Annotated in this window: 68 protein-coding genes and 1 pseudogene (2 of these 69 only partly in view); 22 read left to right on the top strand and 47 right to left on the bottom strand. The window is 44.5% G+C overall.

All coding sequences use genetic code 11. From position 1 onward, the window contains the following. A protein-coding gene (cobB, locus tag CBX98_RS00515) for a Sir2 family NAD+-dependent deacetylase (RefSeq protein WP_005396469.1) crosses the window boundary here: on the top strand, positions 1 to 165 show its final stretch. Its footprint begins 567 nt before the window's first position; the window shows 165 of its 732 coding nt (coding positions 568–732); its start codon lies off the left edge, out of view; the stop codon is at positions 163 to 165. Between the two features lie 88 nt (positions 166 to 253). Here cobB and CBX98_RS00510 read toward each other — a convergent pair whose 3' ends face one another. From CBX98_RS00510 to potA, 5 genes are all read right to left on the bottom strand, one after another. Next, positions 254 to 1,291, bottom strand: coding sequence for an extracellular solute-binding protein (locus CBX98_RS00510; protein WP_005396470.1), 1,038 nt, complete (start codon positions 1,289 to 1,291; stop codon positions 254 to 256). A gap of 247 nt (positions 1,292 to 1,538) precedes the next feature. Next, positions 1,539 to 2,570, bottom strand: coding sequence for an extracellular solute-binding protein (locus CBX98_RS00505; RefSeq protein WP_170891438.1), 1,032 nt, complete (start codon positions 2,568 to 2,570; stop codon positions 1,539 to 1,541). Between the two features lie 106 nt (positions 2,571 to 2,676). Next, positions 2,677 to 3,447, bottom strand: a complete 771-nt coding sequence (potC, locus tag CBX98_RS00500) for a spermidine/putrescine ABC transporter permease PotC (protein WP_005396472.1) — start codon at positions 3,445 to 3,447, stop codon at positions 2,677 to 2,679. Then, the gene (gene potB / locus CBX98_RS00495) at positions 3,447 to 4,307 is read right to left on the bottom strand and encodes a spermidine/putrescine ABC transporter permease PotB (protein WP_012841831.1); all 861 of its coding nucleotides are present in this window, start codon (positions 4,305 to 4,307) and stop codon (positions 3,447 to 3,449) included. Before potB ends, potC begins: the two co-directional genes overlap by 1 nt. After that, positions 4,288 to 5,403 (bottom strand): spermidine/putrescine ABC transporter ATP-binding protein PotA, encoded by a 1,116-nt coding sequence (gene potA / locus CBX98_RS00490; RefSeq protein WP_012841830.1) that lies wholly within the window; start codon positions 5,401 to 5,403, stop codon positions 4,288 to 4,290. The genes potB and potA overlap by 20 nt, the downstream gene beginning before the upstream one ends. A gap of 401 nt (positions 5,404 to 5,804) precedes the next feature. On the opposite strand from potA, the gene CBX98_RS00485 reads away from it, so the two are divergent. From CBX98_RS00485 to ttcA, 4 genes are all read left to right on the top strand, one after another. Continuing rightward, complete coding sequence (locus CBX98_RS00485; RefSeq protein ID WP_005396476.1) at positions 5,805 to 6,602, top strand: hypothetical protein; 798 nt, start codon at positions 5,805 to 5,807, stop codon at positions 6,600 to 6,602. After that, positions 6,595 to 7,431, top strand: a complete 837-nt coding sequence (locus CBX98_RS00480) for a glucosaminidase domain-containing protein (protein WP_031780554.1) — start codon at positions 6,595 to 6,597, stop codon at positions 7,429 to 7,431. The genes CBX98_RS00485 and CBX98_RS00480 overlap by 8 nt, the downstream gene beginning before the upstream one ends. A gap of 13 nt (positions 7,432 to 7,444) precedes the next feature. After that, positions 7,445 to 8,107: a DUF2987 domain-containing protein gene (locus CBX98_RS00475; protein WP_109168343.1), complete on the top strand. Its 663-nt coding sequence runs from the start codon at positions 7,445 to 7,447 to the stop codon at positions 8,105 to 8,107. Positions 8,108 to 8,306: 199 nt separating this feature from the next. Then, the gene (gene ttcA, locus CBX98_RS00470) at positions 8,307 to 9,200 is read left to right on the top strand and encodes a tRNA 2-thiocytidine(32) synthetase TtcA (RefSeq protein ID WP_005377502.1); all 894 of its coding nucleotides are present in this window, start codon (positions 8,307 to 8,309) and stop codon (positions 9,198 to 9,200) included. A 140-nt stretch (positions 9,201 to 9,340) separates the two neighbouring features. Here ttcA and uspE read toward each other — a convergent pair whose 3' ends face one another. The 10 genes from uspE to ccoN form a co-directional block, all read right to left on the bottom strand. Continuing rightward, the gene (gene uspE, locus CBX98_RS00465) at positions 9,341 to 10,288 is read right to left on the bottom strand and encodes a universal stress protein UspE (protein WP_053807422.1); all 948 of its coding nucleotides are present in this window, start codon (positions 10,286 to 10,288) and stop codon (positions 9,341 to 9,343) included. A 180-nt stretch (positions 10,289 to 10,468) separates the two neighbouring features. Then, positions 10,469 to 11,215, bottom strand: coding sequence for an FNR family transcription factor (locus CBX98_RS00460; protein ID WP_005377497.1), 747 nt, complete (start codon positions 11,213 to 11,215; stop codon positions 10,469 to 10,471). A 90-nt stretch (positions 11,216 to 11,305) separates the two neighbouring features. After that, positions 11,306 to 11,983 carry a sulfite exporter TauE/SafE family protein gene (locus tag CBX98_RS00455; protein ID WP_006742590.1) on the bottom strand — a complete coding sequence of 226 codons (678 nt, stop codon included), beginning with the start codon at positions 11,981 to 11,983 and terminating at the stop codon, positions 11,306 to 11,308. Positions 11,984 to 11,991: 8 nt separating this feature from the next. After that, positions 11,992 to 12,156 carry a cbb3-type cytochrome oxidase assembly protein CcoS gene (ccoS, locus tag CBX98_RS00450; protein WP_012841826.1) on the bottom strand — a complete coding sequence of 55 codons (165 nt, stop codon included), beginning with the start codon at positions 12,154 to 12,156 and terminating at the stop codon, positions 11,992 to 11,994. A 15-nt stretch (positions 12,157 to 12,171) separates the two neighbouring features. After that, positions 12,172 to 14,535 (bottom strand): heavy metal translocating P-type ATPase metal-binding domain-containing protein, encoded by a 2,364-nt coding sequence (locus tag CBX98_RS00445; protein ID WP_006742591.1) that lies wholly within the window; start codon positions 14,533 to 14,535, stop codon positions 12,172 to 12,174. A gap of 4 nt (positions 14,536 to 14,539) precedes the next feature. Further along, on the bottom strand, positions 14,540 to 15,016 hold the full coding sequence (locus CBX98_RS00440; RefSeq protein WP_005396484.1) for a FixH family protein: 477 nt from the start codon (positions 15,014 to 15,016) through the stop codon (positions 14,540 to 14,542). A gap of 105 nt (positions 15,017 to 15,121) precedes the next feature. Then, a complete protein-coding gene (ccoP, locus tag CBX98_RS00435; protein ID WP_005377487.1) occupies positions 15,122 to 16,096 on the bottom strand; it encodes a cytochrome-c oxidase, cbb3-type subunit III in 975 nt (324 codons plus the stop codon). Next, entirely contained in the window at positions 16,096 to 16,269 is a 174-nt protein-coding gene (locus tag CBX98_RS00430) for a CcoQ/FixQ family Cbb3-type cytochrome c oxidase assembly chaperone (protein ID WP_005377485.1), read from the bottom strand. Before CBX98_RS00430 ends, ccoP begins: the two co-directional genes overlap by 1 nt. A 9-nt stretch (positions 16,270 to 16,278) precedes the next feature. Beyond that, on the bottom strand, positions 16,279 to 16,899 hold the full coding sequence (gene ccoO / locus CBX98_RS00425) for a cytochrome-c oxidase, cbb3-type subunit II (protein ID WP_005377475.1): 621 nt from the start codon (positions 16,897 to 16,899) through the stop codon (positions 16,279 to 16,281). Between the two features lie 12 nt (positions 16,900 to 16,911). Next, positions 16,912 to 18,339 carry a cytochrome-c oxidase, cbb3-type subunit I gene (gene ccoN, locus CBX98_RS00420; protein ID WP_005396488.1) on the bottom strand — a complete coding sequence of 476 codons (1,428 nt, stop codon included), beginning with the start codon at positions 18,337 to 18,339 and terminating at the stop codon, positions 16,912 to 16,914. Positions 18,340 to 18,596: 257 nt separating this feature from the next. On the opposite strand from ccoN, the gene CBX98_RS00415 reads away from it, so the two are divergent. The 4 genes from CBX98_RS00415 (at position 18,597) to CBX98_RS00400 (ending at position 22,830) form a co-directional block, all read left to right on the top strand. Further along, entirely contained in the window at positions 18,597 to 18,953 is a 357-nt protein-coding gene (locus CBX98_RS00415) for a hypothetical protein (RefSeq protein ID WP_041852960.1), read from the top strand. 113 nt (positions 18,954 to 19,066) lie between these two features. Continuing rightward, positions 19,067 to 20,248, top strand: a complete 1,182-nt coding sequence (locus CBX98_RS00410; RefSeq protein WP_109168342.1) for an FIST N-terminal domain-containing protein — start codon at positions 19,067 to 19,069, stop codon at positions 20,246 to 20,248. Then, positions 20,238 to 21,959 (top strand): ATP-binding protein, encoded by a 1,722-nt coding sequence (locus CBX98_RS00405; RefSeq protein ID WP_048626397.1) that lies wholly within the window; start codon positions 20,238 to 20,240, stop codon positions 21,957 to 21,959. Before CBX98_RS00410 ends, CBX98_RS00405 begins: the two co-directional genes overlap by 11 nt. A gap of 448 nt (positions 21,960 to 22,407) precedes the next feature. Then, entirely contained in the window at positions 22,408 to 22,830 is a 423-nt protein-coding gene (locus CBX98_RS00400) for a phage protein (protein ID WP_069490294.1), read from the top strand. Between the two features lie 7 nt (positions 22,831 to 22,837). Here CBX98_RS00400 and CBX98_RS00395 read toward each other — a convergent pair whose 3' ends face one another. From CBX98_RS00395 to CBX98_RS00295, 21 genes are all read right to left on the bottom strand, one after another. Further along, positions 22,838 to 24,601 carry a retron Ec67 family RNA-directed DNA polymerase/endonuclease gene (locus CBX98_RS00395; protein WP_109168341.1) on the bottom strand — a complete coding sequence of 588 codons (1,764 nt, stop codon included), beginning with the start codon at positions 24,599 to 24,601 and terminating at the stop codon, positions 22,838 to 22,840. A 409-nt stretch (positions 24,602 to 25,010) separates the two neighbouring features. Next, on the bottom strand, positions 25,011 to 26,075 hold the full coding sequence (locus CBX98_RS00390) for a hypothetical protein (RefSeq protein WP_109168340.1): 1,065 nt from the start codon (positions 26,073 to 26,075) through the stop codon (positions 25,011 to 25,013). 12 nt (positions 26,076 to 26,087) lie between these two features. Continuing rightward, positions 26,088 to 26,267, bottom strand: a complete 180-nt coding sequence (locus CBX98_RS00385) for a hypothetical protein (protein WP_017636135.1) — start codon at positions 26,265 to 26,267, stop codon at positions 26,088 to 26,090. Continuing rightward, positions 26,248 to 26,475 carry a hypothetical protein gene (locus CBX98_RS00380; protein ID WP_017636136.1) on the bottom strand — a complete coding sequence of 76 codons (228 nt, stop codon included), beginning with the start codon at positions 26,473 to 26,475 and terminating at the stop codon, positions 26,248 to 26,250. Before CBX98_RS00380 ends, CBX98_RS00385 begins: the two co-directional genes overlap by 20 nt. A 13-nt stretch (positions 26,476 to 26,488) precedes the next feature. Continuing rightward, a complete protein-coding gene (locus CBX98_RS00375; RefSeq protein ID WP_046876230.1) occupies positions 26,489 to 26,959 on the bottom strand; it encodes a structural protein in 471 nt (156 codons plus the stop codon). A 2-nt stretch (positions 26,960 to 26,961) separates the two neighbouring features. Further along, entirely contained in the window at positions 26,962 to 27,726 is a 765-nt protein-coding gene (locus tag CBX98_RS00370) for a hypothetical protein (RefSeq protein WP_109168339.1), read from the bottom strand. Beyond that, positions 27,723 to 28,250 (bottom strand): hypothetical protein, encoded by a 528-nt coding sequence (locus tag CBX98_RS00365; protein ID WP_017636139.1) that lies wholly within the window; start codon positions 28,248 to 28,250, stop codon positions 27,723 to 27,725. Before CBX98_RS00365 ends, CBX98_RS00370 begins: the two co-directional genes overlap by 4 nt. After that, positions 28,251 to 28,637: a DNAase gene (locus CBX98_RS00360; protein ID WP_085569890.1), complete on the bottom strand. Its 387-nt coding sequence runs from the start codon at positions 28,635 to 28,637 to the stop codon at positions 28,251 to 28,253. After that, complete coding sequence (locus CBX98_RS00355; protein ID WP_005457419.1) at positions 28,622 to 28,819, bottom strand: hypothetical protein; 198 nt, start codon at positions 28,817 to 28,819, stop codon at positions 28,622 to 28,624. Before CBX98_RS00355 ends, CBX98_RS00360 begins: the two co-directional genes overlap by 16 nt. Beyond that, positions 28,816 to 28,959 (bottom strand): hypothetical protein, encoded by a 144-nt coding sequence (locus tag CBX98_RS00350; protein WP_005457439.1) that lies wholly within the window; start codon positions 28,957 to 28,959, stop codon positions 28,816 to 28,818. Before CBX98_RS00350 ends, CBX98_RS00355 begins: the two co-directional genes overlap by 4 nt. Beyond that, positions 28,959 to 29,267, bottom strand: a complete 309-nt coding sequence (locus CBX98_RS00345) for a hypothetical protein (protein WP_109168338.1) — start codon at positions 29,265 to 29,267, stop codon at positions 28,959 to 28,961. Before CBX98_RS00345 ends, CBX98_RS00350 begins: the two co-directional genes overlap by 1 nt. A 9-nt stretch (positions 29,268 to 29,276) precedes the next feature. Continuing rightward, on the bottom strand, positions 29,277 to 30,104 hold the full coding sequence (locus tag CBX98_RS00340; RefSeq protein WP_172605901.1) for a major capsid protein P2: 828 nt from the start codon (positions 30,102 to 30,104) through the stop codon (positions 29,277 to 29,279). After that, complete coding sequence (locus CBX98_RS26765) at positions 30,104 to 30,232, bottom strand: hypothetical protein (protein ID WP_005457441.1); 129 nt, start codon at positions 30,230 to 30,232, stop codon at positions 30,104 to 30,106. The genes CBX98_RS00340 and CBX98_RS26765 overlap by 1 nt, the downstream gene beginning before the upstream one ends. Before the next feature lie 123 nt (positions 30,233 to 30,355). Then, positions 30,356 to 31,114 carry a hypothetical protein gene (locus CBX98_RS00330; RefSeq protein WP_109168336.1) on the bottom strand — a complete coding sequence of 253 codons (759 nt, stop codon included), beginning with the start codon at positions 31,112 to 31,114 and terminating at the stop codon, positions 30,356 to 30,358. Continuing rightward, positions 31,086 to 31,541 (bottom strand): hypothetical protein, encoded by a 456-nt coding sequence (locus CBX98_RS00325; protein ID WP_109168335.1) that lies wholly within the window; start codon positions 31,539 to 31,541, stop codon positions 31,086 to 31,088. The genes CBX98_RS00330 and CBX98_RS00325 overlap by 29 nt, the downstream gene beginning before the upstream one ends. Further along, positions 31,531 to 32,052 carry a hypothetical protein gene (locus CBX98_RS00320; protein ID WP_109168334.1) on the bottom strand — a complete coding sequence of 174 codons (522 nt, stop codon included), beginning with the start codon at positions 32,050 to 32,052 and terminating at the stop codon, positions 31,531 to 31,533. The genes CBX98_RS00325 and CBX98_RS00320 overlap by 11 nt, the downstream gene beginning before the upstream one ends. Beyond that, on the bottom strand, positions 32,045 to 32,356 hold the full coding sequence (locus CBX98_RS00315) for a hypothetical protein (RefSeq protein ID WP_005457413.1): 312 nt from the start codon (positions 32,354 to 32,356) through the stop codon (positions 32,045 to 32,047). The genes CBX98_RS00320 and CBX98_RS00315 overlap by 8 nt, the downstream gene beginning before the upstream one ends. Positions 32,357 to 32,359: 3 nt before the next feature. Continuing rightward, positions 32,360 to 32,515 (bottom strand): hypothetical protein, encoded by a 156-nt coding sequence (locus CBX98_RS26245; RefSeq protein WP_017635786.1) that lies wholly within the window; start codon positions 32,513 to 32,515, stop codon positions 32,360 to 32,362. A gap of 56 nt (positions 32,516 to 32,571) precedes the next feature. Continuing rightward, a complete protein-coding gene (locus CBX98_RS00305; RefSeq protein WP_109168333.1) occupies positions 32,572 to 34,389 on the bottom strand; it encodes a replication endonuclease in 1,818 nt (605 codons plus the stop codon). Positions 34,390 to 34,401: 12 nt separating this feature from the next. Further along, a complete protein-coding gene (locus CBX98_RS00300) occupies positions 34,402 to 34,698 on the bottom strand; it encodes a hypothetical protein (RefSeq protein ID WP_017634764.1) in 297 nt (98 codons plus the stop codon). After that, complete coding sequence (locus CBX98_RS00295; RefSeq protein ID WP_109168630.1) at positions 34,695 to 34,886, bottom strand: hypothetical protein; 192 nt, start codon at positions 34,884 to 34,886, stop codon at positions 34,695 to 34,697. Before CBX98_RS00295 ends, CBX98_RS00300 begins: the two co-directional genes overlap by 4 nt. Before the next feature lie 147 nt (positions 34,887 to 35,033). Between CBX98_RS00295 and CBX98_RS00290 the strand changes: the two genes are divergently transcribed. Next, on the top strand, positions 35,034 to 35,297 hold the full coding sequence (locus CBX98_RS00290) for a helix-turn-helix transcriptional regulator (protein WP_005390085.1): 264 nt from the start codon (positions 35,034 to 35,036) through the stop codon (positions 35,295 to 35,297). A gap of 1 nt (position 35,298) precedes the next feature. Here CBX98_RS00290 and CBX98_RS00285 read toward each other — a convergent pair whose 3' ends face one another. Continuing rightward, a complete protein-coding gene (locus CBX98_RS00285) occupies positions 35,299 to 35,673 on the bottom strand; it encodes a DUF3693 domain-containing protein (RefSeq protein WP_109168332.1) in 375 nt (124 codons plus the stop codon). Between the two features lie 200 nt (positions 35,674 to 35,873). Between CBX98_RS00285 and CBX98_RS00280 the strand changes: the two genes are divergently transcribed. The 10 genes from CBX98_RS00280 to CBX98_RS00235 all read left to right on the top strand — a co-directional run bounded on the left by CBX98_RS00280 (position 35,874) and on the right by CBX98_RS00235 (position 45,242). Beyond that, a complete protein-coding gene (locus tag CBX98_RS00280; protein ID WP_021448023.1) occupies positions 35,874 to 36,146 on the top strand; it encodes a hypothetical protein in 273 nt (90 codons plus the stop codon). Continuing rightward, positions 36,146 to 38,176: a replication endonuclease gene (locus tag CBX98_RS00275; protein WP_109168331.1), complete on the top strand. Its 2,031-nt coding sequence runs from the start codon at positions 36,146 to 36,148 to the stop codon at positions 38,174 to 38,176. The genes CBX98_RS00280 and CBX98_RS00275 overlap by 1 nt, the downstream gene beginning before the upstream one ends. Before the next feature lie 83 nt (positions 38,177 to 38,259). Continuing rightward, positions 38,260 to 38,565: a hypothetical protein gene (locus CBX98_RS00270; RefSeq protein ID WP_005389159.1), complete on the top strand. Its 306-nt coding sequence runs from the start codon at positions 38,260 to 38,262 to the stop codon at positions 38,563 to 38,565. 269 nt (positions 38,566 to 38,834) lie between these two features. After that, positions 38,835 to 39,098 (top strand): major coat protein, encoded by a 264-nt coding sequence (locus tag CBX98_RS00265; protein ID WP_024701226.1) that lies wholly within the window; start codon positions 38,835 to 38,837, stop codon positions 39,096 to 39,098. A gap of 77 nt (positions 39,099 to 39,175) precedes the next feature. Beyond that, positions 39,176 to 40,801, top strand: coding sequence for a hypothetical protein (locus CBX98_RS00260; RefSeq protein WP_029814390.1), 1,626 nt, complete (start codon positions 39,176 to 39,178; stop codon positions 40,799 to 40,801). Next, positions 40,801 to 41,160, top strand: coding sequence for a DUF5455 family protein (locus tag CBX98_RS00255; RefSeq protein WP_012841818.1), 360 nt, complete (start codon positions 40,801 to 40,803; stop codon positions 41,158 to 41,160). Before CBX98_RS00260 ends, CBX98_RS00255 begins: the two co-directional genes overlap by 1 nt. Further along, positions 41,160 to 42,233 carry a zonular occludens toxin domain-containing protein gene (locus CBX98_RS00250; protein WP_109168330.1) on the top strand — a complete coding sequence of 358 codons (1,074 nt, stop codon included), beginning with the start codon at positions 41,160 to 41,162 and terminating at the stop codon, positions 42,231 to 42,233. The genes CBX98_RS00255 and CBX98_RS00250 overlap by 1 nt, the downstream gene beginning before the upstream one ends. Before the next feature lie 17 nt (positions 42,234 to 42,250). Beyond that, a complete protein-coding gene (locus tag CBX98_RS00245) occupies positions 42,251 to 43,603 on the top strand; it encodes a secretin N-terminal domain-containing protein (RefSeq protein WP_109168329.1) in 1,353 nt (450 codons plus the stop codon). Positions 43,604 to 43,697: 94 nt separating this feature from the next. Continuing rightward, complete coding sequence (locus CBX98_RS00240; RefSeq protein ID WP_109168328.1) at positions 43,698 to 44,240, top strand: hypothetical protein; 543 nt, start codon at positions 43,698 to 43,700, stop codon at positions 44,238 to 44,240. A 444-nt stretch (positions 44,241 to 44,684) separates the two neighbouring features. After that, a complete protein-coding gene (locus CBX98_RS00235) occupies positions 44,685 to 45,242 on the top strand; it encodes an ADP-ribosyltransferase (protein WP_109168327.1) in 558 nt (185 codons plus the stop codon). A 259-nt stretch (positions 45,243 to 45,501) separates the two neighbouring features. On the opposite strand, the gene CBX98_RS00230 is transcribed toward CBX98_RS00235, so the two are convergent. From CBX98_RS00230 to matP, 5 genes and pseudogenes are all read right to left on the bottom strand, one after another. Further along, positions 45,502 to 45,873: a phage protein gene (locus tag CBX98_RS00230; RefSeq protein ID WP_109168326.1), complete on the bottom strand. Its 372-nt coding sequence runs from the start codon at positions 45,871 to 45,873 to the stop codon at positions 45,502 to 45,504. After that, positions 45,851 to 46,099: pseudogene (locus tag CBX98_RS00225) on the bottom strand (DUF3693 domain-containing protein); the annotation flags it as partial. The gene CBX98_RS00230 and the pseudogene CBX98_RS00225, both read right to left, overlap by 23 nt. Before the next feature lie 98 nt (positions 46,100 to 46,197). Further along, on the bottom strand, positions 46,198 to 46,521 hold the full coding sequence (locus CBX98_RS00220; RefSeq protein WP_109168324.1) for a hypothetical protein: 324 nt from the start codon (positions 46,519 to 46,521) through the stop codon (positions 46,198 to 46,200). Positions 46,522 to 46,635: 114 nt separating this feature from the next. Further along, positions 46,636 to 46,947, bottom strand: a complete 312-nt coding sequence (locus CBX98_RS00215; protein ID WP_005396496.1) for a DUF3634 family protein — start codon at positions 46,945 to 46,947, stop codon at positions 46,636 to 46,638. A 15-nt stretch (positions 46,948 to 46,962) separates the two neighbouring features. Further along, entirely contained in the window at positions 46,963 to 47,412 is a 450-nt protein-coding gene (gene matP / locus CBX98_RS00210) for a macrodomain Ter protein MatP (RefSeq protein ID WP_005396497.1), read from the bottom strand. Between the two features lie 210 nt (positions 47,413 to 47,622). On the opposite strand from matP, the gene CBX98_RS00205 reads away from it, so the two are divergent. Then, complete coding sequence (locus CBX98_RS00205) at positions 47,623 to 49,263, top strand: Lon protease family protein (protein ID WP_109168323.1); 1,641 nt, start codon at positions 47,623 to 47,625, stop codon at positions 49,261 to 49,263. A 70-nt stretch (positions 49,264 to 49,333) separates the two neighbouring features. After that, complete coding sequence (fabA, locus tag CBX98_RS00200) at positions 49,334 to 49,852, top strand: bifunctional 3-hydroxydecanoyl-ACP dehydratase/trans-2-decenoyl-ACP isomerase (protein WP_005396499.1); 519 nt, start codon at positions 49,334 to 49,336, stop codon at positions 49,850 to 49,852. A gap of 120 nt (positions 49,853 to 49,972) precedes the next feature. On the opposite strand, the gene rmf is transcribed toward fabA, so the two are convergent. From rmf to rlmKL, 5 genes are all read right to left on the bottom strand, one after another. Further along, positions 49,973 to 50,146 carry a ribosome modulation factor gene (gene rmf, locus CBX98_RS00195; RefSeq protein WP_005377453.1) on the bottom strand — a complete coding sequence of 58 codons (174 nt, stop codon included), beginning with the start codon at positions 50,144 to 50,146 and terminating at the stop codon, positions 49,973 to 49,975. A gap of 181 nt (positions 50,147 to 50,327) precedes the next feature. After that, positions 50,328 to 52,061, bottom strand: coding sequence for a DUF3466 family protein (locus tag CBX98_RS00190; RefSeq protein WP_006743220.1), 1,734 nt, complete (start codon positions 52,059 to 52,061; stop codon positions 50,328 to 50,330). Between the two features lie 7 nt (positions 52,062 to 52,068). Next, complete coding sequence (locus CBX98_RS00185; protein WP_006743219.1) at positions 52,069 to 53,988, bottom strand: ABC transporter ATP-binding protein; 1,920 nt, start codon at positions 53,986 to 53,988, stop codon at positions 52,069 to 52,071. Continuing rightward, positions 53,966 to 54,208 (bottom strand): glutaredoxin family protein, encoded by a 243-nt coding sequence (locus CBX98_RS00180; RefSeq protein ID WP_074190119.1) that lies wholly within the window; start codon positions 54,206 to 54,208, stop codon positions 53,966 to 53,968. The genes CBX98_RS00185 and CBX98_RS00180 overlap by 23 nt, the downstream gene beginning before the upstream one ends. A 21-nt stretch (positions 54,209 to 54,229) precedes the next feature. Continuing rightward, a protein-coding gene (gene rlmKL, locus CBX98_RS00175) for a bifunctional 23S rRNA (guanine(2069)-N(7))-methyltransferase RlmK/23S rRNA (guanine(2445)-N(2))-methyltransferase RlmL (RefSeq protein ID WP_005396504.1) crosses the window boundary here: on the bottom strand, positions 54,230 to 54,799 show its 3' portion. 1,551 nt of this gene lie beyond the right edge of the window; the window shows 570 of its 2,121 coding nt (coding positions 1,552–2,121); its start codon lies beyond the right edge, outside the window — the gene reads right to left on this strand; it ends in the stop codon at positions 54,230 to 54,232.

Genomic DNA, 54,799 nt, shown 5'->3' with positions numbered 1-54,799 from the left:
TTTGTTCATGATGCAAAAATGCATGGCGCGCACACCATCGAAATTAACCTTGAACCTAGTGCCGTAGAAAGTGAATTTGAGGAAAAACGCTACGGAAAAGCAAGCGTTGAGGTTCCAAAATTAGTTGACGAGATACTGGCTCTAGAAGGAAAAGAGAGGGCGTAACAGCCCCATCCACGAGAGCGCTCACCTTGTAACTAAGAACAAAAAAGCGGCTCATGAGCCGCTTTTTCATATCTTTAAAACTAGCGAATTAGTTGTTCACTTTTAGCTTTTGGAAGTACTCATCGTACATTACGCTCGCTTCGCCAACTTCATCTTGCCAAGTACCGCTGTCCATCACTTCTTGTGGTGGGAAGATGCTTGGATCGTTAGCAAATTCTTTCGGTAGCAGTTCGTGTGCCGTTTTCACTGGAGTAGGGTAACCAATCTCTAGTGCGATCTTAGCTGCGTTTTCTGGGCGCAGTAAGAAGTCAATCATCTTATGAGCCGCATCAACGTTCTTCGCGCCAGCTGGAATTGCCAGGCTGTCCATCCAGAAGATCGTTCCTTTTTCTGGCCAGATGATGTCGATGTTCGCGCCTTCTTGACGAGCCATGTAAGCAGAACCATTCCAAAGCATACCAAGTGAAACTTCACCCGCTAGGTAAGGGTTTGCAGGAAAGTCTGAGTTAAATACTAATACGTTTGGCATTAGCTTTTTCAGTTCTTCGTAAGCGGCTTTGATTTCTTCTGGGTTAGTCGTGTTTGGTGAGTAACCAAGCTTAGTCAATGCAATGTGGAATACTTCGCGAGAATCATCCATCAACATTAGTTGACCTTCCCACTTGCTATCCCAAAAATCATCCCACTTAGTAACAGATGATTTGTCTAGCATGTCAGCATTGATACCAATACCTGTCGCACCCCAAATGTAAGGGATAGAGTAGTTGTTGTTCGGATCGAACGGCTTGTTAAGGAAGTTAGTATCAAGATCGGCAAAATGAGACAATTTCTCTTTGTCGATCTGTTGCAGCATGCTTTCTTTACGCATTTTAGAGACGAAATAGGTAGACGGTACTACCAAGTCGTAACCAGAACCTTGGGTTTTAAGTTTTGCGTACATACTCTCGTTAGATTCATATGTAGAGTAAATAACTTTGATTCCAGTTTCTTTTGTAAAGTCTTCAAGAACTTCGTTTGGAATGTATTCCGACCAGTTGTAGAAATACAGTTCTTGATCAGCAGCCATTGCAGGGGTAGCGATGAGCGTCGCTGCACATAGAGCGCTTGCGTAGAATTTACTTTTCATTTGTTTTCCGTTTTGTTTCGCGATTGGACAAGTCAATACTAGCTGGAGTTATCAAGTTGATCCAAATCGCAGTAAGCACAAATCTGTTTATTTAGCTCGAGGGCTGTATCTCCGCTTTGTGAGAAGATAAAACTAGACATCGAGCCAGATAAACCTAGCAACGCATAATTATATCAGTCAATTACAAAAATAGGCAGCGTATTGCTGCCTATTTTCTTTTAGTCGATGACTTGTTACACAAGCTCGATTACTGTCCCGCTTTCAGCTTTAGGAAGTAATCTTCGTACTTAACGGTTAGATCACCAACCGCATCTTGCCATTCCACTCGATCAAGATCTTCTTGAGAAGGAAATAGCGGTGCAACATCTTTAAACTTAGCGTTCGATTCCTCTACCGCTGTTAAGTAACCAGTATCACGAGAGATTTGCTCTGCGATTTCTGGACGTAGTAGGAAGTCGATCATCTTGTGAGCTGATTCTACGTTCTTCGCACCGGAAGAGATAGCGAAGTTATCAACCCAACCGATACCGCCTTCTTTAGGAAATACGAGTTTAAGGTTTAGGCCTTCATTTTGAGCTGCTGCAGCGCTGCCGTTCCAAAGCATACCAACGCCCACTTCACCAGACATGTAAGGTGCGCCTGGGTTGTCAGAGTTGAAAACTAGAACGTTTGGCATCAACTTTTGTAGCTCAGCGTACGCTTCATCGATTTGTTTAGGGTCTTTTGAGTTACCTGAATAGCCGAGTTTACGCAGAGCGATGTGGAAGACTTCACGAGTGTCGTCCATCAGCATTACTTGACCTTCAAGCTCAGGCTTCCATAGATCTGCCCAGCTTTGGAAGTCGTTTGGATCGTACATATCTGCGTTAACCGCTAGACCTGTAATCGCAACAACGTGTGGAATAGAGTAGTCGTTATTTGGATCGTAAGGCTTGTCTAGATAGTTCTTATCTAGGTTGCCGAAGTTTTTCAGCTTAGTCTTATCGATCTTTTGTAGCATACCTTCATCGCGCATTTTTGCTACAAAGTACGTTGAAGGTACCACTAGATCATAACCTTGATTATGAGTTTTTAGCTTTGCGTACAAAGTTTCATTCGACTCGTAAGTCGAGTAGATCACTTTGATACCAGTTTCTTTGGTAAATTGCTCTAGGATATTACTGTTGATGTAAGGCCCCCAGTTCATAAATACCAATTCTTTATCGTCCGCTGCTGCTGAACCTGAGAACAGAGAAAGCGCACATGCACTACCAGCTAATAGAGTAGCCCATTTTTTCATTGACGTTAGCTCCAAACCAAACGTTGTCCAAATCATTTTGGACGGTAGATAGAAAAACAGAATGGCATGTAACCATTCTGTTTCGTGATGTTAACGGATGTGGATTTTACTTTACTTTTTCTCTTGCGAGCAACTGAGAAATTACGACAAGAATTAAAGAAACCACCAACATGACCGTTGCAAGAGCATTCACTTCCGGTGAAATACCCACCTTAACCATCGAGTAAATTTTCAATGGTAGGATTTCATACGTTGGACCTGTTACGAACGAACTAATAATTACGTCGTCCAGAGACAGGGTAAAGCTAAGCAGCCAGCCTGCCGCAACTGCTGGTTTTGCAAGAGGAAGGATGATCTGCTTTAAGATAACCCATTCACTTGCGCCAAGATCTTTTGCTGCTTCCAACATCTTCACATCGAAGCCATTTAAGCGGCTGTATACTGTTACCACCACAAATGGCAAACAGAAGGTGATGTGGGCAATCAATAGAGTAAAGAAGCCCAGCTGTGCGCCTAATACTAGGAACAGAGCAAGTAATGAAATCGCCATGACAATATCTGGAGACATCATTACGACAAACAACATACCGTTTACAGCACCTTTGCCTTTGAACGAGTATCGGAATAGGGCAACAGCTGTTAAGCTACCAATAATAGTAGCCGCTGTCGCAGAAAATACCGCCACGTTCAATGAGTGCCATGCAGCCTGCATTAGGCTGTCGTTGTTGACTAGGGTTTCATACCATTTCGTGGTGAAACCACCCCATTTCATACCAAATTTATTGGCGTTAAATGAGTTTACGATTAGTACAACGATTGGCAGATACAAAAATGCATAAACCAACGCCATAAAGCTAAATCTAACTGTGCGTCCCATTAGTCTAGCTCCACTTTCTTATTCAATAATTTGCCTGCTCGGTAGTAAGCGTAAAGCATTACCGCCATTGCGAAGGTGAGGGCGATACTGGTCGCAGCACCAAATGGCCAATCACGAGCGTTCAATACTTGGCTCTTAATTACGTTACCAATCAGTAGGTTCTTCGCACCGCCTAGAAGATCTGAGATGTAGAACATACCCAGCGCAGGCAGTAGAACCAACAAACAGCCACCGATAATGCCAGGCATTGTCAGAGGTAGAATTACTTTAGTAATGGTTTGGAGCTTGTTCGCACCGAGGTCTTTTGCTGCCTCGATGTAAGTGTTGTCCAACTTCTCGATTGCCGAGTAAAGCGGCAGAATCATGAAAGGAAGTAGGATGTATACAAGACCAATCATTACAGCCGTTTCGGTATACATAATACGCAACGGCTTGTCGATGATTTCCATTGCCATCAGCGACTTGTTCAAAATGCCCTGTGTACCGAGAACAATCTTCAGTCCGTAAGTTCGAATCAAAGAGTTCGTCCAAAATGGTACGATCACCAAAAACAGCATAAACGGACGCCATTTTTCAGGCATTTTCGCTACGATATAAGCAAACGGGTATCCAATGACTAAACACAACAACGTTGCCACAATTGCCATGTAGAACGAGTGCATCAGCACTTTCGCATACAGTGGGTCCAGCAGACGCAAGTAGTTGTCGAAAGTGAATGTCATTTCGATTAAGTTTGCTTCATCACGCGTTAAGAAACTGGTACCAATAATCATCACGTTTGGTACCAACACAAACAGTGTTAGCCAGCCTACGATTAAGGCAATGATCGCGTTCTGAAGATTAATCTTCTTGCTTATCATTGAGTACTACCTCCCAGCTCTCAACCCAAGTGATAGCGACTTTCTGGCCAAGTGAGTGGTCCACATCAGGATCATCTTCGTTAAAGAATTCGCTTACCATTACACGCATACCTGAATCCAATTGGATAACAGAATCTAACGTCATACCTTTATAAGTACGCTCAGTTACGTGACCAACAATGCCTTTTTCTTCAGACTCTTTGATTTCTTCGATACGTAAGTCTTCAGGGCGAAGTAGTACTTGTAGTTTGTCGCCTTTCTGTGCTTCCTTATCGTAGTAAACGACGGATTCAACACCTTCAATTTCTGCGCGGATGCGTTTGTCATCGATGCGCTCTAGCATGGTTGCATTGAATACGTTGATCTCACCAATAAAGCGAGCAACAAACAGGTTCTTAGGCTCTTCGTAAATCTCACGCGGAGAGCCATCTTGTTCGATAACGCCATCACGCATCACGATAATGCGGTCTGACATCGATAGGGCTTCTTCCTGGTCGTGTGTTACAAAGATAAAGGTAATACCAAGTTGACGCTGAAGCTGCTTCAACTCGATCTGCATTTGTTTACGCAACTTGTAGTCCAGCGCCGATAGCGATTCATCGAGCAGAAGTACTTTTGGTTTATTAACAACTGCACGAGCAATTGCGATACGCTGTTGCTGGCCACCAGAAAGTTGGTGCGGTTTACGCTGTGCCATTTTTTCTAGACGAACCATACGTAATGCTTCCATTACTCTTGGTTCAATCTCTGCTGCAGGCGTTTTTTGCATACGAAGACCAAAAGCGACATTCTCATATACGGTCATGTGTGGAAACAGTGCGTAACTTTGAAATACCGTGTTGACGTGTCTCTGCTCAGCAGGAACCTGTGTTACATCTTGGTCATCCAAAATGATTTGACCGTTATCCGCCGCTTCAAAACCAGCGATCATTCGTAAAACTGTCGTTTTACCACAACCAGAAGGCCCAAGAATCGTCAGAAACTCACCATGATTAACATCCAGATTTAAATTACCGATGATTTCCTTACCATCGAAACTTTTACTAATACCAGATAAACGAATAACTGGCTTTCCTGCTTGCGGTTTTGCGTTCAACGTCTGTATTTCCCCCACGTTCAAGCTGGGATAATCCCAGCTGATGTGACACTAGCCATTCACTTTTGAGGCGCGCATCATAATCACCAAAATTGTGAAATTAAAGCATTTTCTTATCTTGAAACAGAAAAAATTTTGCAGGCAAAAGTCATCATTCCTTACCATACTGTTTTTATAAGATTAATTGGCATTTAAACACAGTTTGATAGCACTAAGCTCTGTACAATAATTGTTTTCAATTTCATAACCTTGTGAGTGGTTAATTATCAACCATACAGTTGAGATTGCAAGGATAGTACGTGAGTTGTGATGTTAGATGTGGAAAGATTTCTTTATAATAACGGCCACATTAATTGACTGGAATTCCAGTGAAAATTTTACAAGTTAATCTTGGATAAACTATGAACGACGATTTTGAGAAAGATTTCAATCTTGGGGGGAGTGTAGAGCGAGCTTTGTCTGGCAACTACGAGCTTAAAGCTGGGGCTGTTTTCAATGAAGCTTGGCGAGCAACCATCCAGCACTTTTTATCCTTTTCTCCTGCTATTATTGTATTGCTTTTTGTCCAGTTAGGTATTTTCTATATCGCGTTACAACTACAGTTGGGTGATCTGACCGTTATTCTTGATGCATTTGAGAATCCAGAATCATTCACTAACGATATTGTGTCTTCTATTTATGTCGCGAACTTTAGTTATGAGGTGATCAGCGCCCCAATTTATGCAGGGATCAGCTTGATGGCCATGAGCCATATCGCGGGCTTAAAGACTAAATTGCGCCATGTAGGTAAAGGGCTGCAGTTTACTATTCCCGTGATCCTAGCAACGCTGATGAGCCTAATGCTGCAAGGCGTAGTTGGTATGATCTTCCCTCTACTGTCCCTGTATCTTTCTTTAGCGTTTAGTCACTCTATCTTGTTGATTTGTGAAAAAAGAGTGCCACCAATGCAGGCGCTATTGTTATCACTTCGCGCTATTAACAAGAAGATTTTTGTCGTCGCAGGGCTTTACTTAGGCGTGATGTTGATGTTTATTATCGCTGCGATGTTCTACGGTATTGGCTTGATTTTTGTGTTGCCATTCTTCTTTCATTTGAAAGGCATACTCTACCGCGAAATGTTTGGAATTAAGCTCAAGATCGTTGCAACACAGAAAAACGACAATGATCACGATGGTAACTCACAGGTGTTTGATGCCTAATTCTTTAAAATCAATAAGTTTACGAGTGGCGGCTACCTGTATAGCCGCCACTTTCATTTCTATTGGACCGTATTTACACTACGAGCAACAGTTTAAATATGTTGAGAATCCTGATGTGCTGTCCGGGACAATTAAGCATGTCGATTTGTCTCATTTGCCACACATTGGTGATATCCCTGACTTCAACGCAATAAAAGACACCAAAGAGAAAAAAGCGGCGTTTTTTGATTTTTTAAGGCCTAAAATAGCACTTGAGAATCAACGAATTCGCCATGAACGAGCGTTTCTTACTTCTTTAAAGGTGGGACAAATCACCCAAGAGCAAGAAGAGTACGCTCAGCGACTAGCGGCTCTGTATTCTTTGCCTTTGAGCGACAACAAAGTCGATCACGCGTGGTTGGGTGAAATGCTTGTGCGAGTGAATGTCTTACCAGAAGCGCTGGTTCTAACTCAAGCAGCAAATGAATCTGCGTGGGGCACTTCTCGTTTTGCCACTCAAGCTAACAACTTGTTCGGCCAATGGTGTTATAAAAAGGGTTGTGGAATTGTTCCTGCGCAACGTGGCGCAGGCAAAGCTCATGAAGTTGAAAAATTCGATTCTGTACAGCAGTCGGTTCATGGCTACTTTATGAATGTTAATCGAAACCCAGCGTATGCTGAACTACGTGAAATCAGAGCTTCTCTAGCCGAAAAGAACAAAGACCTGTTATCGGTCGCAACGGCGTCAGAGTTAACTCATGGATTGCTAGCATATTCTGAACGTGGCATTGCTTATGTACACGATCTTCGCGCTATGATTCGTCATAATAACGCCTACTGGACACAATAAAATAACGGATAAAATGAAAAAGTTAAGCCTAAGTCTATTGGGAAGTGCGGCGCTAATTCTTGTATCGCCAATAACCCAAGCTCAAGAGTACATGTTCACATACTCAAAGTTATACACCCAACTCAAAAACAACAATAAAGAAGGGCATGACGACGTGAAAGTTGGCGTCTTCTTTGTGGACGCGAAAACTAAGCAAATTTGTACAATAGAAAAAGCTTGGATGGAAAAAGAAGAGCACTATGAAGAGTTTGTTATCCCTGCTTCACAAGAGTTGCCTCTGCCAGTCGATAAAAACTTAAAGTCAGCGAATCCGTTGGTTTTTGTCGATACTCCAAAAGATACTCGCTGCGATTACTCACTTGTCGTGATGACCAAAGAGCCATTACAGGGTAATGTTTCTTACGAGCAACTTAAGCCTCTTCTACCTCAAATGCAGACGATGCTGGAAGATTTAGGCGGTATGTTTGCGGGTTGGTTTACACCTGAAGTTCAAGGTGTGACGATGGAGTTTGCAAATCAACTGAATGATAAAGTGATTTTCTCAAACGGAACCGAAAAGCCAATTGTCAATGGCAAGATACAGGTCGCGCTAAGCGAAATAGGACAAGGTGGCACAATGACACTACCAGAATCGACGATGCGAGTGCTACCTTATCTGCCTAACGCAAAGAAGTGAACACTGAGAGTTTAGAAAGGGCTGCAATTGCGGCTCTTTTTTCAGTTGTGACCGTAACTAAAGTATCTTTCACACTCTTTTCTTAAAGACTCAATAAGACAAGCATTTAATCCTGCGTAAAAAGCTCGTATAATCCACGCCCCAAAGAAACCCATGTTAGGAAGTCCTAGTCGATTTATCGGCGATGTGAGAGCCCGCAATGAACCAAATAGATACAAGAAAAGAAACCCTAGAATTCAACAAGCTTCAGAAACGCCTGAGAAGACATGTTGGAAATGCCATTACTGATTACAACATGATCGAAGAAGGCGATGTTGTGATGGCATGTATTAGCGGTGGTAAAGATTCATTCGCGATGCTTGATATCCTGTTGAATCTTCAAAAAGCTGCGCCAATCAAATTTGAAGTGGTTGCGGTAAACCTAGACCAAAAACAACCGGGCTTCCCTGAGCATATTCTGCCTGAGTATTTCGAAACACTGAATATCCCTTACTACATCGTAGATAAGGACACGTATTCAGTCGTAAAAGAGAAAGTGCCAGAAGGCAAAACCACTTGTGGTCTGTGTTCGCGCCTGCGACGTGGTACGCTGTATTCATTTGCAGAGAAGATTGGTGCAACTAAGCTTGCGCTAGGTCATCACATGGATGACATCGTCGAAACAATGTTCTTGAATATGTTCCACGGCTCTCGCCTTAAAGCGATGCCACCAAAACTACGCTCTGATGATGGTCGTAACGTGGTCATTCGTCCATTAACTTACTGTCGTGAAAAAGATCTGATCAAATACGCTGAGCACAAGGATTTCCCAATTATTCCGTGTAACCTTTGTGGCTCTCAAGAGAACCTTCAGCGTCAATCTATAAAAGCAATGTTGATTGAATGGGATAAGAAGACGCCAGGGCGTGTGGAAGCGATTTTTAAATCAATTCAAAACGTAAGCCCAAGCCAACTAGCAGACCGCGAATTGTTCGACTTTGTTAACTTACCGCTAGATCGTGAAGGTAACCGCGAAGAGTATGAATTTAATGAGGCTGTCGTTTCTTCGACGAATATTGATGAATCAATGTTCATCGATGTTACGAACATCTAACTCGTAAAAAAGGAGGTCAATTAGACCTCCTTTTTTGTACCCAACGCTTTAACTGTTCCCAAACAAAAATCCCCCTGTATTCGGGGGATTTATTAGCGCTTATTTGAAAGCGCTCAATACATAGTAATAATAAGGAGAGATTAGGTTGCTGTATTTGGATCGAGAGGGCTAATGTAGCCTTTTGGTTTTAGAGCCAATACATCGCAATTTATTTTATCGATCACGTGCTCAGCTGTATTACCAATAAAGACAGCAGAAAGCCCGGTTCGCCCTGTGGTGCCTAAAATAACCATTGCAGCATTCAAGCGCTCTGCTGCTGCTGGAATGACATCTTCAGGTAAGCCTTGCTCAACAATCGTTTGCTCTTCATCAAGGCCGTGTTTTTGGCGTAATGCTTTCATCGCAGTTAAGTGATGACCTCGAACGGCATCGGTATAAGTCGTTGGATCAAACTCAGGAAGTTCAATGGTAATGTTCGCCGGTGTAACGGGATACGCATTAACAAGGTATGGTTTGGCATCCAGTCGGGTGGTGACTTCTTTTAGTCGCTCGACCATGGCATCGTTGAGATCAATATGAGTTGGATTTTCAGAGCCTACGTGCACCGAGGCAAGAATGCTTGCTTGTTCTGGCCAATCTGCATTTTTAATCAGAAGTACTGGGATAGGGCATTTACGTAACAAGTGCCAATCGGTCGGAGTGAAAATCACAGATTCTAACACGTCGTGCTTACGTGTGCCTTTAATGACTAGGTCATGGCTGCCTGCATAGACCTCAGCGATAATTGCTTCGTAAGGACGGTTGTGCCAGACGACACATACATCAAAGTCGAAGCCATCGTTTAGATAAGGTTGAGCAATTTTACGCATCCACTGCTCACGTTGATGGATAACACCTCGACGCATAGCATCTCTTTCATCCACTGATAGCATTGACGTCATGTCATAAGAGAAATCGTAAATGGATAAAAAGAAAGTGATTCGGCTTCTAGATACACTTTTTTGAGCTAATTGAACAGCTCTTGCAAGTGCGGGCTGCTCATCATTATTGATGTCAGCTACAACAAGGATCTTACTGTATATACTCATAACTAAGCCCACTTCTATTGCAAAACCAGATACTGAATATAAATTAAATCAGTATTTTGGAGTACTCACCGTACATTTTTACTGTAGCTTAGTTTGGGTAACTTTTTGAGGACTTTCGAAAGGAATTTATGAGAAACATGATGTAGCTCATTTTCGAGCTACATCAATAATTGGGGTGTATTATTCTTTAGTTACACCAGCAAGTTCCATCAATGCATCGTGGTCTAAGATAGTGATATATTTACCTTTTACACTTAGGATCTCGGATTTCTGGAAACGACCCAACAAGCGACTGATTGTTTCCACTGTAAGACCAAGATAGTTACCAATATCACCACGAGTCATCGTTAAACGAAACTCTCTAGGGCTGAAGCCACGTTGAGAAAAACGAGTTGATAGGTTGTATAGGAAAGCCGCTAGACGTTCTTCTGCATTCTTTTTAGAAAGAAGCAAAATCATTTCCTGATCACCTTTAATTTCGTTACTCATCAAACGCATAATTTGCTGGCGAAGCTTAGGCATTTTACCTGATAGGTCGTCTAAAATTTCGTATGGGATTTCACATACCATCGACGTTTCAAGCGCTTGAGCAAAGCTAGGGTGGGAGTCACCTGTAATGGCATCGAAACCAACTAGGTCTCCGGCCAAGTGAAACGCTGTGATTTGCTCATCACCTTGCTCTGTGATCGTATAGCTCTTGATGGTACCAGAGCGGATAGCGTACAGAGATTTTAGCTCGTCACCAGCCTTAAAAAGCTCTTGTCCTTTTTGGATAGGCTTCTTACGTTCGATGATTTGGTCAAGCTGATCAAGTTCTGCCTCATTCAGAGTGAACGGGATACACAGCTGACTAATGCTACAATCTTGGCAATGAATGGCGCAACCGCCTGATTGGATACGCTTTGTTGCAGGTTTTTCAGAAATCATAACAACCTTTCACTATTTGATATACATCAATATTTTAGCATCGCTTAATCCTAAAGGGTAGCAAAAATGTCACCTCAATAGAGTTTAACGTTATATGAAACCGAGTAACTCCATGGCTCCTACAGCAGTGTACGAACCATACCCAATAAGGATTAATGCTGAAATATTTCTAAATATTAACGATTTTTGTAATTTCTGAAAATGGTTGGCACCATATCCAATAATCAGCATTGCCGGAAGTGTTCCGAGGCCAAACGCGAGCATAATAAGACCACCGTTTATTGCGCTGCCTGAAACCGCCGACCAAGTTAGCGCAGAATAAACCAAGCCGCATGGTAACCAGCCCCAAATGAAGCCAAATGGTAAAGCATGAAGAGGGTGCTTTAATGGCAACAAACGCTTACCAGCAGGTGAGATAAAGCGCCAAATGTGCTGTCCTAACTTTTCTATTAACAGTAAACCTTGCCACCATCTAGCAATATAAAGCGCAACCAGAATCATGAACAGTGCGGCAATCAGCCTTAACCAAGCAAGAGAATGCGTTAATCCACTTAGCTCAGATAAACCTGATATTGCTCCGCCTACTAATGCACCGATTACGGCATAGCTGCTCAATCGCCCTAGGTTGTAGAAGAGTGGAATAAGGGGGGAGCTTTTACTTGTAGAAGAGCCCATGGTAAGCAGAGACGCGATACCACCACACATTCCCATGCAATGACCGGCCCCGACGAGGCCGATCATCAAAGCACCAATAAAGTCAGGAGTCATAAAGGTTGCTATTTTTTATCACTATTAGATTTGTCTTCTTCATCAAGAAGAATGTTATGTCCTTGTCGTTCTAGATCTTCAAACTGATCACTTCTTACTGCCCAAAGAAAAACGGCAACAGCAACACAAACGAGAACGATAGCGATGGGAATCAATATATAAAGACTTTCCATGTTTGCTTTCTCTACTTATTTCTCTTTGAGCAGGCGCAAAGAGTTAGATACAACGATAATTGAGCTTGCAGACATGCCAACTACTGCAATGTAGGGAGCCACTAAACCAGCGACAGCTAAAGGCAAAATTAACAGGTTGTAACCCAAAGACCAAGCCAAGTTTTCTCGAATAATCTTTCTTGTACGCAGTGCAAGCAAACGTGCCTCTAGTAGCTTTTCGAGATTATCCCCAAGTAACGTCATATCTGCAGATGCTTTAGCGACATCCGTACCACCGCCCATTGCAACAGAAAGATGAGCTCCGGCGAGAGTAGGTGCGTCATTGATGCCATCGCCAACCATCATTGTGATACTGTCTTCATCAAGACTCTTAAGGTACGCGAGTTTGTCTTCTGGTTTTGCTGACGCAACGACGTGATCGATACCAATTTCATTCGCTACAGGTCGAGCGTTTGAGAGAGAGTCACCTGTTAGCAGCGTTGTCTTAATTCCAGCGTCAGCAAAACGTTGAACAAAGGCTTTGCTTTCTTTTCGGATAGGGTCGCGGTAGTAAAAGCTAGCGACATGCTCGCCATCAACTGAAAGATAGACCGCATGGCTTTCATCGCTTTCCTTGCCTTGAACAAAAACCGCACTGCCTATCTTAACGATTTTGCCATTCCAGATCCCCTCAATCCCTGAACCAATCACGTTTTGCACTTCATACACAACAAAGTCGTCATTGGCGTAACTTGCAAAAGAGCGAGCGATAGGATGGTTTGCATGAGCTTCTAATGCTGCGGCTAGAGAGAGACAATCTTCTTTTGGAAGATCACTCAACACTTTTGTATCGCAGATCTCAATATCGCCTTTCGTCAGAGTACCTGTTTTATCTACAACTAAGTGGTTGATCTTACATAGCGTCTCGAACACATGACCTTTACGAAGCAAAATGCCAAAGTTTCCCATACGAGAGGTAGCACAAGTTAGAGCAGTTGGAGTCGCAAGAGACAGGGCACATGGACAGGTGGCTACCAATACGGATAGCATGATCCAAAACGCATCATCTGGTTTTGTTTGATGCCAGTAAAACCAAGTACCAGCAGAAATAATAAGAATTGCTCCAACAAAGTAACGAGCAACAACGTCTGCAATTTCTGCGATTTTAGGTTTGGAGTGTTGAGCTTCATCTTGTAAACGCACGATATTGGAAATCATTGAGTCGGCTTTGGAACTCATGACCTCTAGCTCAAATGACTCATCACCGTTTAGTGTTCCTGCATAAACCGCATCGCCTTCTCGTTTCACAACATGTACGGATTCACCCGTTAGCATGGATTCATCAATATGAATACGACCCGAAATAACTTTGCCGTCAGCTGGGATATGTTCACCAGGAAGGACGCGAATACGATCACCAACTTTTAGAGTTTTCACTGGTATTTGCTCGCCATCCAGCGTCGTGGCGATCGCTGGGATCAACTTTAATAGGTTACCACTCGCCGCTGCGGCTTTGCGACGCGCTCGCATCTCTAAAAATCGTCCAACCAATAGGAAGAAAGTGAACATTGAAATCGATTCGAAGAAGACTTCGCCCTGTTCTGTAACGGTTGCTATTAAGCTGGCTACATAGGCAAAAATAAGTGCAATCGAGACAGGCACATCCATACCGAGGGTTCGGCCTTTGATGCTTCGCCACGCATTTAAGTAAAACGGAAGAGCAGAGTAGAGTAGGACTGGCGTAGCAAAGATCAAACTTACCCAACGAAAGTAATTTTTAAACTCCGGTTCTAGGTCACCAAAAACTTCTAGGTACAATGCGACGGCTAGCATCATAACTTGCATGGTAGCTAAACCAGCAATACCTAATCTGTATAAGTATTGCTTCATCATTCGATGATAAGAGGCTTCTTGCTTATCAGCTTCAAATGGTGCGGCTTTATAACCCAATTTATGAATGACAGATAGGAGCTCACTTAATCGCACCTGAGTTTTGTCCCAGGCTAGTAATGCGCGGTTAGTGGTTGTATTCACGCGGATAGACACTAACCCAGCCGTATTAGAGACTTGCTTTTCGATTAACCACGCACAAGCTGCACATGAAACGCCTTCTAAAGAAAGAGTTACTTCAGAGACATTTTCACGATTTCGCACAAATTCTGATTGTACATCTTCATTATCATAATGAATTAAAGCTTGGAGTTGCTCTGGTACTAAATCTGCTTTTTCCGCAGGCGCAGTTCTATATTGATAGTAGGATACTAAGCCGCTGTCTACGATGGTTTGAGCAACCGTCTCGCAGCCAGGACAACACATCTTGCGGGATTCACCGAGTATATCAACTTTAAAATCCGTGTTGGCTGGTACATCTTCACCACAGTGATAACAGGATTCACACATATGCTTACTTCATTAACGGTGTTGACGAGGCAGGAAATTCAACTTTACCTTGGATCATCCATTGTTGGTCATGTGGTTGTAGTTCGACAAACCAAGGACCTTGAATAGATTCTTCTGCCGTTAGGCGGTAATTACCAGATGCATCCGCCGTAACGAGCTTTGTAAAGTCACGATCAGGAAGAGTACGATGAGTGAAAGTGGCCGTTAGAGCAGGGTAATGAGATAGCTTCCCTTTAGCGAAAACAATCACAACATTGTTATTTTCAGAAGAAATCTCTGCGTTAAGACCTAGGTCACGAGCGACATTCATTTTACTAATGTCGATGTTAATGCCTTTGCCTTTTTTATAGTAATCCTCGGCGACTAAAGAAACAGAGTTGTTCGAGAAAACGACCACAGTAATCACAGTCCAAACTACGACAGTAAGAGGAAGGATGATTAGGAACCACGGCCAAAATTGTTTATACCAAGGCTTTACCATAAAAAAGTTCTCAACAGCTAAATGAAAAAATGTAAGGCGTTAAATTTAAAGGAAAGACAGCCCCTATGAAAGGGGCTGTTATTGCTATGTTACTTAATATCTCAGTTACTTACTCTCTGAGTTACTTAAGCTCCAGACATAAGAGGCAACGAGCTGAACTTTATCTTCACCCAAAATGTCTTTCCACGCGGGCATTACACCTGAGCGGCCGTTCATTACGGTTTCGGTTACAGCTGCACGAGAGTCGCCAAATAGCCAATCTTGGTCTGTAAGGTCAGGTGCACCGACTGCAGGGTTACCCTTACCATCAGTACCGTGACAAGCTGCACACACGACGAAACGTGCTTTACCTGCCGCTGCTTCACGAGCATTCACTTTACGACCAGATAGGCTAAGTGTGTAGCTTACAACTTCTTGCACACCTTGCTCACCAAGCGCATCTTTCCATGCTGGCATTTGACCAATACGGCCATGCATGATGGTTGTTACGATTGCAGCTGGTTCACCGCCGTATAGCCATGCATCATCAGTTAGGTTAGGGAAACCTTTCTGACCACGAGCATCAGAGCCGTGACATTGAGAACAGTTTTGCAAAAACAAACGTTGGCCAACTTTTAATGCTTCAGGATCTTGCGCAATTTCAGGAATTGGGCGTAGACCACTGTCATTGTGCGCGAGTTTACGGAATGCTTCGCCGAAGTAAGCGTCGGCATCATCCAGTTCTTTTGCATATTGGTTTAGTTGCTTGTTCTCTTGTGCTGCAGCGATGGCTTCTTTTGACTCTTCTAGTGAGCGAACGGTTTGAGCCGAACTCTGCCAGTTTAAAAAGCCCTTGAAGCTACCTAGACCTGGGAATAGGGCAAGGTAAACTGCTGCGAACACAAATGTGCTTACAAACAGGTAAGTCCACCACTTTGGTAGAGGGTTGTTTAGCTCGCGAATACCATCGTACTCGTGGCCCATGTCTTCCCCTTCCTCGACGCCCATTTTATCTTTAGCGCACCAAGTCAGGAGAATCGCACAGCCTACTAGCGTACCGACAGTAATCACGATAATCCAGAGACTCCAGAATGTAGTCATTACTTCTTCACTCCTTGGTTATTAGGGGTCTTTTGTTCTTCGTCAGCAAACACCAGGTTGGCATCTTCTTCAAAGCGTGCTTTACGCTTTTTACTAAATGCCCACCATACGATGCCAATAAAACTAGCGAAGAGTACAACGGTATAAATACTATGAATTGTACCGAAATCCATATGATCCCCTTACTTCATTGCATGACCAAGAGACTGAAGGTAAGCGATGATTGCATCCATCTCTGTTTTACCTTCTACTTCTTTAGCCGAATTCGCGATCTCTTCATCAGTGTATGGAACGCCGAACTGATCACGAAATAGCTCAAGTTTCTTCTGAGTTAGCTTACCGTCTAAAACGTTTTCAGCTAGCCACGGGAAACCTGGCATGTTTGACTCAGGTACAAGCTCACGAGGATCTAACAGGTGAACACGGTGCCATTCGTCAGAATAACGACCACCAACACGAGCTAAATCCGGGCCTGTACGCTTAGAGCCCCAAAGGAATGGGTGTTCCCAAACACTCTCACCAGCAACAGAGTAGTGACCGTAACGTTCAGTCTCTGAGCGGAAAGGACGAACCATCTGGCTGTGACAAACGTTACAACCTTCACGGATGTAGATATCACGGCCTTCCATCTCCAGAGGAGTGTAAGCACGCAGATTCTCTACAGGTTCAGTCGTTTGCTTTTGGAAAATCAGAGGAGTGATCTCTACAAGAGCACCCCAGCTGATAGCAAACACGATAAAAATAGCCAACAAACCGACATTACGTTCTAAGATTTCGTGGCGATTATTAGAATTATTACTCATTCTTAAATCTCCTTATGCCGGATGTGGGATAGCTTTTAGGCTTTCTTTTGGTGCACTTACCGTTTTGTACGTGTTGTATGCCATTAGGAACATACCAGATAGGAAGATAAATCCACCTAAGAAACGTACAAAGTAGAACGGATAAGACGCTTCTACAGACTCAACAAAGCTGTAAGTTAGCGTACCGTCAGAGTTAACCGCGCGCCACATCAGACCTTGCATTACACCAGAGATCCACATCGCAACGATGTAAAGAACGGTACCGATTGTTGCTAGCCAGAAATGCACATTAACTAGACCAACAGAGTACATACGCTCTTGGCCAAATAGGCGAGGTACTAAGTGATATACAGAGCCGATAGAAACCATCGCAACCCAACCTAACGCACCAGAGTGAACGTGACCAATGGTCCAGTCTGTGTAGTGAGAAAGTGCGTTAACTGTCTTAATCGACATCATTGGACCTTCAAAGGTAGACATACCGTAGAATGACAAAGAAACGATTAGGAAACGTAGGATAGGGTCATAACGAAGCTTATGCCATGCACCAGATAACGTCATAATACCGTTGATCATACCACCCCAAGAAGGAGCAAATAGAACCAGCGACATCACCATACCTAGAGACTGAGTCCAGTCCGGTAGCGCTGTATAGTGAAGGTGGTGAGGGCCTGCCCAAATATATAGAGAAATAAGCGCCCAGAAGTGAACGATAGATAGACGGTAAGAATAAACAGGACGTTCAGCTTGTTTAGGAACGAAGTAGTACATCATGCCTAGGAAACCAGCGGTGAGTAGGAAACCTACCGCATTGTGTCCATACCACCACTGAACCATCGCATCCACTGCGCCTGAGTAAATCGAGTACGATTTACCAAGTGACACAGGAATAGCCATGCTGTTCACGATGTGAAGTACTGCTACTGTGATAATAAAGGCACCGAAGAACCAGTTTGCCACATAAATATGTGACGTGTTTCGCTTCACCAGTGTGCCGAAGAACACCACCGCATATGATACCCATACTAGCGCAATTGCGATATCAATAGGCCATTCTAGCTCAGCATACTCTTTACCCGATGTTAAACCGAGAGGCAAAGTAATGGCTGCTGCCAGGATGATTGCTTGCCAACCCCAAAAGGTGAAGGCAACGAGTGGGCCACCAAAAAGACGTGTTTGACATGTGCGCTGTACAACATAATAAGACGTTGCGAACAGAGCACTTGTACCAAACGCAAAAATTACCGCATTAGTATGCAGTGGACGTAAGCGACTGTACGTCAACCACGGCGTATCAAAGTTTAGCTGTGGCCAAACTAATTGAGCGGCAATCAAAACACCAACAGCCATACCAACTATGCCCCATAAAATGGTCACAAGGGTAAATTGGCGAACGACTGTATAGTTGTAGTTTTGTTCAAGCTGCTTTACTTGGCTCATTTGCATGCTTCCAATTTCTAATTAACTACACTTTTACTTCCAACACGACTTGCGTCGTAACACCACCCAAGTAAACTCTAGAATTCAAGTGTTATCATCACCTTATTTCCATTGCTGACTTTAATAAAAAGTGGCATTTTCAGCGTGACACTATACTTGAATTAACAATTCAATGACAGGGTAGTAACCTTACTGGCCCCCTGGAAATCATTTTTTATTTAAAAAGTTTGAAGTTTGTAACAAGGATATTAGTAATTATGCCTGCACAAAAGTTAACAAAGGCGCGACTTGCACAAATCTTAATCATGCTCAGTGTGTTAATAGGCGCATTTTTCTGGCGTACCTTTACACACGAGAGCGTTACTAGCATTGACTGTTCACAAAAAGAACGATGCGATGTAACAATTGAAGGTGAAATAATCACAATTAATCGTGACTCAACGGGAATTTCGCTCGAAACGATAAAAAGTAGCACTCTAAAAATTGATCCAAATCAATCTGGCGAATTTATCAATCTCGATCGAGAGCATAAGAAAATAGAATGGGACACAATGCCTGAATCAAAAAAAATCACCTTTAAAAAAGGCGAAAACATTGTTGTAGTTCAATTATAAATACGATCTGTCACGAGATAATCGCAACTTCTTAATGAAATTTTCACCTTCTTACCTAGAGAAAATTGGTTGGAATGGTATAACAGCAGAGTGATACCCAATTATAAAATCGTATGCATTGCCAATCAGTTTTTACTCATATTAAAGATGAAGACTCAGCGATAAAAACGCTTAGGTCCGAACTGACACAACAGAACTTGTCTTACGTGATGTGCTACTACACGGAAGAGTACGACTTCGAGTTAATTCGAGAAGCGTTTCTTGAGCATTTTCCCGGTGTGCCTTTTCATGGCGCCAGTTCATGCCAAGCAGTAATGACAGACCAGGGGTTTCATACGGGCCCGGTGATTGCGGCGCTCGCAATTTATGATTCAGGGCCTCATGCTTATGGCACTGGTATTTCTAACTATGATTCAGGTGACAGTGTAACTAGAGCCTTAGATATGGCTCTTGAGAACGCTAACCGCGTAGGAGAAGTGCCAAACTTAATACTGCTTCATGCAACTCCAGGGCAAGAGGAATCAATCATTGCATCTATAGATGAAAGGTTTGGTACGCTGATCCCAATTATTGGTGGTTCAGCCGCTGATAATCATATCGCGGGAAAATGGTCTGTCATTACCACCCAAGGCTCTCAAACTGCAGGTTTAAGTCTGACATTATTTTACTCCTCACAGCCTGTTGATATTGCTTTTAGTGCTGGGCACACTCCAACCAATATCAAAGGGGTTGCAACCAAAACTAACGATAGGTGCTTGCTAGAAATTGATGACGAACCGGCCCTCAATGTTTATAGAAAGTGGACAAACCATCAAGATAACCAAGTAGGTAAAAACAACCTGCTATTTACAAACTCGAGTGCTTATCCACTAGGGCGTGTCGCTGGCCACCTCTATGAGCGTCCATATTACAAATTGTCCCATCCAATTCGTGAGACGCGAGATGGAGGAATTGAGCTATTTACACGAATAGAAGAGGGTGATGAACTCACTTTAATGAAAGGAAGCAGAGAACACCTCGTTGCACGCGCCGCTAAAGTTGTAAATGCAGCCTTTAATCAAAAATTAGAAGAATCTCGAAAAATTGGGGTGATAAACATCTTTTGCGCAGGTCCTATGTTGCACTTAATGCAAGACATGAATAGCGTTTGTGAACAAATTAACCAAGAACTAGAACAGTTACCTTTTATTTGCCCTTTTACTTTTGGTGAGCAAGGTAGATTTATTGGTGGTGAGAATGGACATGGAAACCTGATGATTTCATCAGCGATATTCCATAAACCTTATGAAAGATAAATACTTAGACATATACCAACAGGAAGCGCTGCAAGAAGCGTTAGTCGAACTAAAACAGGCTAGGCAAAGAGAACGACTGCTCGCCGATGAGAATAAAGCTATTCTTTCAGCGATATCCGCGATGAGTGAAGCAAAAAACCGGCACGAGATATTTACGGGATTAAATAATGTCCTTAAGAAGTACATCAACTTTGATGATTTTATCGTTCTAACTCGTGATGATGAGAGGTACCCCTTCAAAACGTTGATATCGACAAATAGTGTATTTGATAACATATCTTGGTTACACGGTAACGCATCTGAGAGGGCGCTGAATGGCGAATGTATTCTGCTGTTCGAACCAGATAGGCTTGCGGAGTTTATTAACCTGAACAGCTTTATAAAAAGCCATGTAAACTCGGTAGTCCTAACGGGCATACGTTCAGAAGTAACACAAACGGTCATCTTACTTATTGGTGCTAAGAAAGGGCACTTTAGCATAGAAAATAAGGAAACCTTAAGACGCTTTCGGCCTTTAATTGAGAGGGCTGTCATCGATATTGAGACCAAAGAGAAGTTACAACGTATTGTTGAAGTGCGAACAACTCAGCTTGCTAAAGCAAGAGAAGAAGCAGAGCTTGCAAATCGCTCAAAGTCAGAATTCTTAGCGATGATGAGTCATGAAATTAGAACCCCTCTAAATTCCGTCCTTGGAATGCTCGATATTCTGAAACAATCCACCTTATCAGAAGAGCAAATCGATGCCCTGAGCCAAATGGAATGCTCAGCGGAGTTGCTTCTCGCGATTATCAGCGACATCCTTGACCTCTCAAAAATTGAATCAGGTCGCTTTCAACTCAATGAGCAGTGGGTTAATTTAAGAGACACTGTCACTTTTGTTATTTCTCAACAAAAACAAATAGCTAAGAAGAAGAGCCTTCAATTTAAACTTAATTGCATGGTAACTACCGACAAACAGTTTTGGATTGACTCTACGCGATTATCTCAAATCCTGTTTAATCTTATTGGGAATGCAATAAAGTTTACTGATGAAGGAGAAGTAAAAGTTTCAGTATCTGAGCAAGACTCCGAGCTTGTAATTTCAATATCAGACACCGGAATTGGTATATCTAAAGCCAAGCAAGAACATCTATTTACGGCATTTCATCAAGGTGATCGTTCCATCACGAGACGCTTTGGTGGTACAGGACTAGGGCTAGCAATAACCAAGCATTTAGTTGAAATGATGCGCGGCAAGATTATCGTTAAAAGTGACGAGCATGTCGGCTCAACATTTACTATTAAGATTCCCGTTTTAACTCGGTGCAATCAAAATCGTCCAGTTAAAATAGAAAACAACCAACCAATAAAAGCGATGGATCTTCTCGTAGTCGAAGATACCGAGTCGAATCAGTTTGTAATAAAGCTTATTTTAAATAAGCTTGGTCATAATGTTCATATCGCAAGTCATGGAGCAGAAGCATTAACGTTCTTAGAGGAAAACGAGGATTTAATCGACCTGATTCTTATGGATGTCTCGATGCCAGTGATGGATGGGATTACTGCAACAAGGCTTCTCCGAGATAAAGGCTTCAAGACTCCAATCATCGCATTAACCGCTCATGCGCTAGAAAGTGATAGAGATAAATGCCTTGACGCAGGTATGGATGGATTCATTTCCAAACCAGTTCGAAGACAAGATATCTTTGAAGCTATACAGCCATTTCTGTAAGTAGAAAAAGCATTAATATAGATCTTAACAATCGATAGATTATTAAGATCTATATTAAGTATTTTATGGTAAATAGCCATTATGTTTAATGGTTATGATGGAGACCTTAAATTTCAAATCCACAGGGGAATAGGAGTGCTCATTGGCAACATTTGGCGTACGAGCACATCTCATTTAACATAACACATATAATGCGCACTAAGGGGTGTTTTGTTAACAAAGTCTAACTCTTTGATTAAGCCTTTCATAAGTGTCTGATAACCAAGCCGTAAATTTTAATTTTGTGAGTTTTAAACGTTTAAGTCGTTTGTACTATTACTGGCGATTGTTTCCCGCAATCTACAAAACTCGCCCAATACCCTTACCGCCACATTATGAGGCGTTCGGTTAAGGCGAAAAAACAAGAAAAAAATAATTTTAGTCTGTTCATCAAATTGCGAGCGTTGTCATGTTTCACGAATCATTCTGCACTCTATTCTGGCGCGAATTTAAAACCCTTAAGCAAGGCGCCGAGTTTTTCCACGTTACCAAGCCGACGGTTGTTCGTTGGTTAGATGGCACTGTTCCGGTGAATCCGATGGCGGAAAAACTTCTACTCATCAAGTCACTTGGCTATTTGCCTAATGACATCCGTTGGTCAGGTTTCCGAGTTTGTGAGCAACGCGCTGTGTTAATCACACCATCCGGTCGTGAGTTCAGCCCTAAAGAATTGGAAAGCTTTGTGTTCTGGCGTGACGAACATCGTCAGTTTGTTGAAATGTACGGACACTTTGAGTATCCCAAGGTTTATCCTGCCAAGGAAAATCTCTTGCCGTTTCGTGGCGGCCGTCGAATGAAAGCCGCCGAATGGATACCTAGCAAATTAAAGTAGCAAGCTACTAGGTTCTGGATTCAAAATGATTAATTGCTAAAGAAATTCGTTCGAAAATGGACTTAAATCCATTGAAGTTGATGTTTTTTTTGTCTGCTTCAACAACTTGGGTTGCAAATGTATTCTTGTTGTAGAATTTTTCCGGTGGTTTCTTTTCTTCTTTAGGGTCAAAGGTTCTTCCGTTCACCTGTCTATTCAAAACGGCAAGTTCAAAGAAGTCCTCTATCATAGAATCTGAACCATCTGCTTTTAATGGCGTTAATATTGCGTACAGATTGTCGGTAATGTGGACAAAATCTGCCTTCTTTATATTCCTATCGAAGTTTGTAACGATTTTGCCATTTATGTAAATGGTAGCGTGCGCATTTTTCATTTCCGTTTTAATGTGCTTGCTCAACCCTTCATCGTTATCTAATAAAATGATTACCGGTCTAGTTAGAGGGAGTTTTTTGTAACTCTTCAGTCTTTCTTTGTAGCTCTGTATAAAGCCGCCCAAATACGAGCTGCCGCCATATAACTCCATCAAGAATCTCGTTCTCTTAGAGTATTTGAATAGCTCTATGTGTGTTTCTGCTTCTTTGCCATTTCCCGCAGGCGTATAAAGTTTAGGGAATTGATTCCCTATTGAATCAAGTGCGCATTTCAAATAAATATTGTCAGTCTTCCCTTCACATAAGACACAGACTTTAGTGTTTGCAAAAAAGTGCCTATAGAACAAAAACTTACTAAATGTCTTTTCTCTGCCATTATGCAGTATTCTTGTTCGGTATCCGTGCGTTTTATGGTTGTAATGGACACTCAGCTTTTCCGGATAATTTATTCGGTTGTATTTGTCTATTGAATCAATAAAGTTAAGTCGTCCATTTAGCTCCTTTATCGTTCCATGAACCAATTGGCCATTTTCCTCTTTGGTATAGAAACCTCTAGTGTATAAGCTATGACACATGGCCTTAGTAAGTCGCGAATAATCGCTGCTTACATTTACCTTTTGGTTGACAACCAAACCAGTAACATCCTGCCTAGAGTCTTTATACTGTATTCTTGTTTTTTTATGATTAATCGAAAAGCCTGCACGCCTAATTTCATTGCGGAGAGTCTTGCTTGGAATTATTTTTCCGTCTTCTTCTCTAAGTATCTGAGGAGGAAAAGTTGCTTTTCTTGTTGAGAATGTAAGATCGTCTGCGTAACGCGTGTAGACACAAGAATGCTTACTTGCAAGATTTATTAGTCTAACGTCGAGGGTGTGCGCGATAAGATTAGTAATAACAGGTGAGCAAGGGCTGCCTTGCGGCAAAATACCATTATGACATGCAATTTGTGCAATCGTAGTAGCAACCTCTTCAGACAAAGCAAAGTGTCTGTTTTTTATAAAGAACCCTCTAACTCGACCAAAGTTGAAGGAATCAAAAAAGTTTTCTAGGTCTAAGTTCGCTACGTTTTTTTGCCGTTTGTGCATTTCTGCATTAGAAATGATAGAGCGCTTGCGAACAAAGCCATGAGCGGCACTATTTTCATAATCATTCTCTTCGCTTATGTTTTCAATACAGTCTTGAAGTAAGTTTGCTAAACGACGTTGTATATTCTTTAGCTCTTTCGTAGGCGCATTAATTTGCCTGCTCCCTCCACTCTTCTTACTCACAGGAAACTGTTTGTATTTTGTGGCAGCAGGTACTTTATATAGAACATAAGTTAAGTGAGATGGCGCGCAGCTAAGAAGCCTCGCCAAGTCTTTTCTTGTAACGCAACTTTTTAGTGACTTGATAGAATTCATTTTCTTAGGCTCTAGGAGAGAATTAATGGTTTGCGGGTACTCTTCTGCACCGAGGTGAATCGGAAAGAATCCGTCAAATCGTTAAAGGGCTAGTCTTGGCGACTTTGTTTTCACTGATTGCGATACGCAACCCAAGATCTACCCGCAAACCGAGGCCTATGTTATATGAAGGGTGATTTTAAGCAAGCTTGTGCTTATTGTTAGTGCTGTTAATTTGATTACCATCAAAAAAAGCCGAACCCCATCGCTAAGGGTTCGGCTTTTTTAGGCCTCTGCTTTGGTGGCATTCGTTTGAAGCCTGTCGAGGTCAATCGACCCGCCAAAAGTATCGGCTCCCTACTCGCTGTGTAAATCGTCATTAATGACGTTTCGAACCAGTTCGCACGGTTTAAGCCTTGGCTTTCATTGCTTACACTAACGGCGGTGCGACATCGAAAAAGTTCATGTATAGGTTTTGGCTAAAGAAGCCGCGAACCTGCGCATTTGCCGTTGAGCTCACCATACCAATGTTCGACATCGTGACGGTGCCATCATCGCCCAAGCTGAAATCGGTGTCCCGCGCTTGAAACTCAAACTCAAAACCTTGGTTGCCCATGATGATAAACGACAGGTGTTTATCAATGGGGTAACAACCCTCAACGCAAGGTAGGAAAAAGGTTGGGTCTGCTTTTGAGAACTTCTTGGTGATAATGAACTCTTTTCCGATGCCTTGATTGGTGTAATTGAGTTTTGGCACTTGTCCGGCTTTGCCGTAGTACACCCCTGCACCTTCCACGGACAACACGCCCCGCGCGGCGCTTTCGATGAAAAACGCACGTTTACGATAGTTAATGGTCGCGCCACCTTCGGCCAGACTTGGGATTTCAAGCCAGAACTCTTTTACGTCGTACAAACCCGCCGGAAGTTCAATGGTGCGTGACGCTCGGATACTGGTTGCGTTGCCGTCTCCGTCCAAATCACAAATACCAAAGCGAATCTTTTGCGGGCCACCTGCCTGACAACAACGCACATAGGCGTAATAGTTTTGCTCACCATCTTCAATCAGCGTTGGCGTATCAAACTCTTGGAACAACACCGCATTGGCACCGTTACCCGTCATGCCGAGACCACCAAACATAACGGCGTTACCATCCTTGTTTTGGTGCAGGTCGGCTGTGCCATATCGGCCGGATTTCACTTTGCAATAACTGATACTGCCGCCGTGTTGAACCTCAATGCTCCACGATGGACAAATGGGTTTTGCAATGCCTTTCATGAAGTTAAAAGATTTGGCTTTGTCTACCGCGTGGCCGTACAAAATATCATTCGAAAGCGTTGCGCTGTAATACTCCGCAAAGCTTGGGTTTCGCAATAGGTTGTCAGGCGCATTGCCAGCAAGCGCCACTTCTGCCATGGCGCGCTCTAGGTAGTCGGCAATGTGCTCGACTTTTTTATCCGTGCTTCCCGTTGGAAGCGGTTTAACTGAATCTGTCATGATAAATACTCTTTAATCTGTCTGTTTGGCCGTGAGCACCAACACGCTTTCGCGTACATCTTGCAGCCCTTGGGTAAGCTGTTTATTGATGGCGATTTGGTACTTCAGATTCATGCCGATAAGCACAAACATGACCAGCGACTCGGACGAAAACCCCAGACCCGATAAGGCGTTAATAAGGGCGTTTTCCATCCAAGCCCCCTACTTTTTTGCTTGGTTTCCACTTGTCCGGCAGCGACTCATACGCGCCAATCACGGCGGGAATGGCTAAGCCAACCGCGCCGCCAAAATTCACGCCCGTATCAGTCAGCTCCACGCTGAATAAATGGCCGTAGCCCGTCGCCGCAGCGATAACCGAGCCAAGCAGTGTTAAGCCTTTTAATGTTGAACGTTCAAACATGTTGTGTTTCTCCCTAAACCAGATTGACGCCTTTCAGCACCGTGTTTTTGCTGTAGTGGCGACCCACTTCCATGATGCTCATCGCGTGAAGCACTTCGACCAACAGCGGCTTGTTGTTCACCAAATCAATGCGCTCATCCATACCCACACCAACGCGCCCCGCGACAAAGCGTGCATAGTTGGCCGTGTGGTTTTCGTTTGGTGGTGCAAAGCGGTGAATGATTTCCGTTAAAGTGTGCAGCTCATGGCGGCGCTGATAGTTACGCAGCAAAATGGCGCCCGCACGAAAGCCCCATTCGGGCGCTTGAAAGGTTTCAAAGGCTTTATCGCGTGACGGCGTCACCTTGCCTTGCCATGCATTTGGTGCAATGCGAATGTTAAGCGGGTTGTTAATGCGAATCCCGCGAACGCTTGATGTGGTTGATGTCGTCATGGTGAACGCTCCAATTCCAAAAACAAAAATAATTAAGATAAACAACGGCATGATTACACCTCCAACAGTGTGACGCTGTCACCCTCCGCGCCCGTTAAGGTCATGTCGGCCGTGCTTTCAATGGTGATGCGCTCGCCCGCTTCCAGTTCAAACGCATCAATGAACACCGAGGCGGTGTTGGCTTTCGTCGCCTTAATCGTGATGGCTTTACGCGTGGCGTTTTGCGCAATGTTGTGCGGGAACACGCTCACCGCTTCGGTGATGAGGTTGCGACTGACTTGCGCATCCACTTTGACCACTTGCGCAGCTTCGAGCGTGACCGCGGGCAATGCAGACACTTCCACCGATGGCAACGATTGAACCGTCACGGGTTGCGGCGCTTTGAACTCAACAGGCGGCAACGTCGTGACGCCGAGCTGTTGATTCGCTGCGATTTTCACAGCAGGCAGTTGATTCACCGCCAGTTGTTGATTGGGCGCGATTTCTACCGCGGGTAAGTGTTCAACCGTCACCCCTGGCATGCGCTCAATCACCACATTCGGCAGTGCTTGAACCACCACGCTTTGCCCCTCAACGGGCGGCGTGAACATCCCAAAACCAAATTGAATTTCAATCTGGTTATCGGTGCGGCTTGAGATAAGCAAACGCCCAAGGTGTTTACCCTCGCCCACGTTAAACACCGACGACTTGCCAAGCGTGACGCGCTCACCAGACGATTCGCGATAGATTTCGATTTCAGCTTGCGCCGATTTCAGATACAGCCAATTGCCATCAGGCGTCAGCGGGATGGCTTGACCCGCGATTAGTTGCGTATTCATCGTTTCTTCACCATTACGTAGCCAAGCACCAACACAAGCACGATTGCCAGAACGACCATCATTTTGCTTGTTTCGACTTGCCCGCCGTCTTGTTTGAATTTCGCCAAGTCCATCATGGCTTGCAGATTCTTCGAGTTCTGCGCCGCTTGGTTGCCCGCCAGTCCTGCCAACATATCGAGGTTTTCACTGTTGGTTGAGGCGTACGTTGCCAAGGAATCGCCCGCAAAATCGGCCACTTCATCAATGGCGGTTTCGGCAATGTCGTGCGTGGTGTCCATCGCTTCGAGAGAAATGCGCTCATTGCTGTTGAGCATCTCGCCGCCAAACGCAAAGGCTTCGTCAAACGCCTTTTCGCCAAGCTCCATGGCGGCATTCACTGCGCCGTGGTCGGTCATGGTGGTGTTGATGGTCGAGTTGTTCACCCCCGAAATTGCTACACCGAGGTTATCGCCACTGATGGCATTCTGACCGCTGACGTTAGTGGTGTTACTGGTATTGCTCGATTTTGATTTAGAACTACCCATCTACTGCACTCCCAAATCCAAACGAATAAAGTCGCCGTCTTGCTTGGCGGTGACGCCAATCGAACGCACCAAACGGGCAACGCCATCAAACGCGGTGTCGGCGGTCATGGATGACATGCCCGCCGCTTTCACCACTTTGCATAACTGGATAATCCCCGAACGCAGACCGCGACCCGCGACGCCCCACAAAAAGTAGTTATCCCCATCACGCTCACCCGCAATGATGAGATCATTTTCATTGCTGATTAGGCGATACAGACTCACGCGGCCATCCTTGACCGCTTTGCACAATTCGATATACGCATCAGGGCAAGCGCGAAACGCAGGCTTGAGTTCACCAAGCGCACGTTTCGATTGCGTCACGACTTCAATTACTTCTTTTTCCATAGCAACACCGCCGCAATCACAATCACTACAAGAATCATCAACGTGGTGGAATTGCCCCCGCCCATATTGATATTGCCTACCGATAGGCTGCCACTTGATTCACCATCGGCACCGCTGACCGCGGGACCACCGTTGGCGCTAATTGGCATCGAGCCGGAATTCCCTAAAAGCCCACCAATCATAATTTGAATCCTTTCTTGTACAGGACATAACACACCAGAAGCAGACCGAGCACCCATCCGATGCGGTCAAAACCGCCCGTGATTTTGATGCCCGCCCATACGCCCACCGCACCCGCAATTAGGTATGGAATAAACGGCATTACTTCTTCCCCTTAGCGACGTAGAACATCGCCAATAACAACAATACGAACAGCATTCCCATCATCAGGTGCGTGGTGGTCACCCCCGCAAGCGCGGAGGTGTACACAGGCTCACCCGTGGGTTGTTGGTAGTCGTTATTGTGCTTTCGCTGTTCATCTGGGTTACTCGACTGGACGCGGTCGGCTTCGTTTTCAATCTTCACGCCAAGCCAGTCTTTGCCCAAGTCGGTAACATCGGTCATCAGTTCGCCGCCCGTTTCTAAAACGCCGTCCCAAATAGACCCCCACATGCTTTGCTCTTGCGCCATAACGCCCCCTTACTGCGCGGTAGGCACCGCCACTTGTTCGATGGCTTCAATCAGAACCGGAATGCTGCCCGGTGCCGTTTTTTCCACTTCAAACGCCAGTTGTTTCATGGCCGCCGTTGGTAAACGCGCTTCGCTGCCAAACCCGCAACGCGTGAAGTCCATCGAGAAGAAGCCCGCATTCTGCTCACGACCCGCCGCGGCTAAGTCGTAAGCGTTATCGGTCTTGTTGACGTTGAGCTCTTCACGTTCATCACGCAGGACGCGAACACGTTCAATCGTGTCGTCTTTGAGGTGCAAACGCTTGATAGACAGCGCCGCGCTACGCTCGGCAAAGTCAAACGGTGTGCGACCACTTGATGCGGCGTACCACGTTTGGGAATAGATGCGCGGCATGTAAATGCGTTGGCTTTGTGCCGCCGTGGTATGAGCACGAGCGCGAATCATTGGTGCCGCGGCCCCCGCTTTGGCTTTTAGCTGGATGTACATGAACCAGATTTCGCCTTGCAGCGTCACAAGCTCACCTGTACGGATACCCAGTTTGGTACGCATCGACAAATCCGAGAAGTTCAACACGTAGCGACCCGCTTGCACGTATTCTTTCTTGTGCTCTTGCAAGTCGAACAGGTCTTGACCCGTGACGTTGACGATTTCACGGCCGTTCACTTTCACCGTGATGCGCTCGATGTCTGCCGCATCGAGAATGTCCGTCACCAATTCAATGTTTTGGTAAGTTGGACCCGATACCAAGCGCAGTGTGGCTTGGTTGCCCCAGTTCACACCCTCAACAGGGTCAAGCTCACGTGGACGCGGGTTAAAAGGTTGTTTTAGTGCTTCCATTAGAACCACCCATTTTCGCCGTTAAGAGTTTCACGCACTGGGTTTAGCACGCTGATGTTGTTGATAGCGGCAATCACGATTAACGTGATAATCAGTGCCATCAATAGGTTTTTGTGTTGCTGTTTCATGTTGTCCCTTTCGGTTGTACACGGTTAAAAAGTGATTTCATGAAACAGGGATTTGAGAGGAAGCGAAAGCGGGCGCAACCTATAGGTTAAGTGGTTAACCTATAGGTTGAATGAGCGTTGAAATTAACGGTGAATAGTGCCCGTCAGACAGTTAAATGAGGACTTTTCCACGTTGCCGATACCGTCACGAACGAGCATATATTCAGCAATGGGTTTGCCAATTGCGGCTTTGTTGTTTTTGGCTGACTTCAAGCCCGCCAAGGTATCGACGCACAAGCCTTTTTTATCGGCGAGCCATCGCGCATCGGCCATCGAGTTGACCGCACCAATCCACCAAACAGGCGATTGCTCGGTCACGGTCTTGGGCACTTCCTGCCCGCGTTGGAAAATCGAATGCAGCACAAGCCCATATTGACGCCCACCGCGCCACAATTCGCCCGCTTTGCCTTTGAGTTTGCCGGACGTTTCCACGCAGCTTGCCAGCTCTTCGATGATCACATGCAGTTGTTGGGCGTCGCCATTACCGACTGCCCACACTGCCGCGCTAAAAAATTCGAGTTCTTCACTACACGCACCATCTTTGGGAATGTACGCCAGTTTGAACGACTTGCCGCGTTTACGTGCCATCACCAACGCTTTGACGAACGCCACGCGGGAACTGGTTTCAAGGCATTGTTGGCCGCGGAATTTCGCCCCCGCGTAGTTGCGGTAAGGGTCAAAAAAAACCGCTTGCGCGGCTTTTGGCACTAACCCCAAGTGCTTAACGGCGGAGGTTTTACCCCCGCCCGTGCCCGCCACATAGATGACATGTTCGGCATCGTGTGACGGGTTGGAGTTGACCGGATTGGGGAATTTAAGCGGCGTCTTTTTCTTTTTGCTCACGCTGTTTTTCCTCCTCGATGGCTAATAGCTCTTTTTGGTGTGCCATGGTTTTCTTGGCACTGTAGACCAGCGACAGCACGGCCAAGCCTAAAACGGCTTCTTGCATGTAGTCACCAAACATCGACGACACGCTATCACTGTGTTTTTCCAACACGGGCAACGCGGCATCAATCACCGCCGCTTTGCCTTTTTCATCAAACTCAAAATCCACACCGGAAATAATCGACGTCGCTTGTTCGGCAATAGTAAACAGTACCGACAGTGCGCCCTCGAACATTTCACCTGCGGGTTGGTGGTTGTCGTCGTTGGCGGCTTCGGTTGGTAAGTCGGTTAACTCGCTGACTTCGGTTTGTTCCAGTCCGCTGATAACCGCGGAAAAGTCGCCCCAATCATCTAATTCTGGTTGGTTTTCCATTTCATCCTGCATTGATTGGCTCTCCCTGTTCGGTTGGTTGTTTGGTTGGCATCAGTTGACGAATCGCCCAAATCAGCAAGGCGACAAAGGCTATCCCCGCTAAGACTTTTTTAACCGGAAACGGCGTTTTTTTAACGGGCGTTGGTACTGGCTCAGATTCGCTTTCAACGCTTGGCGCTTCCACTGGTTCGATTACTTCAACGCTAGACGTATCAGTGCTTGCAACGATGTCGGGTACTGGTTCAACCGTTGGCAATTCAGCTTCAATTGTGACGGCGTCACTCACTTCTAGCTGTTCAACCGAGTCAACCATGTTGGATTCCACAAACGCGTTAATGCTCTTGCTCATTGGACTGTTGCCACAGCTCGGACACTTGTAATAAAGCAGCCCTAAGTTGCGCCCGTTTTTGGTTGGCTCGCCCTCGGCAATCAGCTTGCCCTCACCGACGCGATGCACGGTTGAGGGACTTTGGCAAACTGGGCACGATACGTGCCCGCGAATTGGGTTGGGATGTTTACTCATCGGCGGCCGCCTCGACTGTTTCCAATTGCTGCATGTTGCCTTTGACACAACCGCGATACTTTTCACGCACCTTGTTGTTGAGCTTGGTAAGCTGCTCGATTTGGTCGAACAGCGTCGGATTTAAACCAAACGCTTCAAGCGAAAAGTTGCCCGTCATGAGCATCTTGCTTGCACGTTTGATAATCGCGTTGGTGTCCATGTTTTTAAACTGGCTCAACTCCTTTTCGACACTGGCGTTGAGTTTGTCGGCCGCATCAAGCGCGGCCATTGCTTGCTGACATTCTTTAAGAGATAGCATTTCCATTGTTTAAGCCTCGGCTAGTTCTTCATCGGTGTTCGGTTTGTTCTGAATCTGTTTGTTGACTTCTTTCATCCAGACCAGCAATAGACGCCAAAACACGCCGCCCTTGCTGCGCTTTACTTCGGCTTCCATTTCTTGGGTGATTTTGTCGATGGTGCTCATTGGGTTGTCCTTACCTAGTTGCTGAAATCGTTGTCGCAAGCAATAGCCCAAACGGGTTAAATCAGTCGTAATGTGTTGTTTTGTAATTTGATTGAACAATATTGGTCGATGGAAACCGTCGCCCCATTCGCCAACGGCTCTAATAGGCATTTCACTCCCTCAAAGCTCCATCCGGTGAGCTTCTTCAACTCCGTAATGAGTGGGGAGTTACAGTTATTTTCAGTGCTCCAAGACGTCGCTCCGCGACTTTTTAAAAGACGCTTTACGTCTTTCGTTTGCACGAGTGAATAGCACTCGCTGGCGGTTTCGATGACTTGACCACACCACTCAAAACCAATGATTTTTTTGATTGGTTCGCCGTAGTCGTTTTTGTTTTCTTTGTAAGCCAATTTAGCGCCCTTGGCTAACTGACAAAACAGCGCCCATTTGGATGAGTCAGCCGCTTGTCTCAGTTCTTCTAGCTGATCATCTTTTTGGGTTTGTTCGGCTGTCGCTCGGCGTAAACTGCGCCACAAAGAAACAGGCTCACCACCAAATTGCTGAAACTGGCGAATGCGATGCACCGACGCCCAAGCGCGCACTTTAAATGCGCTTTCTTCGGCTTCGGTGTCTGGCATGTGTTTACCGTTGATGTTCTTCGAGACGTACTTGGCAATGTATGCCGTTGCGCCGCCCTTGCTTGGGTCGGCTTCTTTTACGTCAAAGCGTGGCGTGATGTCGTCGCCTAATTCCTCACGGTCTGGCGCAATCGCCTCACCGCGTAGAATACGAATGATGTTGGCTTTGTCTTTGTGAGAGCAAAACAAGAAATAGTGCGCGTGACTGGTTGCGTCTTTGTGTGGCTCGGCCACACGAAAGCCAAAGTATTCAATCTCTAACTTGGCCAACTTAGCGCGAGCAAGTGACCATTGGCGCATTAACTCGGCGTGTCCATCTTTGACGCTTGAGCCATCCCACTTCGGTGAATTGCGGTGATAACGGCTCGGCAGTGTCCACGTAATGAAAAGCGCGGTGTATTCCAGTTCGTCGGCCAGTTCTTCAAAGCCACGAGAGCGAACCATCATTTCAATGCGGCGGTTCTCAGGGTTAGCAATGGTGCGCTTTGCCACTTCCTCTAATGGAAAGTGCTCGCCTGTTTCCTCGTTGTACACGCTCATCGACTTCATGTATTTCTCGGATTCGCGTTGCTTGCGCTTCCAGTTACTAAAGGAAATTTCTGACACGTATTTGCTTTGATGGCCTTTGTCACCCACACGGCTCATGGTGATTTGGGCGTACTCGATGTAGTCACCACGCAGACGCAGCAAACGACGTTCGACCCACTTTTCCGACTGCATTTTGAGTACCGCGGCTGTTAGCATTTGCTCTAACACTTCAACGTCTTTCACTTTGAAATTCACGTAAGGCGGCTTGATGTGAATGGTCTTAAGTAACGCTCTTTGCTCAGAATAAACCGCGGCCAACGCCTCTACAAAAGACGCGTAACCCTCGGCATTTAGGCTTGATAAAATCTCGGCGCATTGGTCGGCGTACTTCTCCGCGAACTTGGTCAGCGCGTCGTCACGCATCAAGATATTGTGCGTCAATGGCTCGCTATGCGCGCCCTTGCGACTGTCAACAAACGAGTAACGATTCTCGATATGGTGTGCGCACTTCAAGCCAAATTTCACCGCGTCTTTGGCGGTTTTAATGACGTTTTCACGTGTGGCGTTTTGGCGCTGTGTGCGCGCCTCCACTTTACGGCGCACATCGTTGCGAACTATCGCGGGTAAGCGTGGGAAGAATCGGCGTGAAAAGGCACTTTGATGAATGGCATCATTGGCGAACGTCTTGCCCGCCATCTTGATTTCTATGGCTTTGGTGTCGAAATCCATGCATCCCCCTGATTAAAGGGAAGAATCCGCGCCCACTTGGGGCGCTTCATCTTGCTTGCGGATTTCGTGTAGTGGTTGGCCGTTGTTTTGCGCGCCAAGTGTCGCCATACGGTGAGCGGTAGTCGTAATATCGGCCAAGGTGTCGTTTTGTGCTTTGATGCAAGCGACAAGCGTCATCCCTTGGTAAAGCCAAAGCGAGGCTTCAACGGCTTCAAGCTCAAAACTATCGAAGTAGATATGAGTTCCGTTGTCTTGTGATGCAACAAGTTGGCGCTGATTGCGGCGCGATTTCCAGATACTCAAATTCATGCTACAACCCCCTGACGAAAACGTGTAGGAATGTAGGTCTGTTTCTTTTTAGGGAATTGCTCGGCGAACTTCTCGCGTAATTCTTCGATTTTACGCAGCGATTTAGCCGTTTTGATTGGGTCTGGATTTGCACACCCTGCCATATCAGGGCAAGGTAAGTGGATTGGGTTTGAGATTATACGTTCCATGTTCATAGCCTCCGCAAGCTGTCTCTTTTTTGAACATGGCAACCGTAAACGAATTATTTTAAACGTACAAACGAGTTAAACTACTGAAATAGCACGTAAGATGCTCTACAATTTAACAATCTTGTTTCTTTTTTAAACAGTTACTAAATGAACTACACAAACATACTTTTAGACAGAGTAAAAGCTAAGTACGAACTGGGCTCAGACTACAAACTGGCTCAGAAACTTGGCGTTGGTCGTAGTCGCGTAGCCCACTGGCGCGCGGGTAGCTGTTCTATGGATTGGGAAATAGCCTTTAAAATCGCTGACTTACTGGAACTAGATGATCAAAATTTGGTGTTCGGTTTGATAGATGATAAGTACAATAATCCCCGCTTAATCAATGCCTTACAGGCAGGCGCACCCGTCTAACCTATATTAACCCTTTCACATATAATGCGCACTGCAATAGTGGTTCCTGTGGACTTGCAATCACTAAGGCTAATCCAGTGCAAGCCATTGAGATTCCTGACAATCCAAGCCCATTAAACTTTTTTGCAATTCCTTCCCATACTGCTTTTATCTGCGGATTATCATTGCGATCAGCGTGACAACCCAACAATGCAATCTCAGGGTCTAAACCTGATTGCTCTGCAAGAAAAATTGCTTGTGTATCAGTCATATAACGCTTTCCTTTGCGGAAATCACTGATTCTCTGCGGCGGCACATTCATATCCGCTGCAATTTGTTTGTCTTGTACGTAACTTTGAGCCTTTTTGTAGGCATCTAATAGTTTGTTCTGATACATACCGCTTCCTCCATTTCCGTCAGTTTAGCTTATCAATCACCATTTTTGGTGTCTTGCGCTAACCAATTTTGGTGATTACGCTACTAACCAAATTTGGTTATTCAATCAGTATCAGACCGCCTTAGCTATGGGCGTTTGCCCTTGACGCTTTCGCACTTGGCTTTGGCGGTCGCTCTCTCAACTAGTCAAGGTGGTTGATTATGGAACGCGACAAAACATTTGAACTGTTATGTATGTTAGCTGGGCTACTAGCTATCGCGTTTGTTTTCTATGGTCGCGCGAATTTCGATGCTCCTGCGAGTACTTACGCTCAAGTTCGTATCTGGATTGAAAAAGAGCCATCCGCTATTCCAATGCTTAACGGGTTCATGTCTGACGGCAAGCTTACACAAAACGAAGTTGATGAGCTTCGTGTTTACGTTGAAGACGCACCCAAACGCGCCCTTATTTCAAAAACAGTTGAGGCTCAATAATGCGTGAACTTGTTATTGATTTGGCATCAGGCAAACAAGAATGGATTGATTTTGTTCCTGTCCATTCTTGGGCTTCATGTGAGCACATTCCTGACAACTTATTCGACCACTGTTTTGAGTACGTCGACCACAGATTCACAACGCCTGAGGATTTCATTCCGTCGGCTGTGAAATCGGCAATGAGTACGTCAATCTACTCACACGACCTGTCAGATTTTATTGAGCGCCCTACTTCTAACCCTTGTTTGGACTTGCCGAAATCATTACACCGTAACGGCGACTTCGCTCGACACATGACACGCGCTTACACCGACATTCTGAAAACACGCAACGCTCTGGAGGCTGTACGCGCAGTTAACGACGCTCACGACCGTTTGACTGAGCACGGCTACAGCTACGCGATGTCAGATGAGCAAATTACCAATCTAGCCAAGCGCAAATCACGCGACTTTTCTCGCGTGTTAAGTGCGATTCCTCTTGAAGAATCACAAGCGCGTTTTGATAAATCGGTTCAGCTTCTTGATTCATTAGGCTTGGCATTTTCACCTGAGCAAATTCAATACGCAGAAAACAACTGTGAACTTTTCGCATTGGTGAACCGTGCTCTTGATGAGCATTGGCTTGTTCGTCAACTGCGCCGTAAATGTGCTTACGAGGTTGAATGTGTTGCGCGTGATTTAGCGCTTGTTCAACGCCGTAAGCAAGTTTACTGCTCGGATTTTTCTCTAAGCCGTCAACGTGACCGCAATACGTCTAATCGTATCGCGCTAGAAAACACGATTGCTTACGATGAGGCTGACCCGTCTAACTACTTCACACTCAGTGAGCTATCCGCTAAGTCGGTTTCTAACGCTGAGATTCGCCGCGCTGAAATGTTTGTTCGTCTGCGTGGCTTTGAGGAAATCGCTCAAGAATCGAATCACGATGCGGTGTTCTTCACGGTAACAGCTCCGTCTCGTTTTCACTCTGTTTCTAAGGGTGACATCAACCCTAAATGGCTTGAGGCTGGCAAGCCTGACGCGAAATCAGCTCACGCTTACTTAATGGGCGTTTGGGCGAATCTTCGTAAGTCGATTGATAAGAGCAAAATCAAGGTTTACGGGATGCGCATTGTTGAGCCTCACCAAGACGGCACGCCGCATCACCACTTGTTGCTGTTCATGGAAAAATCCGCACGCAAATTTGTGACGTCTGAGTTTCGTCGTCTTGCTATGGCTGACTCGCCAGACGAAAAAGGCGCAAAGAAAGCTCGTTTCAAAGCGGAGGTTATCGACTGGTCTCAAGGTTCAGCCGTTGGTTATGTCGCTAAGTACCTGAGCAAAAACATCGACGGTCAACACATTGATTCTGACAAAGGTTCGTCTTTGTCTGGCTCAGATGCGGCAGAACGTGTCGTGACTTGGGCGCGTGTGAATCAAATTCGTCAATTTCAATTTATTGGTGGTCCATCTGTCACGGTATGGCGTGAGCTTCGTCGTCTTCGTGATGAATTCAAAGAGGACGATGCTTTGTTTACAGATTTATCTCAAGACGAACACTTTCTATTAGAAAAGGTTCGCCGCTCTGCTGATGAGGGCGACTGGAAAGCGTTTTGTTACGCAATGGGCGGTGTGTTCGTTAAGCGCAAAGACCAACCAGTAAAAGCGGAATACTCCGTTTCAACCTCTATCGAAAAACTGATTGCTTCGGGCGGTGAATACTCATCGACTCGTTACGGCGATATGGCTCAAGCGCGTTTGAATGGCTTGATGTTCCATAAGATTTTTATCGCGACTCGCTTCCGTACTTGGAAGACTGAGAACAAGCAACAATTCATCCGTGCTCAACAAGGCATCATGTCTAACGTGGTCGATTACTTCGACGCGCTAGAACGTGAAAAAGAATACGAGCGTATGTATGACGACCTTTACGAGCAATACGAAAAACACCTAGCGCTCTATGACGAAATGGAAGCGCTGTTGCTCACCGACCCTCAGGAAATTAATGCGTCGTGTTGGGTGGGCGCAGCCCCGCCCGACATGATGCATTAATTTCCCTTGGACTTGTGTCAATAACTGTCATTTCAATTTTCAACTAACCAACAACGTAAAAATAAGGGCAAAACACTATGAGAATGGAAGGTTTAATTCTAGATGTTTCGGACATCGTTCAAGAAACCAAAACAGACCGTAACGGCGAACAAAAGCAAAACGGCAAGCTGCGTCTCATCACGACCAACCCAACGGACACTATTGAAGTACGTGTCTCTCCTGAGCTTTGGGAAAACGGCAAGGCTGGCGAACTGCTCAAGCGCTGTGTGGGTAATCGCATGATGTTTGATGTGGAACACAAGAAATTCAGCTTTGGTAACGATGAGGGTAAACACGTTTCTATCGACGGTTTCCACCTCTACGCCCTACCTCAACTTAACGAAAAGTAAGGGCTAAATCATGACCGAGACGCAATTTGCAGAGCTAATGGCTCGACTCGATAACTTTCAGTTGATGGTGTTCTTAGGCATTTGCTTCTTGTTAGTTGCGCTCGGTTGGATGGTCGGAGGGCAAAGATAAATGCTGTCAACAGAGTTCATGCTCGGCTGTTTTGGAACAGCATTTATCCTTGGCTTCTCGATTGGTTTCCACATTCTGGGATTCAAGAAAGCGGCTGAGGTTTCAACTTCTTCATAAACATAACATAGGAAACAAGACTATGGAAAAGCAAAACAAAGTACGCGCAGCAATGGCTAAGGCTGGCGCAGTAGTAACAGCAAAACGTGCGGCATTTGGTGGTGCACTTCTTATGGCGGCATCTGGTGCACATGCAGCATTGCCGGAACAGGCAGCGCAAGCCTTTACTAGTTTAGGGACTTTCGTTACTGACATGCTCACCTCAACTTGGGGTATCGCTGTTCCACTAACGGTTGGTTTCATCGGCATCAAGCTATTCAAGAAAGGGGCAAACAAAGCAACGTAATTCTAACGACTGCTTTATACACCCATTGGTCAACGCCTCCGAATGGGGGCGTTATTTTTCACGAGGAAGATTTACAAATGAACATTAAACAAAGCATAACGTCACTGATTATTTTACTGGGTGTTTTGTTTAGTGCTTTTAGTGTAAGTGCCGCTCAACCAACGTATAAGGTTTCAGACGTTTCAGCTTATCCCGATTGTAAGTTGCTGTTGGGTATGAGAGTTAACCCTGCCTCTTATGTCTCTTGTTATGAAAACAAGTTTGTTAACTACAAGGATTTTTCTACTAAGTCCTGCTATTTGAGGCATGGTAAATACGTTGTAGATATCATGTGTCACACAACCAGTGCTTCTTGGCCTCTTTATCGTGCAGCTGGATTCTTGCAAAATTCGGCTCAATGTCCGCCTGACCATGAAAAGATAGAAGACGGGTACGTCGTATCTTGCGAACCCATCGTTCCTGCATGTGAGTTTGGCGAAAACCCTGACGGTACATGTATGGATGCCTGTCAGTTCAAACAGTCCATTAATGACACTCAATCACTTCATTGGTCGGCTTACGTTTACGGTGAACAAGTAACAGGGGCGTGTTTTGGCGATTTTGGTGCAACACGTTGTGAGGTCGAGCGTATCCCTAATGACAGTACGCTTTGTACTGATGTCGATTCGGGCGAATTTACCCAAAACACGCGATGTCACGGTAAGTTTCAATTCACAGGTAAGCAGTGTGATGGTGGTACGCTGTTTTGGGGTAAAGATGGCCCTGACACCCCTATTATTCCCGATGATCCAATTCACGACCCTGACGACCCAACGGGCGACATCGAAGACCCTAGCGTACTTCCTGACGACTCGACCAATACGGTTAATCCACCGAATACGGGGGATGTGCCAGATGTCGAAGACCCTGACACAGATGAATCTACCGATAAGGGCGTAGTCAACGCGATTAAAGGGCTTAACTCGGATGTGAACAAGGCGCTTCACGCGCTAAACGTCGACCTCAATCAATCGAGCGCTGATATTCAAAACCAAATCATTGCGCTCAATGCGTCGATGGTGACTAACACCCAAGCGATTCAAAAGCAGCAAATCAACGACAACAAGATTTACGAAAACACTAAGGCGCTGATTCAGCAAGCTAACGGTGACATCACGACGGCGGTCAATCGAAACACCAATTCTGTTGGTGAGGTGGTAAAGGGACTCGATGATTTGCAAACCACTAACGCTGATGGATTTGCAGAGCTATCGGATAAGCTCGACGACCTCAAGCCTTGTGAGCCTACCGAGGAAAACAACTATTGTGAAAACCCTCATGGCTTAGGTTCGGATTATGTCGGTGATGTGCTGACTCAAGCGGATAAAGCCGTGTCCGGTGCGATGAATTCCTATGAAAAGACCGTGACCGATGCGGCTAACGATTTGATTGAGAAGAATCTAACGGCAGAGTCTGAGGGGCATATTAATGCTATATCGGATTCGTTTTTGAGTGTGTTACCTAAGCCTACGCCCTGCATGAATCTATCTTTGCCTACTCTTGGCGGTGGTCGCGCTTCTATTTCTTGTGAGTTTTCGCAGAAACTCAAAATGATCATCTCAATTCTGATTTACATCTACACGATTAAGACGCTTGTTGAAATCTTGCTGACGGAGGTCACGCCTGTACCAAGTAACAAGCCAGGTTCGGGGAGATATTACTAATGATTCAGCTATTACCTATTGTTTCAGGCATTAGTGCGGCGTTGCGTTTACCTGCTTTGGTCGCGTTTATAGCACAAATAGCGACTACCCTGTTTGGTTGGTTCTTTATCGCCAAGGCGCGCAACGTCACGATTAACTTGGTAATTATTACCTTATTGATTGGGCTTACACTCGCACTCACTCTTGCTATTTATACGCTTGCCACTGGGCTTTCTTACGTCACACCCCCGTTTTGGTCACAAGCTGCTGGCATGTTCATTCCTAACAATGCAATTCCTTGCGTGAGTGCGATTTACTCGGCGCGTCTGCTGCGTTGGGTGTGGGAGTGGAAGTTCTACGCGATTGTGAGGGCGGCGTAATGGCATCGGTCTACTTTGTCACGGGTAAGCTCGGCTCAGGTAAAACACTAACGGCAGTCGGTAAGATTCGTGAGGCGTTTATGCGTGGTGTGCCTGTGGCGATAAACCTCGATATCAACTTGAAAGAAATGCTTGGACGCAACAAGCGCAACACTCGCCTTTATCGCTTACCGGACAAGCCTCAGGTAGAAGATTTGATGGTGATTGGCTCAGCAAACAAGAGCTATGACACCAAAAAAGACGGTTTGATTGTGCTCGATGAGTGCGGAACGTGGTTTAACTCGCGTACATGGAACGATAAGAATCGACAAAAGTTAATTGATCACCTTTTGCATATTCGAAAGCTTGGATGGGATGTCATTTTCATCGTTCAAGACATTTCGATTGTTGATAAACAAGCGCGTCTCGCACTTGCTGAACACACCGTATTTTGTCGCCGCTTAGACCGTCTTCAAGTCCCTATCATCTCGACTGCGGTATCCGTTCTGACGCTCGGTCAACTCAAGTTGAAAATGCCCAAGTTGCACGTTGGCATCGTGAAGTATGGTGACAACGCGAACTCGCTCACCGTCGATAAATGGATGCTCTGGGGTACGGACTTATACAGTTCTTACGACACTAAGCAGATGTTTAGGAACAACTATGAGGACGGCGTTTTTTCAGTATTGCCGCCCTACTATACCCACGGACGTTACACTGTCCCGTATACGTTGAGAAATATCATGCGCATTACGAAAATCTATCTCCGAAAATATTCTCGATTCAGCGTGTTTGCGGCAGGTGTCGCCGTCTCTTTTGCGGTGTTCACCTTGGTTGGCACGCCGAACATATCGACGGAACCCGAAACGGCTCAAACGGCGGTGCCTCGCGAGTCATTGAGTGACTTGCTCGACGGCTATCGAATTGAATCTTCAATGAATCCTCCAAACGTTGCCCCGTCTTTTGTGCTGGTTAAGGACGATGTGCGTCTGTCGTCGTCGCAACTATACGCAAAGGGCTTTACGGCTCAATCTAACGGCTCTTGCTCCATTACTGTTAGCGGCAACGGTCAATCATTCAAAGTCATGTGCTAGGGAATAAGGTGCGCTTTATGTCATGGATAATCGCAAAACTCACAGCTTTTCTTTCAAAAAAACAAAAAGAATTTTATTACGCCGGAGGCTCACTGCTCACGCGCACATTACTAACTATGCGCTGTGGTAAAGTTGAGAAACAAACAACGGCTTGTTCCAACTTTTCCACATCCAGCATTACCGTCTTTCTGCTCGCGTGCACCCTGCTCGGCTCTCCTGCTTTTGCCGCCACCTCTGCGCCCTTTGAGGCAAAAAACACACCGATTGGAGACTTTGCATCGTGGTTCTCGGTTCACACTGGAAACACAGTTGTGCTCGGTCATGGTGTCACTGGTGAGGTCAGCTTTACCGCGCCGGATTTGAAAGATGAGGACTATCCAGCCTTTTTCCTTTCGGTGCTTCGTGCGCATGGTTACGAGCTTACGCATGACCACGGCGTTTTTACCATCATTGCTGACGCCAACAAAGTGGAGACGTTCGAACCCTCACAAGTGAAGTTGTACTTCTTTGAGAATGTTCGAAATACCAAGGTCGTTGATTTGATTTCCTCGATGCTTGCTGCAACTCAGAATCAAACACTGAACAACAAAGCAATTAAGAACTACAAGGTTGAAGTGCTACCGACCACAAACAGCATTATCGTGACTGGCTCTGAGAATCAATTGAAGCACATTGATGTGCTCATCAAAGGGATTGATAGACCACAAAAGCAAGTCTTTATCGAGGCGGTAATTACCGAAACTGAGCTCGGTGATTCTCAAGAAATCGGCGTGAATATGGACTTGGCACTGAGTGAGGCTGGCTTTGTTTCGCAGCCTACCGCAATTAAGAAAGCTGTTGATAACCTGCTGTTCTATGAGGGCGGCGATTTTAACGCGCTTATCAAAGCTGTATCAAAGAATCAGAACACCAAGCTCTTATCACGCCCAAACATGTTCATTATGGACAGAGAGCGCGGCTACATCACGGTTGGTCAGAACGTACCGTTCCTCACCTCGTCTGAGGTAACTGACGGCGGTAATCGAGTTCAACAAATCGAACGTAAAGACGTGGGTGTGTCACTTGAGGTAGTACCGCATGTGATTGGTGATCATGTTGTGTTGCAGATAATGCAAAAATCCGACTCGGTAACGGATTCCTCTATCGCATCCGACATCATCACCAATACGCGAACACTGCAAACCGTGGTCAAGGTCAAAGACCGTCAAACGATCTCTTTAGGAGGTTTGATTTCTCAAGAGCAGCGTGAGTCGGTAAGCGGTGTACCTGTCTTGATGGATGTGCCGTTGCTTGGTGCTCTTTTCCGGTCAGAAAAGACCAATACAGTGGATAAAGAGTTAAAAGTGACTATACGGACGACAATACTATGACTTGTTATCACTATTAATATGTTTTTGTTAAGTGTTGCCGCCTAGATTCTCAAGTGGCATCCTAAAGCTATATAAAACAGTGACGGATTGCTTTATGTGTGATTTAAACGTTATTGATGAATACTTGCGTAATATTGATATAACACGAAACAATAGATGGGTAGCTGCTTCTATGGTGGCTAGTAAAATTGAAACGTTTATGCTCATACCATTACAGGGTATAGGGAAGTTAGATTCAAAGCTTGTAGTAGCAGATAATAACTTTCTATCGAAGAAAGAATTGTCTCCCTTATTTGATGGCCTAGACGAACATATAACTCTTTCCTACCTATGGGTTCTTGGAGCGTATGAACTTGTTCGCACTCTAGAACAGTCTGCTAGAGACGGGAATATTTATCTTGTTCAGTATAAGGAGGATCTCAAAGAGCTGAAGCAAATGTTTGCTAGGGTTAGAATCCCATTAGCAAAATTTGAAGCTGCTGGTAAACATAAACGCACTGACAGCAATATAGCGTATCCAGGCTATAACACGGAGCTTGGTGTCGCTTGGCAAGTTACAAAAGAAACTTGGATTTCGAGAAGAGAGCTATCAGATGGAATGCTTCAATTATTGGAAACCATTCGCTCCACTTTGTAGTGAGCCTTTCTCACTTGAATCTTGTAATTCATTTTAAATCAAAAGCCCTATAGGGGCTTTTCTACCTTCTAATGTTCATTAGGCTCGGACGTATTTTATAATTTTTGTTGCGATTATCATCTCCGGCTCGACTCCTATTTCTAGGAGCGCAATTCCAGTAAGTATTTCTTGAGGGGTTAACAGCTACCACGCAGGCAGTTCAAGCCTATCTTTATGCATTTTGAAGTTTTCTCAAGCATCTGAGGTGGTTAGTTCCCCCACAAATCTGCATTACGAGAGTATATTCCTGCTCAACCTTAGTTCTCAGCAAAGCTTCTTTAAGGCCTTTCAATCTGTTGAACGATATAGAATTCCAGTACATTTACAATAAATTCATAATTCCTTTCGGAAGTTGGCTAACGTGTTCTAAGATTTATTTGTGATATAGGATATCTAGGAGATTTTATGGACATGGTTTTAGATTCGGTATTATACAATCGCATTAAGAAAGAGTTGGAATCTAGCCCAATCGCTAAAACACACTCTTTAGACATGAACTTTAAAATAGCGATAAGGAACTATACATCTAGAAGATATGATTGTATCAACAATGCAATTAGATCAGAAAATCCGTCACAAAAAGAGCAGCGTGCAATAGCCCTTTTAGATGAAGCTTTAAATAGCCTTCCAATATATGAAGGGGAATGGGTATACCGCTACAGCTGCTTAACTAAAGAGCTATTTGAATCGATGACTAAAGCAGTGGGAACCGATTCTATTATTTATGAGGAAGCATTTACCAGCACTTCTAAGTCAGAGTTTTTTAAGTTTGAAAAAAAGTGCGATTACTACTTAAAAATCAGACATAAGAATGGCCGTAGAATCGACATGTTTTCAGTCTATCCGCAAGAAGAGGAAGTTCTAATACCATACGGTAGCTTTTATAAAATTTTATCATTTGATCCAGATGCAAATACATTCGTGTTAGAGCAGTTACTTGAACATGAGATTGATTGTGACTAAGATGATCGTATGGTTCAGTATGGAGCTCGAACATGAAAACTATGAGTGAAGACACAGTAAAAAGACACGAATCTGAATGGAAAACTGTATCGTTTATCTCAGAAAATGACCAAGAAACTTTGAAAAGGATCATGAGAAGAAAAAAAAATAGACATCTAAAGTTTCGACGCGCATTAGAAAAGTCTTACATTAAGGCGTAAAAAGCCCCCTTATAGAAAACAGGGGCTTCTGTACTCTCAATCAGTACAGTACTCAATTGCTACTTGTGTAAAATAAGGGCTATCTCCCTAGCATATTTCAACAGTTTTGTCGTGGTCGTTATCTCCAGCTCAGATTGAATTTCAATAAGCGCAATGCCCATCAAAACCTGCTGAGCGGTAACAAGCTGCCCAGTTGGAAGTTCAAGCCTGTCATAGTGCATTTTAAAGTGCTCCCACTGTTCCGATGGGCTCAGTTCCCTTCCCTTTGTCATTCTCATAAGCCGCTTACACTCCGGTGGAATGGTTTTCCCCTTATCCCATTCTTTGACCGTCCTCACAGTTTTCAAACAAAGTTCAGCAGCTTGTTCGACGGATAAACCACATTCAAATTCACGAAAAATATAGTTTTTAGTCATTTCGTGATACTTCATTGAATAGTCCCTCAAAAGAGAGACATTTTATAGGACCGGCATATGCAATCGCACTCAACATAAGCAGATATAATGCGCACTGTAATAGTGATTCCTGTGGACTTGCAATCACTAAAGCCAATCCGGCACAAACCATTGAAATGCTTGATAATCCAAGTCCGTTATACTTTTTTGCTATTCCTTCCCATACTGCTTTTATCTGCGGATTATTATTGCGATCTGCATTCCCAACCAATTACACGAGAGCCACTTCATTTTCATCTAGTTCATCGAGTCTGAAAGCTTTGCGCTCTTGCTGCCCGATGCTTCTAATCAACATTGCAATCACGAACCTGTGGCTATATGAAGCCGAATATACTTTTCTGGATATTTATAACGATAGCGTTTTCCTTTCCTCAAGTTGGATTGCACATACCGACAAACTTTTTTGTCACCACTACTGGTTACTCTTTTTATTACTGCTTTTTTACCTTTGTGTTCCATCTCTATCATGACATCACAATAACCTTGGTAGTCATCAAATTTGTTGTCTGCTTTCCTTTGAATCTTAGTTTTAATCTTTTTAGCCAATGGATTCGTTTCTGAGTCGTCAGACAAAGCTGAAGCACTTACAAAGAGAAAGACCATTAAAGTTACAACGTATCGCATGGTTTAAGCCCGTTTATCTTATTGATTAATCAATGATAAATAATTTTTCTATAGATACGAAAATGGGACGCTATATTGCGTCCCATTTAACACGATTAAGTAACTGATATGTAATTAAGCTCGCTTCTTGCCTTTGCTCGCTTTGAAACCTTGATGCGGAAAAACGTTGCGAATCCGCTGTTGGATTTTTTTGGGAACGTCCTTGGAGAAGCTCAAACGCATGCCGGTTCGTTGGCTATATACCTTCATTTCACCACTAAACGGATTATGTTCACTAATATCTTGTAAGTTATGTTTGAAAGAAGGTGGTAGATGCCCTTTTACGTTACTGATATGGCCGTTATCAAACTTTACTTTTAGCACTGGTCTATCAACTGCGATCAACCAAAAGATTACGATGGCAGCAATTAAGATTACATATAACATTTGGCACTCCCTATCCTAGCTAGATAGCAATTTACTCAAATCCTCTTTGATCGAGGTAACTTTTTGACTCGCTTTTTCACTTCTCGATGCTTCAGAAAGTAGATATTCAATTGCGTCAGATAATGTACAACCGAGCTCGTTTGCTCTGCTAGAAAGCTTTTCCCAAACTCGATAATCTAAATCAATGGACTTTTTCTTTGTATGGACTTGCTCTGCATTGAAATGACGCTTCCTTTTCGCTCGGATAGCCTGCTTGAGTTTGTTGTCCAACTCTTCTGACATGTGGTTTTCTATCCAAGCTAATACAAGCGTAGGTTCGTGTTCAAGGCGTTTTAGCTCTGCAACCGCGGCATCTGCTTCACTTGTATCAATATGTCGGGTAATCGCTTCACCATCTTTCCATTTCTTGATGAGATACTTCCATTTCCACCCACACTCTAGATTCTCAAGCTGCTGATATTTCATTTATTCCGACCCATAAACATAACCTAGTGACAGCGTAACCCAGATAATTTACTTGGGCAAATAAAACTCTTAGAAGTATCGATGTTGATCACTCATTTGTCTAAGTATTGTTCATTGAGTGTTGAATGCCGTGAGCGAACCAAATTGGTGCTAGGGTGTTATAGTCCATTTCGTTATAATGTCGGCAAGATTGAATTACGATGAATTTTAATGAACCAACTTAATTGGCAAGACGTAACACCTTCACTTGAGCAGTACGGAGCACTTTTAAAGTCTGCACCTTCGTTACCAAAGAAGTCTTTTACTGATCTTCAACCGAGGATGTCGGCAACGATATCTCGCTTTTCCAAAATGTCGGGATTGACACGCGTGCTACTCATTAACTGCGTCGATAATTCTGTCTATAGAGAGTTCATCAGTAAAGCTCTTCAGAGTCATTCTAACGCTGCGATTGTTTTGTCGGAATCACTTGATGCCAAACGTTTATTTGACCGTTACAGTGTTGATGTAAGTGGTGATATTGCCTTCCAACCTGGCTTGATTTCACAAGCTGACGACGGTTATTTGATTGTACCTGCTAATCTCATTCTGGCTAACCCGGGACTTTGGCCGAATATAAAGTCTGCAATTCAACAAAACCTTATCGAGCCACTGAACCTAAGCCCTACTCGCTTACCTACTTCAGTACCGCCATCTAAAGCTTATGATGTAAAACTGATTGTAACTGGGGAAAGAAGTCAGTTAGCAGAGCTAGAATATATCGACGAGGACTTTTGTTCAGGCTTTGCCATGTATACCGAAGTTGAAGAAGATATTCATTTGTCAGAGCAGAATTTGACAGATTACTTTGGTTTGGTGAACTGGATATGTTCTCAATATCAGCTGCCTCATTTAACGGAATGTGGCTTTAGAAGACTATTGCTAGCTGGTATGAGATTTACTGAAGATCAACATTATTTGCCGTTAGGTGTAATGTGGCATTCTCAACTTCTAACACTTGCCAGCCAGTTCAGTGATGGCCAAACATTAGATTACGAGTCATTAGATAAAGCGATTGACGACAAGTATTACCGCGAATCCTATCTTCCTCAGCGTGCCGTGTACGATATTTTAGATGGACAAGTCATCATTGAGACAACTGGGGAGCAAGTTGGCCAAATCAATGGCCTAACCGTCATCGATATGGCTGGACACCCTGTCAGCTATGGTGAGCCTGCCAGAATATCGTGTGTAATTCACTTTGGTGATGGCGATGTTTCCGATGTTGAGCGCAAAGCTGAGCTTGGAGGCAATCTACATGCGAAAGGCATGATGATTATGCAAGCTTTCTTAAGCTCTGCTCTAAAACTGGATGAACCACTGCCTTACTCTGCCTCGATTGTATTTGAACAGTCTTATAGTGAAGTTGACGGTGACAGCGCATCTCTCGCAGAACTTTGTTGCTTGGTGAGTGCGTTATCTGAATCTCCAATTAATCAACAAGTTGCGGTTACAGGAGCCGTCGATCAGTTTGGTCGAGTGCAAGCAGTCGGTGGCTTGAACGAGAAAATTGAAGGTTTTTATCAGGTTTGTAAACATCAGGGTTTTACGGGAAATCAAGGCGTTGTCATGCCGAAATCAAACCTTAAACACCTTGCATTACATAAAGATGTAATAGAAAGCATTAAAAATGGTGAGTTCCATATTTGGTCCGTCTCTACGGTAGATGAAGCTATTCCGATTGTTATGAATAAACCTTTTAGAGGCGAAGACGAGAGCATTATTGGCAAAATAGCGGAACGTATTGAAAACTTTGAAAGACATGAGCATCCAGAAGGAATTGTGCAGCGCATCAAAAACTGGTTTGTCTAGTACTGATCGGAGTTGTTTAGCGTACACGTGTTCACTAAGATGCAGCTATCAAAAATTGGAGTAATTGATAATGCAAAACAAACGTGATTCTTATAACCGTGACGATCTACTTGCTTCTAGCCAGGGTGAGCTATTTGGACCAGGTTACCCTCAGCTTCCTGCACCAAACATGCTAATGATGGATCGTATTACTAAAATGTCTGAGACAGAGGGCGATTTTGGTAAAGGTTTGATCTTGGCGGAATTGGATATTACTCCAGATTTGTGGTTCTTTGATTGCCACTTCCCTGGTGACCCGGTAATGCCTGGCTGTCTTGGCCTTGACGCGATGTGGCAACTTGTTGGCTTCTTCCTTGGCTGGGTTGGCGGTAAAGGTAAAGGTCGCGCTCTAGGTGTTGGTGAAGTGAAGTTTACAGGCCAAATCTTACCGACGGCGAAAAAAGTAACCTACGAAATCCATATGAAACGCGTCGTAAACCGTAAGCTGGTAATGGGTTTGGCTGACGGTCGTGTATGCGTAGATGGCAAAGAAATCTACGTTGCGAAAGATTTGAAAGTTGGTTTGTTCCAAGACACTTCAAACTTCTAATCACGACTTTAATCGATTTATAAAGGCTCCTATTTAGGGGCCTTTTTGTTTGCCTAGTCTATAAATGTAGAAAAGGCTCCGTAGAGCCCTTTCGAATCCTTCTTTTTGTATGTGGAGAGTTTATTTGTAGAGACCAGATTGTCTTTCATCTCTGGCATCACGCCAACCACCTAACCAATACGACCGAGCATCAACTTGTTGATATGGGCAAGCCTCTTGAGACCTTCCATTCAACCCAGCTTTATAGCCTTGAGATTGAGCTCGTTCTAGGCGATCACGCTTTTGTCTCTTCATAGTTAATTCCTCATACAGGTCCATTTACTAACGTACAGCTGTTATTGTGAAACTTTGATGGAGTTTTTATGACTCCACTTATAAGAATCGATCAAGTTGAGTGATTTCTCAAGGCATAAAAAAAGCAGAGGCTCAAATGTGTGAGCCTCTGCTTGATTTAAAAATTACTGACGATTTTTGACTATTTTCTACGGAACCCAAACAATCCAAGCATGGTCAAAGCTAACCAACCAAGGCCTGCACCTTGACGCTCTGTTGTCGTTGAGTCAACGCTTCGAGACACAATGTCCTTCTCAGTCGCACCTGCAATAGGCACCAATTTTACAGCTACGATTTGTTCATCAGAACTACATGTCGCATTGTTTGCTGTTGTACTGTAACCGCCAGCACATTTCATCGCGGTACCAGAAATCACACCTGCATCGTTGATATCGGTTGCGTCAAGAATACGGAACTGGTTGTTTTGTTCAGAGTAGTCACCGCCATTAGTCAAACTATCTAGGAACCAAGCTTTTCCATTAAATAGTGTTGAAGCACGTTCACTAGTCTCACCACCTACACTATATGGGTAGATAAAACCGCGCTTACGACGTGGCTTACCATCGTCTTCACGTGTCGTTTCCGCATCGAGCTGTCCGACAATTTCATTGTAAGAGTTGATCCCGCCCATCTTACCGCCCGCACCGCTAAAGAAAATACCTGTAGTTGGGTAAAAAGCGTTAATAGAATCCTTACGAACATCATTTACGATAAAGAGACGATTTGGAGCAGAGCCCGTTGGCATTAGATATCCGCCGGAACGTTTTGCTTCACCAATAGCAACAAAATTTGAGTTAACATCGGTTAATCGTGAGTTTGTATGAACCGTATCATCACCTTCACGCTGTCTAGCTCCTACAACAACTTTGTTTTTCCAAGTTGCGTTTTCAACGCTACCTTCTGCCTCTAGTGTTCCGACAAAAACAGTAGCATTCAGATAGTTATCATCACTGTATGTGTTGTAACCCACGCCGTAAACCGTTGTTCCATCTGTGACAAGGTCACGCATGCTTCCTTGAGCCAGTCTTTCTCCATCTTTAGATGTGCCACTTGGCCAAGCCAATTCACTGACGGTTCCACTTTGATCCCAAATAGCTGCTTTCGATGTGTGGTGAGCGCCATTGGTATTACTTGCTGTTCGAGATACACTACCAACGGTAAAAGTGCCATCGGTTTTCCAAGCGTGGCTTTGCACAACGCTTGCGTCGTTATCACCTGTAACAAAATTTGGTTCAACAGGTGCTACGACGGTATTTCTTGTTTCCAGTGTCGACTTGTTTTCACTGTTGACTTTACTTTGATTACCGACAGCGGCACCATCTTCGGTAAGCTGATTGATAACATTGTTATATTCATTTTTATAAGCAGCAGAATCGCCTTCTACAAATGCTAACGCATTAGAAGTAAAGTCTTTACTACGCTCTTTGTTCCATGGGGTCCAGTTTACAGAAGCCCAAGAGTCACAAGTAGAATAGCGAAGCTGGTTATAACAGTAACGTTCAAAATCTTTGAGTTCTTGGATGTAATAAAAGCCCGCGTCCAATCCAAATGGAATTTCCTCACGATAGCTATTTCCATCCACGGCTTGTGTTGCTGAAATAGGTGTTGTGCGAGTTTCCATCGCAAGCTTAAATTGGTCTGGTGTACAGTTTGCTGCCGCATCAAAACAGCCCAAAGCGAAAGGGGAACCTGTTGAAGGATCTGTGCCCGCATCACCTTGCTGAATTGCAACCCCATAAGCCGTTTGGTAGTCACCGTTTGAGCCATGATCCTGAGGTGAAACCTCAACCACTTGATACAATGCCGCCTGTGCGTTCATTGTGGTACCAACCATCATTGCAATGGCGGTCAATTTGAATTTATTACTACAATTCATTGAATTCTTAACTATCCTGTTGCATTGCTTCGAGTTCTTCCCATCTCTCGAATGCGATTTCCAACTCCTGCTCTAGTGCAGCAAGCTGTTCCAATACCGGCTGAGTTTGCTCTACAGGTTTAGCAAAGAACTCTGGATCGTTCACTTGCTCCTGAAGGCCCTCGATATCCGACTCTAATTGTTCTAGTTTAGCTGGTAGAGCTTCTAATTCTCTTTGCAGCTTATACGATAACTTCTTCGAGTTGTTCTTAGGTTGGGTTGTTTTGGGAGTTTCCTCAACCACTTTTTCTTTTTTCGCTGGCTTTTCAACCGCTTGACGAACCGCCAATACCTGTTCACGCTGCTGTCTTGCATCGTGATAACCACCAACAAACTCTTCAATCACTCCGTTTCCTTCGAAGATCCAGCTTGTGGTAACAGTATTATCAACAAACTCTCGGTCGTGGCTAACTAAAAGCAACGTGCCCTGATAGTTGGCAAGCATTTCTTCTAAAAGTTCCAACGTTTCGATATCCAAATCGTTGGTTGGTTCATCAAGAATAAGTAAGTTGTTTGGTTTCAACAAGATACGAGCTAGCAGTAATCGGTTTTTCTCACCACCAGAGAGCGCCTTAACCGGGGTTCTTGCGCGCTTAGGTGCAAATAAGAAGTCTTGAAGATAACTCAGCGCATGACGCTGACGTCCCCCAACCATTACTTCTTGTTTCCCATCCGCTAAGTTATCGATCACTGTCTTTTCTGGATCCAAAATCTCTCGGTACTGATCAAAGTACGCGACTTCTAATTTTGTTCCGCAGTGTAAACGACCAGACTGCGCTTCCAATTGCCCTAATAGCAATTTAAGTACCGTACTCTTACCGCAGCCATTTGGTCCGATAAGTGCAATACGGTCACCGCGCATAATGTTAAAGCTAAAGTTGTCGACGATTGTCTTGCCTTCGTAAGCAAAAGATATGTTTTCTGCTTCAAATACAATTTTCCCTGAACGTGAAGCATCATCGATATTAAGGTTAACTTTGCCTTGGACATCCCGGCGATCGCGACGCTCTTCACGAAGTTTCTTCAATGCGCGTACACGACCTTCATTTCGAGTTCGGCGTGCTTTAATGCCCTGCCGAATCCAAACTTCCTCTTGAGCAAGCTTTTTGTCGAATTCAGCATTCTGCATTTCTTCAACGCGGAGCATCTCTTCTTTTTCTTCTAGGTAGTTGTCGTAATCACCAGGGAAAGAAGCTAATTGCCCGCGATCTAAATCAACAATGCGTGTTGCCATTGATTTGATGAACGCACGGTCGTGAGAAATAAAGATGATCGAGCCTTTGAAGTCTTTTAAGAAGTTCTCTAACCATTCGATAGTTGTTACATCAAGATGGTTTGTTGGCTCATCAAGAAGTAATACATCAGGGTCACAAACCAGCGCGCGAGCTAAAGCGGCTTTACGTTGCCAACCACCGGATAAATCGGTCAGTTTAGTTTCTGGACTTAGTTTTAAAGCACCAAGTACGTTCTTAACACGGTCATCAAAACGCCAAGCATTAGAATGGTCAAGCTGCTCTTGAACCTTGGCTAAACGGTTGATGTTTTTCTCACTCGGATCTTGAGCAACAAGATCGAGAAGATCGTGATAGATCTTCAGTTGTTCGCCGATTTCAGCCAAACCGCCAGATACGTATTCGTAAACCGTACCCTCTTGATTACGCGGTGGATCTTGTTCAAGTCGAGAAACAACGACGTCTTGAGTGATTTGAATCTTGCCGTCGTCCAACAAAATGTCGCCGGCAAGCACTTTCATTAACGTGGACTTGCCTGCTCCGTTGCGACCCACTAAACAAACGCGTTCGTTTTCTTGAAGAGCGAACTCCGCTTTGTCCAGCAATGGGTGGTCACCAAATGCAAGTTGTGCGTTATGAATGGTAAGTAATGCCATTATTATCCAACCAATGTGTGAGTTGTTCTAAGTCAAACGGCCAGTTCAACTCAGAATCTTGATACTTTAATACGGGTATTGTGACGCCGTAACGAGAAAACAGTGCATCATCGAACGCAATATCAATGATATCTGTTTGCTCGGCCAAACCAATTTGGTCTACTAGAGCAAATGCCATCTCACAAAGATGGCATCCCTCCGTGCTATACAATATCAGCACGTATTAATCCTTTTGTTTATACTACGCGTGCGTTACTAGCCAACAGTTATGAATCTGTTTATTACGCGCAAAATCTAATGGTAACGTTTGAGAAGAAATATTCTGAGCCTTCAAACCAAGTTCAGCCAGCGACTCTTCATCCATCTTGAAGTGGCGCTTGTTATTCGAGAATACGATAGTGCCTTCACTTCTTAGTAAACGTTTAAGATTCTTCATCAGTTTAATGTGGTCACGTTGTACATCGAATGATGTTTCCATACGCTTAGAGTTAGAGAACGTAGGTGGATCAATAAAGATCAAGTCGTACTCACCTTTCGCGTTTTCTAGCCATTGCAAGCAGTCTGCTTGTTCATAGCGATGCTGACGTCCTACACAGCCGTTAAGCTGCATATTGTCTTTCGCCCAGTTCAAGTAGGTATTTGACATATCAATAGTCGTTGTGGAACGAGCGCCACCAACCGCTGCGTGAACCGTCGCACTCCCAGTATATGCAAACAAGTTTAAGAAATCTTTACCTTGCGCCATTTCACCTAAGCGACGACGAGTGATCTTATGATCCAAGAACAAGCCAGTGTCTAGATAGTCATGAAG

Origin of the sequence: Vibrio sp. T9 (genome assembly GCF_003123985.1) — a bacterium.
In the GTDB taxonomy this organism is placed as follows: domain Bacteria; phylum Pseudomonadota; class Gammaproteobacteria; order Enterobacterales; family Vibrionaceae; genus Vibrio; species Vibrio diabolicus.
The sequence above is the reverse complement of the archived record's forward strand: the minus strand, read 5'-3'. Positions and strand labels throughout refer to the sequence as shown.

Bases quoted from the DNA above. Each gene is read 5' to 3' on its own strand.
- CBX98_RS00510 (WP_005396470.1), bottom strand. From the start codon at position 1,291: ATGAAAAGTAAATTCTACGCAAGCGCTCTATGTGCAGCGACGCTCATC.
- CBX98_RS00505 (WP_170891438.1), bottom strand. From the start codon at position 2,570: ATGAAAAAATGGGCTACTCTATTAGCTGGTAGTGCATGTGCGCTTTCT.
- potC (WP_005396472.1), bottom strand. From the start codon at position 3,447: ATGGGACGCACAGTTAGATTTAGCTTTATGGCGTTGGTTTATGCATTT.
- potB (WP_012841831.1), bottom strand. From the start codon at position 4,307: ATGATAAGCAAGAAGATTAATCTTCAGAACGCGATCATTGCCTTAATC.
- CBX98_RS00485 (WP_005396476.1), top strand. From the start codon at position 5,805: ATGAACGACGATTTTGAGAAAGATTTCAATCTTGGGGGGAGTGTAGAG.
- CBX98_RS00480 (WP_031780554.1), top strand. From the start codon at position 6,595: ATGCCTAATTCTTTAAAATCAATAAGTTTACGAGTGGCGGCTACCTGT.
- CBX98_RS00475 (WP_109168343.1), top strand. From the start codon at position 7,445: ATGAAAAAGTTAAGCCTAAGTCTATTGGGAAGTGCGGCGCTAATTCTT.
- ttcA (WP_005377502.1), top strand. From the start codon at position 8,307: ATGAACCAAATAGATACAAGAAAAGAAACCCTAGAATTCAACAAGCTT.
- uspE (WP_053807422.1), bottom strand. From the start codon at position 10,288: ATGAGTATATACAGTAAGATCCTTGTTGTAGCTGACATCAATAATGAT.
- CBX98_RS00460 (WP_005377497.1), bottom strand. From the start codon at position 11,215: ATGATTTCTGAAAAACCTGCAACAAAGCGTATCCAATCAGGCGGTTGC.
- CBX98_RS00455 (WP_006742590.1), bottom strand. From the start codon at position 11,983: ATGACTCCTGACTTTATTGGTGCTTTGATGATCGGCCTCGTCGGGGCC.
- ccoS (WP_012841826.1), bottom strand. From the start codon at position 12,156: ATGGAAAGTCTTTATATATTGATTCCCATCGCTATCGTTCTCGTTTGT.
- CBX98_RS00445 (WP_006742591.1), bottom strand. From the start codon at position 14,535: ATGTGTGAATCCTGTTATCACTGTGGTGAAGATGTACCAGCCAACACG.
- CBX98_RS00440 (WP_005396484.1), bottom strand. From the start codon at position 15,016: ATGGTAAAGCCTTGGTATAAACAATTTTGGCCGTGGTTCCTAATCATC.
- ccoP (WP_005377487.1), bottom strand. From the start codon at position 16,096: ATGACTACATTCTGGAGTCTCTGGATTATCGTGATTACTGTCGGTACG.
- CBX98_RS00430 (WP_005377485.1), bottom strand. From the start codon at position 16,269: ATGGATTTCGGTACAATTCATAGTATTTATACCGTTGTACTCTTCGCT.
- ccoO (WP_005377475.1), bottom strand. From the start codon at position 16,899: ATGAGTAATAATTCTAATAATCGCCACGAAATCTTAGAACGTAATGTC.
- ccoN (WP_005396488.1), bottom strand. From the start codon at position 18,339: ATGAGCCAAGTAAAGCAGCTTGAACAAAACTACAACTATACAGTCGTT.
- CBX98_RS00415 (WP_041852960.1), top strand. From the start codon at position 18,597: ATGCCTGCACAAAAGTTAACAAAGGCGCGACTTGCACAAATCTTAATC.
- CBX98_RS00410 (WP_109168342.1), top strand. From the start codon at position 19,067: ATGCATTGCCAATCAGTTTTTACTCATATTAAAGATGAAGACTCAGCG.
- CBX98_RS00405 (WP_048626397.1), top strand. From the start codon at position 20,238: ATGAAAGATAAATACTTAGACATATACCAACAGGAAGCGCTGCAAGAA.
- CBX98_RS00400 (WP_069490294.1), top strand. From the start codon at position 22,408: ATGTTTCACGAATCATTCTGCACTCTATTCTGGCGCGAATTTAAAACC.
- CBX98_RS00395 (WP_109168341.1), bottom strand. From the start codon at position 24,601: ATGAATTCTATCAAGTCACTAAAAAGTTGCGTTACAAGAAAAGACTTG.
- CBX98_RS00390 (WP_109168340.1), bottom strand. From the start codon at position 26,075: ATGACAGATTCAGTTAAACCGCTTCCAACGGGAAGCACGGATAAAAAA.
- CBX98_RS00385 (WP_017636135.1), bottom strand. From the start codon at position 26,267: ATGGAAAACGCCCTTATTAACGCCTTATCGGGTCTGGGGTTTTCGTCC.
- CBX98_RS00380 (WP_017636136.1), bottom strand. From the start codon at position 26,475: ATGTTTGAACGTTCAACATTAAAAGGCTTAACACTGCTTGGCTCGGTT.
- CBX98_RS00375 (WP_046876230.1), bottom strand. From the start codon at position 26,959: ATGCCGTTGTTTATCTTAATTATTTTTGTTTTTGGAATTGGAGCGTTC.
- CBX98_RS00370 (WP_109168339.1), bottom strand. From the start codon at position 27,726: ATGAATACGCAACTAATCGCGGGTCAAGCCATCCCGCTGACGCCTGAT.
- CBX98_RS00365 (WP_017636139.1), bottom strand. From the start codon at position 28,250: ATGGGTAGTTCTAAATCAAAATCGAGCAATACCAGTAACACCACTAAC.
- CBX98_RS00360 (WP_085569890.1), bottom strand. From the start codon at position 28,637: ATGGAAAAAGAAGTAATTGAAGTCGTGACGCAATCGAAACGTGCGCTT.
- CBX98_RS00355 (WP_005457419.1), bottom strand. From the start codon at position 28,819: ATGATTGGTGGGCTTTTAGGGAATTCCGGCTCGATGCCAATTAGCGCC.
- CBX98_RS00350 (WP_005457439.1), bottom strand. From the start codon at position 28,959: ATGCCGTTTATTCCATACCTAATTGCGGGTGCGGTGGGCGTATGGGCG.
- CBX98_RS00345 (WP_109168338.1), bottom strand. From the start codon at position 29,267: ATGGCGCAAGAGCAAAGCATGTGGGGGTCTATTTGGGACGGCGTTTTA.
- CBX98_RS00340 (WP_172605901.1), bottom strand. From the start codon at position 30,104: ATGGAAGCACTAAAACAACCTTTTAACCCGCGTCCACGTGAGCTTGAC.
- CBX98_RS26765 (WP_005457441.1), bottom strand. From the start codon at position 30,232: ATGAAACAGCAACACAAAAACCTATTGATGGCACTGATTATCACGTTA.
- CBX98_RS00325 (WP_109168335.1), bottom strand. From the start codon at position 31,541: ATGCAGGATGAAATGGAAAACCAACCAGAATTAGATGATTGGGGCGAC.
- CBX98_RS00320 (WP_109168334.1), bottom strand. From the start codon at position 32,052: ATGAGTAAACATCCCAACCCAATTCGCGGGCACGTATCGTGCCCAGTT.
- CBX98_RS00315 (WP_005457413.1), bottom strand. From the start codon at position 32,356: ATGGAAATGCTATCTCTTAAAGAATGTCAGCAAGCAATGGCCGCGCTT.
- CBX98_RS26245 (WP_017635786.1), bottom strand. From the start codon at position 32,515: ATGAGCACCATCGACAAAATCACCCAAGAAATGGAAGCCGAAGTAAAG.
- CBX98_RS00305 (WP_109168333.1), bottom strand. From the start codon at position 34,389: ATGGATTTCGACACCAAAGCCATAGAAATCAAGATGGCGGGCAAGACG.
- CBX98_RS00300 (WP_017634764.1), bottom strand. From the start codon at position 34,698: ATGAATTTGAGTATCTGGAAATCGCGCCGCAATCAGCGCCAACTTGTT.
- CBX98_RS00295 (WP_109168630.1), bottom strand. From the start codon at position 34,886: ATGGAACGTATAATCTCAAACCCAATCCACTTACCTTGCCCTGATATG.
- CBX98_RS00290 (WP_005390085.1), top strand. From the start codon at position 35,034: ATGAACTACACAAACATACTTTTAGACAGAGTAAAAGCTAAGTACGAA.
- CBX98_RS00285 (WP_109168332.1), bottom strand. From the start codon at position 35,673: ATGTATCAGAACAAACTATTAGATGCCTACAAAAAGGCTCAAAGTTAC.
- CBX98_RS00280 (WP_021448023.1), top strand. From the start codon at position 35,874: ATGGAACGCGACAAAACATTTGAACTGTTATGTATGTTAGCTGGGCTA.
- CBX98_RS00275 (WP_109168331.1), top strand. From the start codon at position 36,146: ATGCGTGAACTTGTTATTGATTTGGCATCAGGCAAACAAGAATGGATT.
- CBX98_RS00270 (WP_005389159.1), top strand. From the start codon at position 38,260: ATGGAAGGTTTAATTCTAGATGTTTCGGACATCGTTCAAGAAACCAAA.
- CBX98_RS00265 (WP_024701226.1), top strand. From the start codon at position 38,835: ATGGAAAAGCAAAACAAAGTACGCGCAGCAATGGCTAAGGCTGGCGCA.
- CBX98_RS00260 (WP_029814390.1), top strand. From the start codon at position 39,176: ATGAACATTAAACAAAGCATAACGTCACTGATTATTTTACTGGGTGTT.
- CBX98_RS00255 (WP_012841818.1), top strand. From the start codon at position 40,801: ATGATTCAGCTATTACCTATTGTTTCAGGCATTAGTGCGGCGTTGCGT.
- CBX98_RS00250 (WP_109168330.1), top strand. From the start codon at position 41,160: ATGGCATCGGTCTACTTTGTCACGGGTAAGCTCGGCTCAGGTAAAACA.
- CBX98_RS00245 (WP_109168329.1), top strand. From the start codon at position 42,251: ATGTCATGGATAATCGCAAAACTCACAGCTTTTCTTTCAAAAAAACAA.
- CBX98_RS00240 (WP_109168328.1), top strand. From the start codon at position 43,698: ATGTGTGATTTAAACGTTATTGATGAATACTTGCGTAATATTGATATA.
- CBX98_RS00235 (WP_109168327.1), top strand. From the start codon at position 44,685: ATGGACATGGTTTTAGATTCGGTATTATACAATCGCATTAAGAAAGAG.
- CBX98_RS00230 (WP_109168326.1), bottom strand. From the start codon at position 45,873: ATGAAGTATCACGAAATGACTAAAAACTATATTTTTCGTGAATTTGAA.
- CBX98_RS00220 (WP_109168324.1), bottom strand. From the start codon at position 46,521: ATGCGATACGTTGTAACTTTAATGGTCTTTCTCTTTGTAAGTGCTTCA.
- CBX98_RS00215 (WP_005396496.1), bottom strand. From the start codon at position 46,947: ATGTTATATGTAATCTTAATTGCTGCCATCGTAATCTTTTGGTTGATC.
- matP (WP_005396497.1), bottom strand. From the start codon at position 47,412: ATGAAATATCAGCAGCTTGAGAATCTAGAGTGTGGGTGGAAATGGAAG.
- CBX98_RS00205 (WP_109168323.1), top strand. From the start codon at position 47,623: ATGAACCAACTTAATTGGCAAGACGTAACACCTTCACTTGAGCAGTAC.
- fabA (WP_005396499.1), top strand. From the start codon at position 49,334: ATGCAAAACAAACGTGATTCTTATAACCGTGACGATCTACTTGCTTCT.
- rmf (WP_005377453.1), bottom strand. From the start codon at position 50,146: ATGAAGAGACAAAAGCGTGATCGCCTAGAACGAGCTCAATCTCAAGGC.
- CBX98_RS00190 (WP_006743220.1), bottom strand. From the start codon at position 52,061: ATGAATTGTAGTAATAAATTCAAATTGACCGCCATTGCAATGATGGTT.
- CBX98_RS00185 (WP_006743219.1), bottom strand. From the start codon at position 53,988: ATGGCATTACTTACCATTCATAACGCACAACTTGCATTTGGTGACCAC.